Below are 57,671 nucleotides of genomic sequence, written 5' to 3' on the forward strand. Positions count from 1 at the left end.
TGGGTTCAGATTGGAGTGAAGAAAGATGAATCAATCTGACATGTGCCCGCGGTTTGAAAAAGCAGTTGAGTTATTGAGTAAACGCTGGGTGGCACTGATTGTTTTTCAGCTTCTCTCAGGTCAGCAGCGCTTTAGTGAAATTGAGGCGGCTCTGACAAATTTAAGTGGAAGAGTTTTATCTGAGAGATTAAAAGAGCTAGAGGCAGCAGGTATTGTAAAACGGGAGGTTTTTGCTGAAACACCCGTGCGCATTGAGTATTCTTTGACAGATATGGGGCGTTCACTTGCACCCGTTTTTGAGGAAATTGCGAAGTGGTCCTCTGAATGGATCACGCTTGAATCATAAAATACAAGCATGCGAACCGCCTGATCATCATAAAACAACCTCCCTTACAGATGTAAGGGAGGTTTTGTCTTTTCAACCGCTTAAGCAGATGTGATGTTTTTTTCAGCTAACGCTTTTCTTTCCTTTTTCTTGTTTGTCGGGCTTAAATAGCGTTCGAGCCAGCCCATGACAAGGTCAGCCATAATAGCCATGAGTGCAGTTGGAATCGCACCTGCTAAAATGATGGCTGTTCCGTTTGTGGCGTTTGATCCTCTGATGATGATATCACCAAGTCCTCCCGCGCCCACAAATGTTCCAATCGCTGTAATACCGATGGCAATGACCAGTGCGGTTCTTAAACCAGCCATAATGACTGATAAAGCAAGCGGTAATTCAACCATTCTCAGCACTTGCCATTTCGTCATGCCCATCGCTTTACCTGATTCTAAATAAGCATGTTCAATGCTGACAATGCCCGTATACGTGTTTCTGATGATCGGCAGAAGCGAATACAGAAAGAGTGATAGGATGACGGTATTTGCGCCAAGTCCTAATACAAGCATCAATACGGAAAGCATCGCTAATGCCGGTATCGTTTGAATGACGTTGGTAACGGCGAAGATCCAATTGCTCAGCTTGCGGTAATGCGCTACAAAGATGCCTACTGGAATCCCGACAATCGCCGCAAACAACACCCCATACGCCGACATGAGAAAATGCCGATAAAATTCTTCTAACACATATGACCCGTTCTGCTGATAATACGTCCATAATTGCTGCAGTGTGTCCATCAGCCGTGACACCTCCCCATCTTACTCAAAGTAATTGTGTTTTTTCAGGAAATTCTTCGCAACGGTTGCTGGTTCTTGAAGCTCCCCGTCGACTTGATAGTTCAGCTCTTGCATTTGTTCTGTATTGATTTTTCCGATCAGCCTGTTGATCACCTTATCAAGCCCTGGATTTTCTTTTAAGACTTTCTCCGGGACTACTGGTGATGCATCATACGGCGGGAAGAACCGTTTATCATCTTTTAAGATTTTAAGGTTATAGGCTTTGATTCGTCCATCTGTTGAATAGGCAAGCACAATATCCATTTTTTCATTCTTTAGAGCATCATAGACTAAACCAATCTGCATCGGATACGTGCTGCCAAATTTGATTCCGTATGTTTTCACGAACCCGTCATAGCCGTCGCCTTTCTTTTTGAGCCAAATATTATCGACACCAAATCGGTAATTGTTCGCATTCTTTTTCAAATCAGAGACCGTTTCTAACTTGTTTTCCTTCGCCATCTTCTGCGTCACAGCAAAGGCATACGTATTATCAAATCCATAAGAATCAAACCATTTGTAATCATAGCGTTTTTTAAATTCTTTTTGGACGATGTCCATCGCACGCTCCGGGTCTTTTTCCGCATCCATTCCAAGCGTGCTTGTTAAATCCGTGCCTGAATATCTTGTCGCAGAAATGTCGACATCTCCGTTTTCCATTGCTTTTTGCTGCACAGTGTTGGAGCCTAGGTTTTTCACAATTGTCGTCTTTTTATCTGTGTAATGTTCGATCATATCGCCAACCATATAGGCCATAATTTCTGATTCGGTAAAGTTTTGTGCTCCAATTCGCAGCGTGCCCCCTGAGGAGCCGGCTAGTCCAGGAAGTGAACAGCCGCTTATCAATAGCAAGCATCCGGCAAGCAGTGCACTGATCCATGTTGTTTTTCGATTCTTCACATAAGCCAACTCCTTATGAAACTTCCTTCAATCCTTTTAAGCCTTCTGGTGTTACCTTTTTCTCCAGCTTCATTAATGATAGGTCGATGATGACTGCTAAAATTGTGACTGGTATCGCACCCGCAATAATAAATTCCGGCTGATACAGCTGAAGTCCAATCAAAATGTAGTCACCTAGACCGCCTCCACCGATAAAGGCTGCAAGTGTTGTCCAGCCAATCAAATATATCGTTGACGTTCTGACACCTGCCATAATGACCGGTACAGCAAGCGGGAGTTCAACAAGACGAATTTGTTCCCATGTTGTCATCCCGATTCCTTTACCGGATTCAAGCAAGTTTTTGTTCACACCTTGGACCCCGGCATACGTATTTCTTAAAATAGGTAAAACCGAATAGAAAAAGAGAGCAACGATTGCAGGTATTTTCCCAACCCCTAAAATAGGAATAAAAAAAGCAAGAATCGCTAAACTAGGGAGTGTTTGAAAGATATTCACGATACCGATGATAAAACCTGCGCCTCGCTTCATTCGTGTGAGGACCACACCTAAAGGAACGGCAACGATAATACCAAGCACAACAGCAATTAAGGAAATATATAAATGCTCCCACATTTTTGTGAGGAGTTCCCCACCATTTTTCTCTAGAAAGTCGATGATTTGATCCATGTGTACACCTCCCTTACTTCATTTCAGTGACAGCCGCCGGCGTATCGTCTCCCCAAATGGAGTCGTACACAACATCTACAAGACTTGCACGTGTCACAATGCCTTTTAAGTGCCCTTCTGCATCCACAACCGGTACATATTTAATGCCGCGTATTAAGATTTTCCGGACAGTGTCTCTTAGAAGTGCACCTTCTTGTACGGTATAGAACTCTGTATTTAAAATATCACCAACGAAAGCTGCTTTTCTGCGGTTCGCATCGATTGTTTCAATATCGATATAGCCTTTTAGCACATGATGTTCATCTACTACAAGCAAGGAATCGACCCGCTTTTCTCTCATGATGTAGATGGCATCTGTTAATGTTTTTTCAACTGTAACGGTGACTGGTGACGTGTTCATCATTTGTTCTACACGTTCCATATTCGGATTTGATTGAAGCAGACGTTCTTTGCCGATGAATTCTTCTACGAATTCATTGGCTGGGTTCCGCAGAATATCGTCAGGCGTACCTACTTGAACAATCTCTCCATCTTTTAAAATCACAATTCGATCAGCTAGTTTAATAGCTTCGTCCATGTCATGTGTGACGAATACGATGGTTTTATTTAACGTTTTTTGCAGTTTCTTAAATTCTTCCTGCAATGAATCTCGTGTGATTGGATCAAGTGCGCCAAATGGTTCATCCATGAGGATCAGAGGGGGTTCCGCTGCTAGTGCGCGAAGAACACCGATGCGCTGCTGCTGTCCTCCGCTGAGTTCATGAGGGTAGCGCTCTAAATATTCCGGTCCCATGTCGACAAGCTTCAGCAGTTCACGTGCCCGTTCTTTTCGTTTTTCTTCCGGCCATTTTAACAGCTTCGGAACAAGTGAAATGTTTTGTGCGATGGTCATATGGGGGAACAGTCCAATTTGCTGAATCACATAGCCAATTTCTCTTCTTAATTGAACTGGATCTTTTTTCATAATGTTTTCTCCCTCGATGAAGATTTTTCCTGAGGAAGGTTCGATGAGTCGGTTAATCATCTTCATGGTTGTTGTCTTACCACAGCCACTCGGTCCAATAAAACAAATAAATTCTCCTTTTGCTATTTCTAAATCAATATTTTTGACAGCTTTTTTTCCGCCTTTATACGTCTTAGATACATTCTCTAGTTTCAGCAAATGAGACACCTCCATTAGTCGGATCAATATTTTCAGAAAATTTACACCTTATTTATTATAGTGCAAACTTTATAAAATAAAAAGTTTATGATGTGTTTGTATTGCATAACATTTATTTAAAATTTTCAGTTAACGGCCTGATAGATAGAGATCTCTCCTTTTTACTCCAAATTACGAGCAAATACTCAATATTTATTGTTTTCATCAACAAACAGGTATATGATATATTGTGTTACAAATTGTCAGTCGTGAAGGGATGAATCGGGGAGTGGACAAGCAAGCGTTAGGTGCCATTCAAAAAGCACAGGATCATTATATTGAAAAAGCTGCCGAGAACATGAATGCCTTTGGTCTTTCTTCTACAGTGGGTAGAGTGCTTGGTATCATTCACATGAACCGTAAACCAATGACGCTTGGAGAGCTATCAGAGGCGACAGGCATGAGCAAAACGAGAATGAGTCAAGTCGTTCGAGAAATGCTTGATTTGAATATTGCGGAAAAGGTTTATGAAAAAGGAATACGTAAAGATCTATATGACGTTGAGCAAGATCAATACCAAACGTTTATTTCCTTGTTTGCAGCCAATTGGTCCCGAGTTGTCAGCAAAAACCGCAAGGCACATAAGAAAACGTGCAAGGAATTGCTGGAGCTGCTTGAACAGGACGACCTGCCAGAAGAGACAGAGAATAAAATCAATCTGCTTCTTTCAGAAATCAAGGAAAGTCTTGATTACTATGATTGGATTAGCCGTTTAATTGAATTCTTTGAAAGTGAAGAAGTGTTTAAGCATGTGCCGAAACCTTAAAAAAGCTGTTTTATTTTACATCATTGTAGAAAAAAACAGCTTTTTTATATACACTTATTGCATAAACATTGGAAACATCCCTTTTAAGCCTGCGCCGATCATTTCAACTGCCACTACAGCAAGAATTAATCCCATCAACCGCGTCACGACATTCATCTCTGTTTTCCCCATTTTCCGCATAATGAAACTTGAATAATGAAAGGCATAAAAGGTCATTGCCAGAACGATGACAATGCCGATTAAAATCGTAAACATGTGAAGCATCCCTTGACTTCCCGGGGTTAAACTCATCACTGTAGCGATTGTACCGGGACCAGCGATGATCGGAATCGCCAGCGGCGTAACGGAAACATCCGCCTTTTCTATGCTTTCTGCCTTTTCCTCAGAATGAGGATTTTGGACATGTGACTCCTTTGCATTCAGTAAATTGTAAGCGATACCAAAAATAAAAATACCTCCGGCGATACGGAGTGCATGAATATCGATCCCAAACAATTTGAAAATGAGCCTCCCAGCCAATAGAAAGGCAACAAGAATAATGAAAGAGACCACAATGGCTTTTTTGGCTGTCTGGGAGCGTTCTTTCTCTGTATATCCCTCTGTTAAAGTGATGAAAAGAGGCACGTTTCCAATAGGGTTTGATACAGCAAATAATGAGACCACGACATGAATCATAAAGGAAATCAACAGACACCCTCCTTTTTTCATAGTGTCTGCCAATCTGATGTGAATATTCCCTTGTGATGTTAAAACCTGTATATATTTAACCGATGATAATAAAGGTTTTAAAGAAAGGGGAATGACACATGAAGAAGACGATCACCATCATCCTTCTATCTGTTGCGGTTTTAGGAGCAGCCGGCTGGATGGTTTGGCAGCAGCAGACCATCAAAGCAGCTGAGGAAAAACATCAGCAAGAAAGCAAAACGAACGACGAGCAGCTTTCGAAGTTAACATCAGTTCAAGCGGATATGAAGCATGAAAACGAAGATCAAAAAAAGAAACTGTCTACCATCACCAAAAAGCTCAAAAACGAAAAGAAAGCCTATCAAAAAGAAGTCAAGCAGCGTAAAGCGCTTGAGGCAAAAATTGACCAGCTTCAAAAAGAGCTGACAGCAGCGAAAGCCACTGCTCAAGCGAATAAACAGAGCGCACAGGCTGCAAGGCAACCAACTGTCAAAAAAGACCCAAATGTCACTCACAATCCGCCCTCACAATGGGTACAGGATCAATATGATTGGGGTGTGAAACAAGGATATATTAAAGAATAGAAAGGATGAAAAAACATGATACACATTCGGCCATTGTCAGGTGATCAATCCGTCCCTATGGATCTTTTACTCTTAGCTGATCCTTCAAAGGAAAAGGTTCTTACTTATGTGCAATCCGGCTCTTGTTATGCCGCGTATCATGATCAGGACGTAATTGGTGTCTATGTGCTTTTATCTCTGTCTCAGCAGACAGTTGAAATCATCAATGTCGCCGTGAAGGAATCATGGCAAGGGAAAGGAATTGGGAAGCAGCTGATCCGCCATGCCATTGCTGAAGCGAAAGCCGCAGGCTTTCACACGGTTGAAATCGGCACAGGCAACTCGAGCATTCAGCAGCTCGCACTTTATCAGAAATGCGGCTTCCGCATGATATCTATTGACCACGATTTCTTTCTTAAGCATTATGATGAACCGATTTTTGAAAATGGCATTCAGTGTATGGATATGGTACGGCTGTCACTCACTTTGCAAGCAGACTGATGTTTTGTTCCGTCCGTCTGCTTTTTTATGTTCTGCGTTTTTTTACCACATGCTTCACATATTGAATGAAGAAATAAAGCACGGCGCCAGCTAAAAAGCAGACCACACATCCAAAGAGCGTCGCCTCTGAGCTGAATTGATACTCTTCAATTTTCATGATATAAAATGGCATGCCAAACAATGTTGGGCTTGATTCAACATGATTGACCTCTAGCAGCAGTAAAAAAACAGGGGTCATAAACACAGCAAATACATACAGCATCGCAAGTGTTATACCGCTGGAAAACGAATGAAATACTTTGATCATCTCTTTCTCTCCTTCATCTCTTTTAAACTGGCTGTGATATTTTTTCCGTCAGGGCAAGCTGGATGCAGCATCACCGTATTCAGTAAAGAAAAAAATAGCAGCTGATGACTTACAGGATGCTTCCATATCATAAAAAGCACAAGCGAACAAAGCACCGGAAAGAGCGGGCCTGCAAGTGCCACCATCATATTGAAGCTCGGCCGGACAAATTTCTCATGGACGACCGCCACATGCTTCCAATCAATCGTGATCACAAAATCAAAGGGCGGCCTTTTTTCGATTTTGTTACACAACATGATCATCAGCATATGACCGAGTTCATGTATCATCACAACCGCTAGGAAACTACACACAAGTTCTATCATCGCAAGACAGGCCTCTTTAACATGACCGTATATATACAGCTATAAAATGCAAGTGAACCTAGCAGATAAGCAGTGGCGAGAAGATACACATCTGCTGAAAGCCACTTCAATAAAAGCATATCGATAAAGCTGAATACAGCAATCATCATCACGATGACAAACAGTTTATTAAACTCACTGATCTTCACGATAAACCCTGTACAGGCCGCCATGGCAGTGATCAACAAAATGGACAAACTTGCGAGGCCATGACCTTCACTTTCAATACCTATCACCATAGATGCAAACCCAATAAACACAAAATATATCAACAAATTAATAGCGTAATAAAATAAAATTCTCGACAATAAATAAGCACCCTTTGATGTATTTAACATAAAGATGGCCCTTTGATTCATATGATATTCTCTGCCAATCATCAGTGGAAGCATGATCAATATTTCCTTTAATGCATACTGCACAATAAAAGCATACATCCAGCCGGTTTCTACAGGTGTAAAAACAATAGGCAGCCCCGCAGTCAAACAAACGAGAAATAAAAACAAAATGCCCTGTTCTTTAAAAACAGCTGACCGGCTGAAATAGACCAATTCCTGCCGCAGGTGCGTCAGAAAGGAAGATTGCGTTCTGATTTTCTTGTAAGAAAACGACTTTACCTCTGTTTTCAGCTGCAAAAACATCTGATGGACATAAGAAGCCGCTAACCCCTTCAGCCATAGCCAGCCAGCGCTTAGAAGGATCACGAGAAATATGAGATAGACTAATGGCCATACTCGGATCATTTCCATTGCTTTTTTCAAAAGGAGAAACACCAATAGATTCAGCACCGCAAAGCCGAGCGTTTGCAGCAGCAAATGCTCTTTTGTTTTTGAGACGAAACGGCTCACAGCAATCCGCATCACCATCCAAGAAGCAAGTGCAAGCAGCGCCAGTACACAGCAAGTCATGCATACAGCCGTTATCCAATACAGAGATGGCGTAACACCGCTGATCAAAAGGCCTAAAACAATCGGTAAAAAAAGCAGTCCAACCATAAGGAAACAAAAGAGCACTGGAAAGAAATATACACAAAGGACAAATGGCACACTTTGTATCGCACTATTTAAAAAGTAGAATTGATATTCCTGGCGCTTTAGTTTATTGCGGGATAAAACAATACCTGCGCCTAAAAGTAAAAGCGTCATTTTTATCAATTGGAGGTATAAAGCAGCCGGCTCTCTTTCTCCTGCCTGCATAAAAAAGCGCAGGCTGATGACGACGTATATCGCATACATGAGCAAGAAAAAAACCGCGGCTGCGAGAAGCTGTATAGGGTACTTTTTTGCGAGCTGCTTTCCTTTCGTTGTCAGCATCCCCCATTCTATTTTATGAAGAACGTGTCGTGTCCAAATCATTGAGTAACCTCTCCACCTGCATATAGTAATCTCGATTCATTTCTTTATAAATCTCTTCAAGTGCCTGATGAGGAAATGTCTGAGTCGTTTCTTGGCGGGACATATCCAGCTTGACGTCCCCATTTCTTAAGATCATGAGATGGTCATAAAGCGTATCACCAAAGCTCAAATGATGGGTTGAAATGAGAATGCCAGCGCCTTGATCTCTCAGCTTCATGAGCACCTTTTTTAAGATGATCATCATATCTGGATCAAGTCCGTTCGTTGGCTCATCAAACACATAATAATCACATGGCCTGAGGAGCTGTGAAATGATCTGCGTTTTCTTTTGATTGCCATGAGACAGCTGAGCGATAGGCTGATCCATATAAGAACCCAGCTCAAACAGATCGATGAACGTCTCTTCCCGTGTGACATCTTGCTCATTTGGCAGCTGAAGTAATTGAAAGTATTCCCTCGGTGATAAATAATCGAACAACGAATGCTCGTCAGGAATATAGGACACATGTTTTTTCAACAAGGAGATATGTTCTGAGGATTGAAGGTTCAGCTGTTTACCATGTAAAGTGACGCATCCTTTAAATGGCGTCAGCCCAAACATGGATTGGATTATCGTCGTCTTTCCCGCACCATTATGCCCCAAAAGCAGCAGCATCTGCCCTTTCTCGACATTCATTTGAATATTGTGGAGAGAGAAGGTGCGGCTATATGTTTTTTCTTTTAATCGTAATGTCAGCATCATATCCCTCCGTTTGTTTCAGATAGAACAGATGCCCTTGCATCTGTTCTCATCCCTGTTAAAAACCGCACTGGATTTTAACGTACATGCCTAATAATTTGAACTCACCTAAAAATTTGGAGCCTCGTCCAAAGGTCTTGCATGCCCAAATCAATGCTCCAAGTGAAATAATGCCCAATATAGCGGCAAGGACATAAATCCAAAATGCGTTTTTCTGTACATTCTTAGAAGTTAGAATTCGTTGCTTCCTTTCATCATATGCCGCCAATAGGTGAAGAACATACATATATACACCTACTGGAAAACGAAGGCTAAAAGGATTCAGCATCTCATCACCCCCTAATATATGTAAAATGATACCACCCCCTTACAGAAAGCATAAGTTCATTTCAGATCATATTTTTAGTCGATTTTTCATGATTTAGTGCTTATAAATGGAGAGGATTTTGCCTTCTTCTCTAACTGAAGGAGGATTTTTTACAGAAATAGGATAAGTCAAATGAATCAGCCAGAGGAATTTCGCTTAACACAAAAAAACGCTGCGCCCCGCTCTCGTGAAAGAGCGGAACGCAGCGCATAGCTGACATTATTTATTCAAGTTATAGAATGTTGCAATGCCGTGATATTGTGCTGTTTCAGCCAATTGATCTTCGATGCGAAGTAATTGGTTGTATTTCGCCACACGGTCCGTACGAGACGGAGCACCTGTTTTGATTTGTCCAGCGTTTGTTGCAACAGCGATGTCTGCAATCGTGCTGTCTTCAGTTTCACCAGAACGGTGAGAGATAACAGCTGTGTATCCTGCGCGTTTTGCCATTTCGATTGCATCAAATGTTTCAGTTAATGTACCGATTTGGTTTACTTTGATCAGGATTGAGTTACCAACGCCGTTTTTGATTCCTTCAGATAGCTTCTTCGTATTTGTAACGAACAAGTCGTCTCCTACTAGCTGAACCTTGCTGCCAAGGCGCTCAGTTAATAGTTTGTGACCTTCCCAGTCGTTTTCATCAAGGCCGTCTTCGATAGAGATGATTGGGTATTTCGATACCATATCTTCATACCAGTCAACCATTTCAGCAGATGTTTTCACAACACCTTCGCCTGATAAATGATATTTACCGTCTTCTTTGTTGTAGAACTCAGAAGATGCAGCATCCATTGCAAGTTTCACTTCTTCACCTGGTTTGAAGCCAGCTTTTTCGATCGCTTCAACGATTGTTTGAAGTGCTTCTTCGTTAGAACCAAGGTTTGGAGCGAATCCACCTTCATCACCTACAGCTGTGTTTAAGCCTTTTGCACTTAATACAGATTTCAGGCTATGGAAGATTTGAGCGCCCATGCGAAGTGCTTCACGGAAGTTTGGAGCACCTACAGGCATAATCATGAATTCTTGAATGTCTACGTTATTATCCGCATGCTCTCCGCCGTTGACGATGTTCATCATTGGTACTGGAAGCGTTTTGGAGTTGAATCCACCAAGGTATTGATAAAGTGGAATTTGTAAGAAATCAGCAGCCGCACGTGCTACAGCGATAGATACGCCAAGGATTGCGTTTGCGCCTAATTTCCCTTTGTTTTCTGTTCCGTCAAGTTCGATTAACATTTTGTCAATCGCTACTTGTTCTGTTACATCAAAGCCTAAAAGCTCTGGTGCAATGATTTCGTTTACGTTGTTTACAGCTGTCAGAACACCTTTTCCAAGGTAACGGTCTTTGTCTCCGTCACGTAGTTCTACTGCTTCATATTCACCAGTAGAAGCACCACTTGGAACAAGCGCACGGCCAAAGCCGCCAGATTCTGTGTAAACTTCTACTTCAACTGTTGGGTTACCGCGAGAGTCTAATACTTCGCGTGCATATACGTCAACAATGTATGGCATCGTTATTTCTCTCCTTTTGAATCAATTTTTTTATTTCTGAATTAATGATGTTCCTGTCATCTCTTTTGGTTTTTCAAGACCAAGTAAGTCTAAAAGCGTTGGAGATAGATCAGCTAAAATGCCGCCTTCTCTAAGCGTCGCACCTTTTTTCGTCACGATGACTGGTACAGGATTCGTTGTATGTGCAGTATGCGGCTTTCCTTCTTCGGTAATCAGCACGTCTGCGTTACCGTGGTCTGCCGTGATGATGGCATGTCCGCCTTTTGCCAGGATTGCGTCGACTACAGCTCCTAAGCACTCATCTACTGCTTCAATGGCTTTGATTGTTGGCTCAAGCATACCTGAATGACCAACCATATCCGGGTTAGCAAAGTTCAGAATGATCGCATCATGCTTGTCAGCATTGATGTCTGCAACAAGTGCATCCTTTACCTCATAAGCACTCATTTCCGGCTTGAGGTCATAGGTTGCTACATCTGGTGAATTGATTAAGATGCGGTCTTCACCAGGAAATTCTTCTTCACGTCCACCGCTCATAAAGAACGTGACATGAGGATATTTCTCTGTTTCAGCAATCCGCAGCTGTTTCAATCCGTTTTGAGAAAGCACTTCTCCTACTGTGTTATCCAAATTCACTGGTTTGAAGGCAACATAGCCATCTACCGTTTCACTGAAGTGTGTGAAGCAGACGAAGTGTAAATTCTTCGGATGAGCTTCTCCGCGGTCAAACGAGCGGAAATCTGCATTTGTGAAAGTGTTTGAGATTTGGATGGCACGGTCTGGACGGAAGTTATAGAAAATCACAGAGTCGCCGTCGTTTACTTTGGCAACCGGCTCACCATTTTCTCTCGTAATGACAGATGGAATAACGAATTCATCGTAGATTCCATTTTCATAGGAGTCATCAACGACATCATAGATGTTTTGATAACTTGGCCCTTCACCATATGCCATCGCGCGGTACGCTTTCTCCACACGATCCCAGCGTTTGTCACGGTCCATTGAGTAATAGCGTCCTGAAAGTGTTGCCACTTCACCGACACCGATTTCTTTGATTTGTTCTTCCAGCTGTTTCAAGTACACTTTGGCTGTCTTCTGACCAACATCACGTCCGTCCAAGAAGCCATGAATGTATACCTTTGTTAAGCCTTCTTTTTTCGCCAGCTTCAGCAGGGCAAAAAGATGCTGGATGTGACTGTGCACACCGCCGTCTGACAAGAGTCCAAATAAATGAAGCGCCTTGTCATTCTCTTTTGCATACGTCATTGCATCTAGGAACGTTTCGTTTTTCTCAAATTCCCCTTCACGAATGGCAACATTCACCCTTGTTAAGCTTTGATACACAATGCGTCCTGCACCGATGTTCAAATGCCCAACTTCAGAGTTCCCCATTTGACCTTCCGGGAGACCTACTGCCTCACCTGAAGCCGTTAAGGTTTGATGCGGAAATTCGTTCCAGTAGCGGTCAAAGTTCGGTTTTTTTGCTTGTGCGACAGCGTTACCGACTGTTTCGCCTCTTAAACCGAACCCGTCTAAGATGATTAATGCAGCTGGTTTCTTACTCATATTGACCTTCCTCCAATAATTGAACGAAAGACTGAGGTTCTAAGCTTGCGCCGCCTACCAAAGCACCGTCAATATCGGATTCTGCCATATATTCTTTAATATTTGCCGGCTTCACGCTTCCGCCATATTGAATGCGAAGGCTGTCTGCCGCTTCTTGACCAAATTCGCTTGCAACGGTTTGGCGGATGTGTGCGCAAACGTCGTTTGCATCTTTCGCTGTAGAAGATTTTCCTGTACCGATAGCCCAGATTGGCTCATATGCAATCACAGATTCAGCAACTTGCTGCTTCGTTAAACCAGCTAGTGCTTTCTTCACTTGATCAGCGACAAGTTCATTTGTTTTGCCAGCTTCACGCTCTTCAAGCGTTTCACCTACACAAATGATTGGAACGATGCCATGCTTGAATGCAGCATGTGCTTTTTTGTTCACTGTTTCATCTGTTTCAGCAAAGAATTCACGGCGCTCTGAATGCCCAATCACTGAATAGCCGATGCCTAAATCTTTTAGAGCAGCAGGGCTGATTTCACCAGTGAATGCACCATTTTCTTCAAAGTGCATGTTTTGTGCACCAATTTTAAGGTCTGTTCCGTTTGATAGGCTGTTTAGCTTTTCAAGGAAAAGAGCTGGCGCACAGACAATGGATTCCACTTTGTCAGGAGATGGAATAGATGACTTGACTTCTTCAACGAAGCTGACTGCTTCGCCAAGTGTTTTGTTCATTTTCCAGTTCCCAGCTATAATTGGTTTTCTCATGATTGACACTTCCTTATAGCAGTTTTGGTCTTATTTATCGTTTAATGCAGTAACACCAGGAAGTTCTTTGCCTTCCATAAATTCAAGTGAAGCGCCGCCGCCTGTAGAAATATGGCTCATCTGATCGGCAAGACCAAATTTCTCAACAGCTGCTGCTGAATCTCCACCACCAATGACAGAATATGTATCTTTTGCTTCTGCCAGTGCTTCTGCGATAGCTTTTGTTCCTTTAGCGAATGCATCGATTTCAAATACACCCATTGGTCCGTTCCAGACAACAAGTTTGCTGTTTTTAATAACGTCAGCATACTTTTCTCTTGTCTCTGTTCCAATATCAAGTGCTTCTAGATCACTTGGAATTTCAGAGATTGGCACAATGCTTGTATTCGCATCATTTGAAAAGTCGTCGGCTACCAGAACATCTGTTGGAATCAGGAAGTTCACGCCTTTTTCTTTTGCACGGTCCATAAAGGATTTCGCTAAATCGACTTTGTCTTCTTCTAATAGAGATTTCCCTACTTCGTGGCCAAGTGCTTTCACAAATGTGTAAGCAAGTCCGCCGCCGATGATGAGGTTGTCCACTTTATCAAGAAGACTTTCAATCACACCGATTTTATCCTTTACCTTTGCGCCGCCGATAATCGCTGTAAATGGGCGATCAGGATTTGAAATGGCTTTCCCTAGAACCTCAAGCTCTTTTTGCATGAGGAAGCCTGAAACAGCCGGAAGATAAGCTGCAATACCAGCTGTCGATGCATGTGCACGGTGTGCAGCACCGAACGCATCATTGACATACACATCGGCTAAATCAGCAAATGCTTTTGATAATTCAGGATCGTTCTTTTCTTCACCAGGATAGAAACGAACGTTTTCAAGCACTAGCACATCTCCTTCTTTTAAGTCAGAGATTTGCTTTTTCACGTTGTCGCCGTAAGCTTCATCTGCTTTTTTCACTTCTTTTCCAAGAAGCTCTTGCAGACGTTTTGCCACAGGTGTCAGACGCAGTTCTTCAGTAACTTGACCCTTCGGACGACCCAAATGACTAGCTAGCAGTACCTTTGCGCCTTGTCCTGTTAAATACTCAATTGTTGGTAATGCTGCGCGGATACGAGTATCATCCGTCACTTCTCCGTCCTTCATCGGAACGTTAAAATCTACGCGGCAGAACACAACTTTACCTTTTACGTCAATGTCTTTTACTGATTTCTTATTCATGCTCGTCAGGAGATCCTCCTTTATTCTGGTTTCCTTACGCATTGGACAAGACTCTCTTTATCCTTTTCCCATTTTGCCCTCATCAAAACGAGAAATCGTGCAGAACGGATAAAAACAGAGAAAAAGGGAAAGGGATGCTTCCCCTTCCCTTGTCCGTCTTCATTATATCGTGTCTCTAGGAAAGAACCAAGTGAGTTCCTTCAGTGTGAGAAATTAAAGACCTTGTTTTGCAATGTAAGCTGCAAGGTCAACAACGCGGTGAGAATATCCGCTCTCGTTATCGTACCAAGAGATTACTTTCACCATGCTGCCTTCCATTACCATTGTAGAAAGAGCATCGATTGTTGAAGAGTTTGCATTACCATTGTAGTCACCAGATACTAATGGCTCTTCGCTGTAGCCAAGGATTCCTTTAAGTTCTCCTTCAGCTGCTTCTTTAAGTGCTGCATTTACGTCTTCAGCTGTTACATCTTGGTTTAATTCAGCAACAAGGTCAACTAAAGAAACGTTAGGTGTTGGAACACGCATAGCGCCACCGTTTAATTTACCTTTAAGTTCAGGCAATACAAGTGAAACAGCTTTCGCAGCACCTGTAGAAGTTGGGATGATGTTTTCCGCAGCTGCACGAGCACGACGGTAGTCTTTGTGCGGAAGATCAAGAATTTGCTGGTCATTTGTGTATGAGTGAACAGTTGTCATCATACCGCGTTTGATACCAAATTTATCGTTAAGTACTTTTGCAAATGGAGCTAAGCAGTTTGTCGTACAAGATGCATTAGAGATGACATCGTGGCTAGCTGCATCGTATTTGTCTTCGTTTACACCCATAACGATTGTGATATCTTCTTCGTTAGCAGGAGCAGAGATGATGACTTTTTTAGCGCCAGCTTCTAAGTGTTTCGCAGCGTCTGCACGTTTTGTGAAGAATCCAGTAGATTCAACAACGATTTCTACGCCTTGTTTACCCCAGCTTAATTTCGCAGGGTCACGCTCAGCTGATACTTCGATTGTTTTACCGTTCACTACTAAGTTTGTACCGTCTACAGAAACCTCTGCATCTAGTTTTCCGTGAACAGAGTCATATTGTAAAAGGTGTGCAAGCATGTTAGCATCTGTTAGATCGTTAACCGCTACTACCTCAACTTCAGGATTATTTAATGCTGCACGAAATACGTTACGTCCAATACGTCCAAATCCGTTAATACCGACTTTTACTGCCATGATGTTTCCTCCTTTTATAGGTCACAATGTTTTATATTGAGGGATCAATTGACTCCCTTAATAACTCTTTTGCGGCTCCTTCGTCTGTGACGAGAACCGTTCGGCGCGGTTTTTTGAAATAAGCTTCAATCGCCCCCGCCTTTGATGATCCACCTGCAACAGCAATGATGTGTGGAATGCTTTCTAGATCATCTAGCTGCATGCCGACGGAGTGCACTTTGTGTACGACCTCACCATCACGATTAAAGTAATAGCCAAAGGCCTCTGTCACTGCGTCATGCTCATCAATCTTCTTTAAATCTTCAGCTGGTGTATTTCGTCTCATCGCCATTGTTTTTGCTTCACCAATACCATGAATGAGCATTGTGGACGATTTAATCGTTTGAAGCACTTCTTTGACGGACGGCTCTTCAATAATGGAAGAGTAAGCACCTTCTGACAGCTGCCCTGGAACAAACAGCAGTTTGTAAGTACCGGAAGCTTTTTCAGCCATGTGGGCACAAATGGTGTTTGCCTGATTTTTTACATTCTCCCCAAGACCGCCTCTCGCAGGGACAAACATCGTATCGCGGTTTTTGGCATCAGGGGTCATCATTTCGGCAACGGCTTCCATCGTCGTTCCGCCAGTGACGGCGACGATATTATTTCCAGTAAACCTTTTTTTCATGCATTGGACAGCAGCTCTTCCCATTTCTTGCTTCACCCACGGGGATTCGTCACTGTCTCCAGAAACGATCATGACTTCTTCCAGGCCTAACTTTCTCTTTAATGTATTTTCCAAAAAGGTTAAACCTAAAACGTCCTTCATCATTCCTTCAAGCATTTCAAGCAAAGCGTGACCCTCACTCGTCAGCATCATACCGCTCGTTTTCACATCCAGCAGATTTTGTTCTTTTAAAAACTGAACTTCAGCACGTAAGATGCGCTCACTGAGACCAAGACTTGTCGCAAGACTTCTGCGGCCAATCGGTTCAGCTAATCTGATGTACTGCAAAATGTCGTAGCGTTTTTGCATAACAATGAGAAGATCTGGCAATAATTTTTTTTGAGCTTCCAATAAACGATTCATGGCTAACGACCCTTCCTTTTCACGTTGGACTAAAAACGTCCCACTGTGACAAAAAACGTCCCGCCACAGCCAAAAAAAATCAATCCCTGCTTTCTTTAATTATTTTAACAGGATAATCTTGCATTTTCAACTCTTACAAACACATTTAGACAAAAAATAGACACATTTTCACCGATAGCCTGCTTGTCATCAAGGTTCTTGCGATGATATTTCTTTTCAAAATATTTATTTTCTTTTATATAGAATGTATTCACGATGGAAAATGTGCATGCTGGTGATATGAGCATGCACATTTTTTTCAGGACCTGCTTATGTTTTTGTGATGCTTCCAAACTGTTTTGCCTCTTCCTTCGGTTTGATTTTGAGATAATAAATAATGTAGCAGGCAGCCATGAACGGGATTCCGCAATAAAGGCCGATCCGCTGATCCTCGATAAAAAATAAGCTGATGAGGACGATGCCAAATGCGATAAAGCCTGCTAGTGGAACAAATGGATAAAGCGGTGTTCGGAAGACGAGATCCTTTACATCTCCGCCCGCCTTTATGAATTGTTTTCTAAAGAAATACTGAGACAAGCAAATAGACATCCATACCACAACAAGAACCATACCAGAAATAGAAATGAGCCACACATACACCGTTTTTGGTGCCACAACACTTGTCAGCAGAGATAGGGCAGATACGCCCATTGTCACCAATAGTGCATTGATCGGAATTTTACGCTTGGACAGCTTTTTCGTAAATTCAGGTCCTTTCCCGTCTTTCGAAAGCGACCAAAGCATACGTGATGATGCATATAATCCAGAGTTTGCTACAGATAAGACGGCTGTGATGATGATAAAATTCATGATATCTGCCGCATATGGTATACCGACCTTGTCCAGCACGACGACAAACGGGCTGTCGACAGTGCCTGCTGTCTGCCACGGAAGAAGCGCGGCCAGAACCGCAATAGATAAAACGAAAAAGACCATCGTTCTCCAAATAATATTTCGTATAGAACGAGGCAATGTTTTTTCAGGGCTTTCACTCTCTCCTGCTGCAATCCCTACAAGTTCTGTTCCTTGGAAGGAGAAATTGACCGTGACCATGGTTAATAAAATAGCAAAAACGCCGTTAGGAAATAGTCCGCCATGATCCGTCAAATGACGAAATAGAGGGGCTGGTTCTCCATCTTTCAGATGAATCATTCCGAAAATTGCGCCAATTCCAATGATAATAAATAATAGGATGGCAGCGACCTTAATGGCTGAAAACCAAAACTCGGTTTCAGCAAAGCTGCGAGCTGAGATGGCATTCACGGCAAATAAAATCACGCTAAATGCAAGACACCAAAGCCAAACAGGGATATCTGGGAACCACCTTTGGAGCAAAATGCCTGCTGACGTAAACTCCAGTCCTATTGTACATGCCCAGCTAAACCAATAAAGCCAGCCGATCATAAAGCCTGTGGACGGACCTATATATTTGGTTGCATACTCCTGAAAGGAACCCGCTGTCGGCATCGCCACCGCTAATTCTCCAAGACAGAGCATCACCAAATACATTAACAATCCGCCAATGATAAAGGATAGAATGGCTCCCCCGGGTCCAGCCTGATGGATAATGAGTCCTGACCCAAGGAAAAGACCAGTACCAATGACGCCGCCTAAGGCAATCATAAAGAGATGCCTGCTTTTCATGGAACGTTCTAGTTCATTATGCTGTTCTTGGTTCAAATCCGTTTCCCCACTTTCACTCTTCTATTCATCATCCTTTGACAAAATTCGCTGTTCGTTGAAAGAGAAAGGGAGAAAGTGAAGGTTTCTCCCCCTTTGACATTTATGCTTGAAATAATGCTTCAATATGACCAATCGCCCAGTCTAAATCTTCTTTAGATATCGTGAGAGGCGGTGCAAAGCGGATGACGGTCTCATGGGTTTCCTTACATAACAGCCCTGCTTGTTTCAGCTTCTCACAATAAGGTCTCGCTGCCTCTGTCAGCTCCATGCCGATAAATAATCCGCGGCCGCGAACTTCCTTGATGACAGGGCTTTGAATGCGCGTGAGTTTGTCTTTTAAGTATTCGCCAAGCTCCATAGAACGCGCTGCAAGGTTTTCGTCGATTAAGACATCCAGTGCAGCCAGCGACACCGCACACGCAAGAGGATTTCCGCCGAAGGTAGAGCCATGAGATCCAGGGTTAAACACACCTAATATATCGCGGTTTGCGACCACACACGAGATTGGGAATACACCGCCGCCTAAAGCTTTTCCAAGAATCAGCATATCTGGCTCAATGTCTTCCCAGTCACATGCAAACATCTTGCCTGTTCGCGCTAATCCGACCTGAATTTCATCCGCAATGAACAGCACATGTTCCTTTTCACAAAGCGCTTTCGCTTCCTTCAAGAAGCCTTCTGGCGGCATGACAATTCCCGCTTCTCCTTGAATAGGTTCGATCAGAAAAGCCGCTGTTTGTGGTGTAATGGCTTCACGTAACGCTTCAATATCTCCGTAAGGAATCAGTTTAATGCCTGGAAGCATTGGACCGAAACCTCTTTGATATTCTGCTTCAGAAGAAAGGGAAACAGCCGTCATCGTTCTGCCATGGAAGTTACCGACGCACGCAATGATTTCTGCGCGATTGTCTTCGATTCCCTTGACGTCATAGCCCCAGCGTCTTGCTGCTTTTACAGCTGTTTCTACAGCCTCAGCGCCAGTATTCATCGGGAGTGCCATCTCTTTATTCGTCAGTTGACAAATTTTCTCATACCAAGGGCCAAGCTGATCATTGTGAAAAGCTCTTGAAGTCAGTGTCACACGGTCTGCCTGTTTTTTGAGCGCCTCAATAATGCGGGGATGGCGATGGCCTTGGTTCACCGCGGAATACGCACTCAGCATATCCATATATCGATTGCCTTCAGGGTCTGTCACCCAAACTCCTTCAGCCTCTGAAATCACAATTGGCAGCGGATGATAGTTAGCCGCACCATATTGTTCGGTTTGTTGAATCAATTCATTTGTCTGTGTCATCGTCTATTCCTCCTTCTATAAGCTAGCCTCTTTTTCATTAGGTTCATCTTCACACATATGATATGCAAGGATCGTGCCAACTTTCTGCCCGCATTGTGGCAGTGATTGATCTGGTTCTTTGTGCAAAATATCTTTGCACCTGCCAAATTTTTTAGAGGAAACCGCAAAATTTTTCATGTAAAATAGAGGTAACGTCTGGAGGTGCTTCAATGAAAGAAGATCAGTATACTGCAAAGCTGGAAAATGAGATTGATCTGTATAAACAAATGCTTGATTTAATAGATGTCGGGGTTCATGCAATTGACGAGAATGGCAATACTGTTATTTATAATAAAAAAATGATGGAGATTGAGTCTTTGAAACGCTCTGATGTTCTCCATAAAAATGTATTAGACCTCTTCGTCTTCCAAGACGAAATGCACAGTACGCTTGTCCAAGCGCTGCGTACCGGGAAACAAACCGTTCATGCAAAGCAGACGTATCATAATTACAATGGAAAAGAAATCACAACGATTAATCATACATACCCGCTCGTTCGAGACGGCCTCATCCAAGGAGCGGTTGAAATTTCGAATGATGTGACCAAGCTGGAACGGCTGATTCACCACAATATGAAGAAAAAAGGAAGCACGCGCTTTACCTTTGATTCCATTATTGGACAAAGCCCTGCGTTTTTAGAGGTGATTGAGCATGCAAAACGAGCGACACGCACCTCTTCCTATGTGCTCATTGTTGGAGAAACAGGGACAGGAAAAGAACTATTTGCACAAAGTATTCATAACGGCAGCAGCCGGTCATCTGGACCATTTATTACCCAAAATTGCGCGGCACTGCCTGATAATCTCATTGAAAGTCTGCTCTTTGGTACACAAAAAGGGGCTTTTACAGGCGCAACTGATCAGCCCGGCTTATTTGAACAGGCGCAGGGAGGTACACTGCTGCTTGATGAGATCAACTCATTAAATCCTGGTCTTCAAGCAAAACTGCTGCGTGTATTACAGGAGAAACGTGTGAGAAGGCTTGGCAGCACAAAAGAAATCGCTGTTGATGTAAGAGTCATTGCCAATATGAATGAGGATCCTGTAGATGCAATCGCAGGCGGACGCATGCGCAAGGATTTATTTTACCGGCTGGGTATTGTCACCTTATTTATTCCGCCGCTTTCTGAACGAAAAGAAGACATTCCTACGTTTGTCAGTCATTTTATTCAAAAATATAATGAGCTGTTTCAAATGAAGGTGAAGGCGGCTGACGAAGAGGTACTAGCCCTTTTTCAAGCGTATGATTGGCCGGGTAATGTACGAGAACTGGAGCATGTGATTGAAGCGGGGATGAATATGATGATGGATGAGGATTACTTATGCATGCATCACCTTCCATATCATTTTAGATTTAAACATAGGGAAGGCCGTCCTGCAGCGCAATTACAGACGAACCCTTTGCAGCATACCGCAGCTGACACGTTTATTTATACAAGCCCAGAACATACGACTGATTTTCAAACCCAAATGGAACGATTCGAAAAACAATACATCGTCCATTACTTAGAAAAAATGGACGATAATATTTCACAGACTGCAAAGTTATTGGGCATGAGCAGGCAAAGTCTGCAATATCGCATGAAAAAACTGCATATTTCTCGTTAATAATAGAGCTGTGCCCTCATTCGGCACAGCTTACTGTGGTTCTGACTGTCCTGCCGGTTCTTGACTCACATCACTCAGCAGTTTTTCTACATTTTTTAAATGCGTGAGCATCGCTCTTTCTGCTTCTTCTGGCTGTCTTGCCATGACGGCTTTGTAAATGTGTTCATGTTCTTTGTAAAGCTGCCGAATGGAGGCTTTCCTTGAAAATAAGACGACTTTTCTCGTTTCCCGCATTGTTTCTACCAGCAAGGTGGAGACCTGATTCATTAACGCCTTTAATAAATCATTCTTTGAGGCTTTGGCTAAGGCGAGATGGAAGGAGAAGTCTGCTTCTTCACCAGTTTCTTTATGTGCTTCTGCGAGTTTCATTTGTTCGAGTGCCTCACGCAGCTGATGAAGGTCATCGTCCGTTCGCATGAGCGCTGCCTTTTTGACAGCACCCGTCTCAATTATGGTTCTTAATTCAAGGAGCTGTGTGACATCATGCTGCTTCATCAAAAATGCAGGAGACAGGCTAAATGTGAGCTGCTCAGGATCAAACTGCTTCACATACGTGCCTTCCCCTTGCTTCATCTCTATTAATCCGATCGCTTTGAGAGCAGACAGTGCCTCTCTTACAGCGGAACGGCTGACTTGAAAGCTTTCTGAAAGCGCTTGAACCGAATCTAATTTTTCCCCTGGAAGAAGCTCACCTGTACGAATGGATTCAATTAATGCATCCGCAATTTCTTCATATATTTTTTTCGTTTTGATTTGTTTATATTTCAATTGGTCTCACCTCATCACTGTTGTCTATCCCTATCGGCTCATGCCCTATCTTATACTTTACCCCAAAATTTCCGATCACACGTCTCCCCTCTTTAATTTTCAAGAAATCTTCGAGCTGCCTTGCTTTCAACAAAAAAGAAGCACGTGCCATGTTCTGGCAAGTACTTCTTTTTAATCGTATCGCTTCCGCAGCGTAGAGGACGGAAGATTCATTTGTTCACGATATTTTGCAATGGTTCTGCGCGACGCGCGGATGCCAAAGGTTTGCTGAAGCAGTGTCATAATTTGCTGATCTGAATACGGTTTTTTCTTATTTTCCGTTTGGATGAGCTCTGCAATGTGCGTTTTGACTGTGTAGCTGGACGCCTCTTCTAGCGAATGCCCTTCTAATTTCGCTTGGAAAAATTGTTTCATTTCCATAAGACCATAAGGGGTTTGCACCATTTTCCCTTTTACAGTCCGGCTGACTGTTGACTCATGGACTTGCAGTATATCTGCAATCCGCTTCATCGTAAGCGGTTTCATTTTATGTTTCCCCGTTAGAAAAAAATCGGTCTGATGTGAGATAATCTCACGAACGACATGAGTCATCGTTTGCTTTCTTTGCTTCAGCGCTTGGACAAGCCAATTGTACTGCTGCTCTTTTTCCTTTAAATACGCATATGCTTCATGCCGCTTTTGGTCTTGAATCATGGCGAAGTAGCCTTCATTCATTTCTACGTCTGGAAAAGCGCGCTGATTCAGCTCAAATGTGATGTGATCCTGCACCACAGTAATTGTCACATCAGGCTCTATATACACATGCTCTTCATCATATGAGAAATGAAGGCCTGGTCTTGGTTCAAGCTGAGACACTTCATCTTGTACCGCCTGGAGTGTTTTCATTGAAACACCTGTTTTGGCCGCAATTTCCTTCCAAGCCTTTCTCGCAAAAAGAAAGAAATGCTCTTCGATGATCAGCTCGGCTTCATACCAGCGCTTCTTTTTCCTTCTCAGCTGAAGGAGGATGCATTCCTGCAATGATTTTGCGCCAATCCCGGCAGGCTCCAGCGATTGCAGCTGATGAAGGACAGCTTCTACTTCTTCAGCTGGCACCTCTAAGACAGCTGCCATTGCGTCAATCGGTTCATTTAGATAGCCATTGGAATCAATGGAGTCAATCATAAAGTGAAAGATTCTTTGATTCTTTTCACTTAAATTCAAATCAATCGCCTGTCTTTTTAAAAACATTTGCAGGCTTTCTTTTTGATGCGTTCGATACGGCTCTGTCATTCGATCTTGTGATTTTTTATGATAAACTGGTTGATAGCTGTCCGTGTCTTTCCGCTCAATCAGAGGGTTCTCAAGCGCTAACTGGTCAAGATACTCGCCGAGCTCTGCGCAATTCAGCTGCAGCAGCGTAATGGCCTGCCTAAGTTCTTGTGTGAGCACCTGCTTTAATACCTGTTCTTGTTGCAGTTTAAGGCTCATTGTCTCCCCTCCCTCTCATCATTTTACATGAAGATTGACGGACCGTATATACGAAATAGGAGTGATTTCTATGTCTGAACTTTTTTCCGTTCCATACTTTGTCGACAACTTGAAGCAGCACATCGCCATGAACCAAAATGAAGACAAGGTTCATGCGATGAATGCCTATTACCGCTCAGTAGTGTCAACGCTTGTTCAAGACCAGCTGACCAAAAATGCGGTTGTATTGAAGCGAATTCAGCATCTTGATGAAGCCTATCAAAAGGTGAAAAAAGAAAGCGAATGAACGAAAAAGAACACCCTTTTGTCAAGATGACAAAGGGTGTTTATCATATGCAAAAAGCTTCTGATCCAGCCTCGATTTATACATCATTAAAAAGCCAGACCGCCCTACAGTATAGATGATAAAGGCAAACCATAGGCCATGATTGTGCCAAATGGGCGTGACTGCGGTTTGAACGACGATAAACAAAATCATCGCAAACAGCATCGAATTTCTAACAGGGGCAATTTCTGTCGCACCTGTAAATACGCCGTAAATGACCAAACCGAAGCAAGCCGCAAATGGATAAAGAACAAGCCAGTCTGCATAGCGTAATGTCACATCTAGCAGCTGAGGGAGATTTGTAAACAAGCTCAATATCGGCTCTTTTAATAAAAAATAAACCGCCGCAATGACACATGCCATCACAAGTGCCCACTGCCTCGAAAGGGTTAAGGTTTTTTCATAAAGGGTGCGGTCATTTGCACCAACTGACCTGCCAACAAGGATGCTGGACGCATTGGCAAAACCATCGAACAAATAAGCCATGATGTAGTGAATTTGAAATAAGATGGCATTGGCTGCCAGCAGCTCTGTACCAAAAGAAGCACCTTTTGCCGTAAACATATTGATGACCACTAGCAGACAGATCGTCCTAATGAACAAATCTTTATTCACATGAAACATTTTCTTCACTGCCTGAGTATCCATGATTTTCTTGATGGAAGGCATCTGGAATCCGTTTGACGAATGCTTCAGAATGATCCATGCCCCTAACACAAAAGCGGTTAGTTCAGATATCAATGTCGCAGCCGCAACTCCTTTGACCGCAAACGAAAACACATGAACAAGCAGAAATGCGAGCGCCATATTCATAACATTGATCAAGATTTGTAATGAAAGAGCTTCTTTCATTTTAGCCATCCCCATCAGCCAGCCCAATATGACATAATTCATTAAGGTAAATGGCGCTCCCCAAATGCGAATATGAAAATAGTCTGCGGCAAATTGACGGACATCAGCATCAGGAGAGATCACTAGAAAAGCAGATTGAATGATCGGCCATTGCAGGGCAATAAAACAAAGTCCGACAATGATGGCGACGAAAAAAGGTCTTAGAAAAGCAAGAACGCCCTGCTCCTCATTCTGCGCACCGTTTGCCTGGGCGGCAAAAGCAGATGTACTTACCCGCAAAAAACCAAACAGCCAATATAATGTACTGAAAATGAGACTGCCGACCGCAACGCCTCCAATATAAGCGGGATTTGCGAGCTGACCGACAACCGCTGTATCAACAGCTCCCAGTAATGGAGTGGTCATCGTTGAAATTGTTAAAGGAATGGCCAAAGCTAAATACGCTCGATGGTTCACGATGCCACCTGCCTTTCATGAAAAATAGCCTCTTTCCTAAAAGAGGCGCAGATTGCCTGCAAAGAGGCTTTCGCTCTTTGCTTTTTACCGAATGCGACGCTTTGGCTGCACGCTGAGGCATTGGTAAAATGAAGATTTACCGAACCGGTCTGCCAATCGTTCGTGACAAAGGATGGTCTGCGAGCATTGCATCTCTCATTTTCCGTACCGCTTCCTCTTCTGATGAAAAGAAGTCATCCTTTGATTGAAATTGGGCAGCAAGCTCTCCTTGATCAAGAATCGCCAATTGATCACATAAGTGATAGGCTGCTGTTATATCATGTGTAATAAATAAGTAAGCCACACCCAGCTCCTTCTTTAATTCTACTAATAAATCTAAAATGACAGCCTGTGTGACCATGTCTAAGCTGCTGACAGATTCATCAAGTACAATGAGCTTTGGCTGGAGCAATAAGGCTCTAGCGATGTTGATCCTTTGCAGCTGGCCGCCGCTGAATTGGTGTGGATATTTAGACAAATCCTTTTCACCGAGCCCGACTCTTTCCAGCCAGTGAATCATTACATTTTTACGTTCCTTTCGGCTTATGGATTCGTAGTTTTCAAGCGGCTCAGATAAAATTTGTTCGACTGTCCATCTTGGATTTACCGCCGAATAGGAATCCTGAAACACCGCTTGCACATGCCGGCGAAAATGCTTACGTGTTTGCTGATCTGCATGATAGACATCCTGACCTTCAAAAAGCACCTGCCCAGCTCTTGGTTTCTCTAGACCAAGTATGATGCGGCCCAGTGTACTTTTCCCTGCGCCGCTTTGTCCCAGCAGCCCAAGGCAGGTGCCTTCTTCAATAGTTAAATCGACGCTTTTCAGGACAGGGGCTGCGCCTTTTTTTCTCATTAGAAACGACCGGTTCGTGTATGCATGACTGACTGCTTTCACTTCTAATAAATGCAAGGGCCTTCTCACCTCAAATCGGGCAAACAGCTGGAATCGATGGACGAGCTGCTAATAGTTTTTTTGTATAATCATGTTTTGGTTGTTCAAAAATCTCAAGAACTCCTGCCTTTTCAACAATTTCTCCTTGTTTCATGACGACAACTTGATCTGCCATTTCAGCAATGACACCAAGATCGTGGGTAATCAGTAAAATGGCCGTTCCATAGTCATGACGAATTTGGTTCAGATGCTGAAGGACCCGTTTCTGATTGTGTACATCTAATGCAGTTGTCGGCTCATCTGCAATGATGAGGGGCGGGTGCATACAGGCAGCCATGGCGATCATGACACGCTGCAGCATCCCTCCGCTTAATTCAAAAGGATACTTATTGAACAGCTGGTCTGGCTGCGGCAGATTCATTTTCGCTAACGCATCTATTGCCTGTAATCGTGCCTGCCTTTTACTGACAGCCGTATGCCGGCGGATCGTTTCAACCAGCTGATGGCCGATTGTCCATACCGGCGTAAAGCTGTTCATTGGATTTTGCATAATATACGAGATGTCTTTGCCCCGAATGGAACGCATATCCTTTTCACTTATACCGATCAATTCTCGTCCCTGTAATGTGATACTGCCAGTGACTTCCGTTGTTTTTCGATCAAGCATATGCAAGATCGACATACTTGTCACTGTTTTTCCGCAGCCGCTCTCACCAATTAATCCAAGGATTTGACCGTGCCCTACTTCAAACGAGACTTCTTGAATAAGAGGGGTTGTCCCTTGAGGAGTTATCGTCTGCACATGCAGGTTCTCTACTTGTAAAATGGACTCTTGCACATTGATCATTCCTTTACACACGGCGTTTGATGCCATATTTCTCTGAAAGGGCTTCTCCTAGTAAATTAAACAGAACCACCACAGCCATGATCACAAGACCTGGGTACAGCATTAACTGAGGATTCGTTTGAATGTAAGATTTCCCTTCATGAATCATCGCTCCCCATTCAGGCATAGGAGGCTGAACCCCTAATCCGAGGAAAGACATCGCAGAAATGTCCATAATCGCCCATCCCATTTCAAGTGTTCCAATGACTGCTAATGGCGGCAGGACATTGGGAATCATATGCTTTCTCATAATGTTCCAATGCGAGGTCCCACTGATTTTTGCAGCTGCAATAAAGTTCTGTTCTTTTAAACTGAGCACCATTCCTCGGAAGACGCGGGCATAATATACCCATTGCACAAGCATCAAGGCAAGTACGACTTGAGGAAGTCCCGGACCGAAGATGCCGACTAATCCAAGAATCAGCACCAGGTTGGGAAATGCCATGACACCGTCACAGATTCTCATCAAAACATGATCGATCCAGCCGCCTTTGTATCCTGAAAAGAGGCCGACAATTAAACCAATGAATAACGAAGAAAGAAAGATTAATAACGCACAGCCGAGCGAAACACGCGCACCATATAAAATACGAGATAAATTGCACCGTCCTAATTGATCTGTTCCAAGAGGATACTCCCACGAAGATCCCTTTAGCTTCATTGCTAGATTGACAGCAGCCGGATCATGTGGAGCGATCCATGGTGCACATATTGTGACAATGAGCAGGAGACCGAGCAGCAAAGCGCAGATCGAGATCATCTTTTGATGAACGAAGAGATGTTTTACTTTTGTCATCATTGCTGGCGGCCTTCCTTTCTAGAAATACGGGGGTCTATGATCAGCTGAACTAAGTCAACGATCAAGCTGCTCAAGATAAAAATACATGCCGACATGAGGACATAAAATTGAATGACAGGCAGATCTCTGTTAAAGATCGCTTCAATAAAAAAGCGGCCAAACCCTGGCCATGAGAAAACGGCCTCTACAATAATGGTTCCGGTTAACAGCTTGCCAAGGTTCACCCCTAGTCCGGTCAGCATCGGCGATATCGCAATTCTGAACACATGCTTGAACATGATCGATTGTTCCTTCAAACCTCTGATTCTCGCATATTGAACGAAAGGCTCTTGAAGCGCCTCACTCACACTTGACCGTAACAGCCTTGTATACGTAGCAATTAAAGGAACTGCCAGTGTGATCGACGGCAGAATGAGATGCTCCCATGTTCCAATCCCTTCAACTGGTAAGAGGTCAAGTTTCACTGAAAAAAAGAAGATGAGCAAATACCCCAAGACAAACGTCGGGATAGATGCTCCTAAGAAAGAAATGAGCCGGCTCACATGATCAACGGCACCATTTTTCCTCATGCCGCTGAAAAAGCCGAGCGGAATGCTGACACAAATAGCGATCAGCAGACTGGTAAGCGCCAATTGGATTGTCGCCGGTATTCGATAAATCACCTCATCAACGACAGGCTGATTGGACATATACGACCGGCCGAAATCAAGGTGAATGACTTTTTCAATGGTATGAAGATACTGCATATAAAACGGCTCGTCTAAGCCGAATTCACTTCGTTTTTGCGCTAATATTTCATCTGTAGGCTGGATATGAGCCGCTGCTAAATATGCCTCAGCCGGGTCAACTGGCGAGAGGTGAATCATACCAGTTGTGAGCAGTGTGGCTAATAAAAATACAGGAATAATTGATAGCACTCGTTTGACGATATAGCGGCCCATTTCCTTACCTTCCTTCTGTTACTTCAGCTTAATGCCTGTGAAAGGATGTTCATCACGATTTGCAGGGAATTCAAAGTCCTTCACAGCTTTTTGATAAACGGCTGTCTTTTTAAAATAAGAGATTGGCACAATTGCCCCTTGATCCTGTAAAGAGGATAAGACAGACGAATACAGTGCTTTGCGTTTCTTTTCATTTGTTGTGGATGGAATTTCCGTCATTTCTTTGATCAGCTTTTCCTTATTTGGATAGGCTGAGATAGCTTCTTTAAATCCAAAACCATCTGATGAGAGAACGTTCATAAATGTATGCGGATCATACGGCGCTCCGTAGTTGCTAAAGAAGTTCATATCAAACTTATTGGCTTTAAAGCGTTGAACCTGTGTGGCCAAATCCACACCCTCAAGCTTGACGCCGACACCAACGGCAGCCCATTCTGCTTGCAGCGTTTCCGCCATCGCTTTTTGAATCGATTCCGCTGAGTCATACATCATACTAAACTCAAGCTTTTTCCCATCTTTTTCACGAATGGATTTTCCTTTTGGAAGTGTCCAGCCCGCTTCATCCAGCAATGCTTTGGCTTTGTCCACATCATATTTGAAAGACTTCACTTGAATGTGTGACGTATACGGCATGTTAGTCGGCAGGATGTGATCTGCTTCATCCTCTAAACCTGAGGTGACCCCTTCTACCATTGATTTTTTATTGAAGGCATATTGAAGGGCATGACGCACTTTCTCATCTGACAGCTGATCCACTTTTGTGTTCATAACAAGCTGTCTCGTTGCAACAGGCTCTGACATTTTCGTTTCATACTTGCCGCTTGCTTCCAGCTGTTTGTAAGAATCAAGGCTAATGGTTCCTTCTCCGTAAAGTAAATCCACATCACCTTTTTCAAAAGCCATGACTCTCGTTTCCGCATCTGGGATGACCTTTACCTTGATTTCTTTTATCTTTGGTTTTTCTCCCCAATAATGATCGTTTCGTTCGAAAATGGCATAATCATCTTTCTTATATGTTTTTAAAACCCAAGGGCCTGTCCCCACTGGTTTTTTAATTCCTTTTGACGTATCTCCGTTTTTAGGGAAACCTGCTTCACCTAAGAAACGAACTGGACGAACAACGGCTAATTCTTGCACAGTTGGATAATATGGTGCTGTTAATGTGAGTTTAAATGTCTTTTTATCAACGGCTTCTGTCTTTTTGATTTTCTTAATGACACCTAACCAGCTATGTAAATCTTTATTTTTTAAAATTGTATCGAAGTTCTTTTTGACAATGTCCGCATTAAATTCAGAGCCGTCTGAGAAAGTCACTCCGTCTCTTAAATGGAACGTATACACCTTGCCATCCTTTGAAACATCCCATGATTTCGCTAATTCAGGTTTCAGCTTACCATTCTTTTGATAGCTGACCAATGGCTCATAAATCATTGATTGCGCAAATAATTGTGATGGGTTGTATACGTGTGGATTCATTTCACCAATATCTCTTGGCCACGCCATTGTGATCATATCAGGATGATCCTTATTGCCTTCTGCTCCATTGTTTGTTTGAGAGCATCCTACTAGTAAAAAGAAAATAAGCAGGAATGGTAATACTGAATTTATTTTAATTTTCGGAAAATTTCTCCAAATAGACATAAGTTGCTCCTCCTAATTGATGCTGATAATCATTTTCATTTTAAGGAGGAAGGAAGCCGTTGTCAATATCATATTTGAAACGAAATGACAATACTTATTCCGATTTATTCCATAAATTGAGGAATTTGATAGAAAGAGAGGCAGGCTGCTTACGAATGAGCAGCCTGTGAAGAGGTAAATGTTTTTTCTCGCAGCATGTCATGGAGTATATGGATGATACGTTCCTGATCTGCATCTGTCATGCTCGTTCCAGACGGAAGACAAAGCCCCCGCTCAAATAACAGCTCAGATACAGGAGTGCCTTTTTCCGCAGTATAAAAAGGGCAATGGCGAAAGAGCGGCTGCTGGTGCAGCGGCTTCCATACATGCCTTGCTTCGATTTGTTCTTTTTCTAAAGCACCAATGATATCTGCTGGAGACAATTGTGTGTCACGATCAATGGTCAATGCCGTCAGCCAGCGGTTGGATTTCGTTTCTTGATATTCTGGCATCAAATGAACACCCTCTACTTCTGATAAAGCGTCCTGATAACGCTGGAAAATGCGGCGCTTTTGTTCAACACGCTCGTCCAGCACTTCCATTTGAGCAATCCCGACCCCTGCTAAGAGGTTGCTCATGCGATAGTTGTATCCCATCTCTTGATGCTCATAGTGCACCGCTTGTTCTCTAGCCTGTGAAGCAAGAAAGCGGCATCGTTCAATCGCAGCTTCATCATCACTCACAAGCATTCCGCCCCCTGATGTTGTAATGATTTTATTTCCATTAAAAGAATAGATACCGAACCTGCCCATAGAGCCGCTTTTTCTTCCTTTATAAAGCGCACCTAACGATTCAGCGGCATCCTCAATGACTGGTACATCATATGCTTCACACAGAGCCATGATCTCGTCCATTTTTGCACTTTGCCCATATAAATGGACAACGATGACCGCACGAGGTTTTTTCCCAAGACGTTTTGATTCAACTAAGGCTTTCTCTAAAGCAAGCGGGCACATATTCCATGTCTCCCTTTCAGAATCAATAAAAACGGGCTCTGCTTGTTCATATAAAATCGGATTTGCCGTTGCAACAAACGTGAGGGTGGAACAAAAGACAATGTCTCCTTTTTGCACACCTATCAGCTTTAAAGCAAGGTGAATCGCTGCTGTTCCTGAAGATAAAGCCGCTCCTGTCTTCACTCCTGCATAGTCCGCCACCGCCTGTTCAAATTCATTCACAAGCGGTCCAAGCGGCGCAATCCAGTTGCTCTTGAAGGCTTCCTCTATTTTGAAAGACTCTTTTCCGCTCATATGCGGAGGAGATAAGTAAATTCGCTTCCTTTCTTTCATCACTTCCCACCTTCTCTCCGATCTTTGATTTCTATTGCAGGAATTCCTACAGCGACCTTCTGATCATGTATATCTCTTGTCACTGCTGCTCCAGCGCCAATGACCGTCCAGCTTCCGATCGTTGTACCCGGTGTCACCACAGCACCAGCCCCAATATGGGCCCCTTCCCGCACGGATACACCGCCAGTGAGCACCGCGCCTGGTGACAGGTGCACAAACGATTCGAGTATGCAGTCATGCTCGGCGATTGACCCTGTATTTATAATCGTATGCTCACCGATGGCTGCATCTGCTTGAACCACTGCCCTTGCCATCACAACAGTCCCCCTTCCAATGACAGATGACGGACTCATGACCGCCTCTGGGTGAATGAGTGTGGCATATGCTGTGTCTTCAAATGAAAGGCGTTCCTTCATGAGCTCTCTAATCTCATTTTGTCCGATCGCAATCAGCCATTTCATATGAGGCATTGTCTCTTTCAGCTGCTCACTCATGGAGATCGGTCCATACAAAATCCCGCTTTGAGTGACCGTCTCTTCAAATTGATCATCTAACACCGCACATAATGAGTAATCGGCATGTGCAAAAATGAGATCTTGAATGACTTTGCTATGTCCTCCGGACCCAATTAAACCAATGGTTTGCTTCTTACATATTGGTTCCTTTAAATTTTTCAGCTGTGGCATGATCCGGCTGCTGCACCCCCTCTGTTTTCATGACTTTCAGCAAGGTCATCCATAAAATTTTCATATCGAGCCAAAACGATTGATGCTCGACATACCAAAGGTCATAGGTGAATTTCTCCTCCCATGAAAGCGTGTTCCGTCCGTTCACCTGTGCCCATCCTGTTATGCCGGGCTTCACAAGATGACGCCTTGCTTGTTCTTCTGTATACATAGGCAAATACTCCATTAAAAGCGGTCTTGGCCCGACAAGACTAAGCTCTCCTTTGAGTACATTGACTAGCTGCGGCAATTCATCAAGACTAAGCTTTCGAATCAAGGCACCGGTTTTTGTTAATCGCAAATGATCTGGCAGCAGCACCCCATGTTCGTCTCGTTCATCGGTCATCGTCCGAAATTTATATAGCATAAAAGGCCGGCCATACAGACCAGGCCGCTTCTGCCGAAACACCACAGGCGTTCCAATTTTCCATCTAATCAGTCCATAGATGAGAAGAAAAAGAAGACTGCCTGCGATGAGCAGCGTCAATGCCACCATCACATCTATCATTCTTTTCATCATTGCATCTCCTTTTCATATTAGCGGGAGACCGCATGTTTTACCTTACGCATCAGCTGAATCCGCTCTCGTTTCGTTCCTGCAAACAGATACAAGTAGCCCATATAGAGAATGAAACAAAGCCCTCCAATACAAAACAGCTCCCACCATGAAGTCACGTTATATACCGCCTGAATTCCCGCACAGATGCCCCAAATAAATAGCCCTCCAGCAAGTGGAACCAGTGTATGCTTGTAAAAGATAGTGCGTTTCTGATTCGTGATCCTGGCTGTATAAAATGGCAGAAACACAATATTTTTAATCAATAAAACCATTGCCCCCGCTGATGCAATGCCATATAAACCAAGCTGCAGCATATGAGTCAATCCATAGGCAAAAAGCACATTAGACACACCTAATATAAGGGTGACAACTGCAGGAACTTTCAATCGATTAAACACGGTTGGCACATATGTGAGCGGTAAAAACATCAAGGTCAAACATAAATAAGCCGCATGAATCATAAGAAGCCATTTCAGCTCCTCAAAGACAGGCCCAAGCCATAAAAGCATGAGCGGACCAGCGAGACCTCCTAGAAGTGCGGCTGGAAACGCAACAAATAAGCCGCTCCACTTAATGGCGTTTGCAGCATATTGAATGAGTCCCTCTTTGTCCTGATTCGAATAAAATTTCGTGATCGTTGGTGCAAACACAACGGCCAATGTCCCTGCCAGTGTGCGTAATAATAATGGAAACTGTAAAATTGCCGCATATTGGCCCGTCGCTTCCGCTCCAATGAGTAAGTTGGTCATCAATAAATCAATTTGTAAAAACAACAATATCCCCATTTGCTCAAATGAATGCCAGACCCCTGATCGAACAAGTGTGAGACTAGACGATAATGAGACGTGCAGCCACTTAAATGAAAACCAAGGGATGAGTTTCTTAAAATAATAGATACCGATTCCCATAGCCGCTAAGCTTCCTATGACGGCCGCAAGCGGGATATGCCAAATGGCTGGTGTCGTCCATGTAAACAGGATGACAATCATCAGCGCCCTCAAAAACATTTGAATCGCCTGTCCAATACTTGATACATAGAGCTTATTCGCATAAAACGGTGCAGCCCCAATGCCAGACATGACGAAATTGAGCATAAATAAAAGACCCCCTAAAATAAAGGTGGTCTGTGTGTCTTTTGCGAGATGAACAGGTACATGAAGCCATTCAACCAGCTGATGAGACACGAAAAGACAAAGCAAAAAGAGACTAATAGATAGTAAAAACGAACTGACGAAATAGGAAGCGAGATAGCGCTGCGCCTTCTCCATCTCTCCTTTATGAGCCGCCACAGAAAAAAAACGCACAACAACCGCACTTAACGAAGCCGTAATGACCGATAAATAGTTGATCATATTTTGCGTCAGATGGATTAAGCCGAATGCTTCCACTCCAAGCGTATGAACAATATAAGGTGTTAAACAAACAGACATAAGCATCATCAGGACAAACGTGATTAAGTTCGCACTGGCATTATAAAGAAACGCTCGATTCATTGTGCTTTCACGCAGCGTTTAAGAGCCCTCATCCAGCTTCCTCTCCCTTTTGACCGCTTGTTTTCATCAGCTGATGAACGGCCTCTTTCACAGCGGCCTCATTTGGTTCTTTTAAAAGGGTCATAAACGGAAGATGAGCCACCCACTCAAAACCCTCCATCACCTTATGATCAAAAGATCTAAGGACAACACACGGTGTATGAGTGATCGCACAAAAGATCATACCATGCAGACGATCTGTCACGACGACCTGCGCTTGTTTTAACTCCGTCCACAAAGACGTTAACTCCTCTAAGCGAGTTGTTCGATCGACTCGTTTGCCAATTGTCGTTGTGATCAAACCGACTTGATCATATGTCTCTTGGATATGCTGCTGCAGCTGCTGGCGCTCCTCCTTGGTGAGATATGCTTCTTGATCCTCACGCAGACAAAGCAGAACCCCTTTACGTGTTTCATCCTTTGATGATTCGTCTAATGACAGCACCATATCAGGCTGTTTCCACACATCTTGATCAGGAAAATGAAGCTTCATCCATTCATAGGTTGTTTGATCTCTTGCCATGAGGAGCAGTCTTGGATGCTGACTATACGTGTGAATGGCGCGGTGTTCCTCTCGTTTCCCTCTCTTTGTTTCTGTAAAATGTACAGTAGCAGGCAGCTGGATCATGGGATAGGACTTGAAGGTCTTGATGATAAATTGTCTCGTCCATTCTTCGTACCGGTATAAATCCCCCATATTGCCCCCACCGATCATACAGACGATGTCTTCTGGATGCCGGCTGCGCTTTAGCGGACGGGCAAGGCGATAGATCTCTTTCATGTCCACTTCTATGATGTCATAGGCTGGAAAGTGTTTCTTTAAAAAACAATAACTCGCATAGGCAATCGCATGATCCCCTAAATTATCATGGCCCGGCAGCAGCGTGAGAATGATTTTCTTCTGATGACTCAGCTCTGGCAGCCTTTGGCGGCTCAGTCTATACTCAAGCGGATATTTGACCTTTAAGAGCAGCCACTCTGCGGTTTTTGCCTTCAATTGCTGCACTGTCAATCCCATCACCCCTATTTCCTTGTCTGATATTCGATCCATTTTTGATAGCTAGAAGCCGCGGCAGAAAGCGGATAAACCAATCGGAACTTAGCAAGAAATAAAATCATTCGCTTTCGTACTGTGAGCTTCGATGGTTCCACTTGTTTGACGGCATGCTGAAAAGCATCATGTGTGACCATTTCACGCATGTGATCAAGCTTTTCCTGAATAGAGAGATCATTTTGGCTCTTCCATTCGTTGAGCATACAATGAAGCGTATGATTGACGATAAAAAAGTCTAATGCTTTCTCATACAGAGAGATGTCATCATGCTCTTTTAAAAAAGAGCGCTGTGCATGATAAAAGGTCAGTCCATGATGAAAATACTGCTTCTGATATCGCTGTACAATAGATGACAGATGAACCCTGTAATAATAAAGAGGCTCATGAACAAAAGCGATACTGCGTGCTAAAGAAAAACAGCGCAGCGTCACATATTGATCTTCAATGTTCTCTAGCTCACCCCGCAGCGGAAATCGAATGTGGTGATTTTCCATAAAGGCACGCCGATACAGCTTATTCCATGAGAATCCAGTCAAGTCTCCGTGTAATAACGCTTTGATTACATCCGTTTTTTCGGCTGAGCGCTTGTCTAACAGCGTCGTTGCTATCGTTCGCTTTGACTGTTCAAATTGAATCCAATACTCGCTCACAACAAGATCTGCCCCGGTCATTTCGGCTTTTTCATACATAGCTTCACAGTAATGAGGAGCGAGAATATCATCTGAATCCACAAAGGCGAGATACGTCCCTTTCGCTTCCTCGATGCCCCGGTTTCTCACAGCGCCTAACCCTTGATTGGATTGATGGATTACCCGGAATCGCTCATCACGCTCAGCAAATGTTTCAAGCCATTCACCGCTGCGGTCGGTCGATCCATCATTGATAAGAATGACTTCTATATCGGAAAAACTTTGATCTGCAATTGATTGAAGACATTGCTCCACATATTGACTCGTATTATAAACTGCGACCAATAGACTGATAGCTGGCATTACAGCATGCCCCACCTTTCTTCAAATCTACTTATTAAATATCGTTCTATACGGCAAAACCGAAGAATCGAACGGCATCAGCATGATGCTGTACAGAATATAGCAAACAGCAATCCCTACATACATAAACACATTAGACCGCTGATCAAAAATGCGTGTGAAATATGGCAGTAAAATGAGCTGATACAAGCCAAAATAAATATGAAATCTTGCATAAATGACATCCTTCGTTGCAAGGATACCAAACAAGAAACCAAGCAAACAAAAATTCACAATGTAATCACTCTCAGGCGTCAGCTCACGAAGTCGTTTTCGATAAAAGAAAGCAAGCAGAAGCGGCAAAATCAAGACACCAATTTTTGTCACATTCATTCCATTCGTATTCGTTGTGAGCCATTCCTCGTAATGACCATATGAACTGCCTTGCAGCATCACGACAAACACCGAGACAAAACGGTCATAAAGAGCGGTTAAGCCTAAGAACACCAGGCATAAGACCAGCATCATCCAAGACCAAGCCTTTGTTCTCACAATAAAATACACAGGAATCATGATGAGAGCGGATGAATGAAACAATGAACATACAAGGACGAGCGGAAAATACAATTTCCACTGACCATTGATCACCAACCGGATGGCATAAAAAAGAATCGCTGCCACCATATACTGGCGCATGCCATTAAATGACGCATAATAATGAAAGGTCCCAAGAAAAAGCAGCATACTCAGCTCAAATGGACGGCCATATTGAATAAGCGTCTTGATGATAAAAAAATAAGTAATGGCTCCAACTGAGATATACATGATTTGCGGATCATGAGACAATTGATTAAGCATCCATAAAATAAACGTAAACCCTGGATCCGTTGCGGCCTTCTCCACACCGAAGCCGAATATATGCCAAGGCTTTTCGTAGTTGATGGAGAACTCATACATCTGGCCATATGTGACAAAATCGGTTCCTACTTTATACCGAATACCAGCTACGATACAAAGAAACAGAAACGGAAAAAACACCAGAAGCTTATTAGGCCGCCATCCGCTTTGAATGGTATCATCACGCCTGCCGTAAAATGCGGCAAAGCTCGACCATAAATAGACCATGATCATGTTTACCAAATAAACCGCCATCTGCCCTTCCTTCCTTACAGTCCATATAGATTCATCACACGTGTAATATTCTGTTTCACATCAAATCCTCTTTGTTCAAGCTGAGAGGTAATGGTCTCTTGAAGAGGAGGTTCTGCATGATATGCTTCAAGCACCGCCTTCATCCATTCATGCGCGGAATCTCGGAGGGACATCCTTTTCACAAGCCCGCAGCCTAAATCTACTTCCTCTGTAATATGATCTGAAATCACACAAGGCAGACCAGACGCCTGTGCTTCCACTAATACAAGCGGAAGACCTTCAAACAAGGAAGGCATCACAAATACATCAAATGCTTTCATATATTGTGGAACGTCTGATACGACGCCTGTAAAGACAATGTCCTCCATCAAGCCTGCCTTCTCTGCATACGATTCGACTACTTGCTTCAGTGGACCATCTCCTACGAGGACAAGCTGAAATGAAACCCCTTGCTTCTTTAAGGTCTGTGCCAGCTCCATAAAAAAAACATGATTTTTTTGCTCATGGAACCGCCCAATATGACCGATGACCATGTTTTTTTCGCGAAGATGGAGCTGCTTTTTCATCTCTGCCTTTTCGTCTGGATCAGGCTGAAAAAAAAGGGATAAATCTATCCCATTTGGCAGCACCTCAACTTGCCCGTTCTGCATTTTTTTCTGTCCAAATAAAAAGACACCGGCATCCTCTCCGCATGCAACAAGCTGTGTAGAGAATGCAAAGATCAGCTGGCGAAATCCTTTGAGCATCATATGATCCAGCCAGTTTGGCGACTGCTTCCACGCTGTATTATGTGAATGGCAAATGCGCACCTTTACACCCGCTAGTTTGGCAGCAAGTGCGGAAAAACCCGTCTGAAAATCCGTATGTGCATGCACTGCCTGATAGGGCCCTGTTTGCCTAATTGTCTTGGTCAATGTTTTCACAAAAGCAACCGGAGAGGACGCCCCAATACTTGGGACGTAAAAGATTCGTCCCCCAAGCCGGCGAATTTCCTCATCATAATCACAGACGTCCTGCCGGTGAGTAATGAAATCAAATTGAAGGACATTCCTGTCGAGTGCACGATAGATATTCATGATCATTGTTTCAGCTCCGCCGCGGTTCATCCCGCCCACAATATGAAGCACGCGTATTGGCTCACTCATCCCGAATCGCCCTCCTCTTCAGCATAGACGCCGCCAGCTTCCGGCGATGATAAAGCTTCATGATCTTCGGTGACAAGCAGGCACGGACCACCGGCTTTAGAGCAAATAAATAGTCAAGCGGCGACAGCTTTAATAGCCAGCATGCTTTCAAAACGAGCCAGGCATTATCCATCGAATATCGAAACTTTCGCCGTTGAAAGGCCGCTTCATCCTCTCTCACCAGATATAACGGCTCTTGTAAATTAAAACCTTTCCTTCCAGTAGCAAAAAAGCGGATCCAAAGATCGATATCTTCCATCCGCCTTGTTGTTTTTACAGAACGATAGCCTTGTAAAGCCTTGTAAGCAGAAGCCCTCATCATAATGGTCCCATGACAAAAAGGAGTCCCTCTTGCCAACACCTTCCGATCAGGCTCTGAAACAAGTGCCCGCACACCCTTTGTTCCCGTTTCATCAAAAACCGTCATTGCCGTACCGACCACATCATATTCAGGATATGTATCGAGGAAATGAACCTGTTTTTCTAAACGAACAGGCACTGATAGATCGTCGCCATCCTGCCTTGCAATCAACTCTCCCCTCGCTTCAGCCAGGCAGCGATTGAGACTGGCAGCGAGTCTTTGATTTTGTTGATTGCGGATCAGGCGAATTCTTTCAGGATGTCGTTTTGTATAAGACAGCACTTTCTCATAAGTGCCATCTGTTGATGCGTCATCACATATGATGAGCTCCCAGTTTTCATATGTTTGATGAAGAATAGATTCAATGCTTTCTTCTACTGTCTCTTGGCAATTGTAGACGCCCATGATCATAGACACCTTTGGTTTATGCATGCTGTATCACCTTCTCTGCTTGATCCATATAGATTGTATAAATTTCTTCCATTGCACTGACCGTCTGCTCTTGTGCAAATGCATGAGCCATAGAGCGTCCCGCTTTTCCCATGAGGGGCAGCTGATCTTTTTTGTCGTAGAGCTGCTGCAAGTAATCAGCTAAACTATTCACATCTTGCGGTTTAACTAAAAAACCATTGACGCCATGTTTGACAAGCTCACAATGTCCTCTATTCTCCGTTGCAACCACAGGTTTTTCTGCCGACATCGCTTCAAGCAGGTTCATGCCGAGCCCTTCTCTCAAGCTGGTGGAAACACATACATCGCTCATATGCATCCATTCCTCCATTTGTTTGCAAAACCCAGCAAAGTGGACATGATTTTCAAGATGGAGCTGGCGGGTAAGCTTTTCATAGTTCGGCCTCATTGTCCCTTCCCCAGCAAACACGATCTTTATATTTGGTATTTTCCTAGACAGCTGTGCACATGCTTTGATGAGCATCCCTTGATTTTTATTCGTATTTAATTCACCAGCACACAGCACGATAAAATCTTCCGAGGAAAAGCCATAGGCTGCGCGAAGGCTCTGCTTCTCTTTTTCATCGACAGGTGCGAACCGCTTCATATCCACACCCATACCGGGCACATAATAAACAGATGTCCGTTCTTTTGATAGACGGTCGGCTCTTTTAAAATCTTCTCCATTAATGGTGATCAGAGCGTCTGTATATCGGGCGAGAAATCTCTCTATTGGATAATAGAGCAGCCAGTTTTGAAGCGGCGCCCCCTGCCAAAAGTGAAAGCCATGTGCCGTGTAAAGAACCTTCGTTCCTTTTTTGCGCGTACCTTTGGCTGCGAGCCTGCCAATGACACTTCCCATTGGTGTGTGGCAATGGATGAAATCATAGTGCTCTTTCGCTAACAGCTTCTTCAGTTCTACATACGCAAGCCGGTTGCGTACATGAAAAGGAGAGCGCTGAATCGGAATTGAGTGAGCTTGATTCACATAGGGCAGCTTCAGCTGGCCGTTTGCCGCTGTATGCACTTCCCATCCTTGTTCCTGAAACCACCGGAAATACGGAAGATGAAAGGCCTTAAAGTGATAATCAACCGTTGCGCAAAACAAGACTTTTTTCTTCATTGGCAAGCGCTTCCTCCTCTCGTGTCATCTGATCGGACAACATATCATGCGACTCAATGGCAGCAAATAAAGCTTGTCTCATTTGCTCTTCACTCATCATGTCAAATTCATGGATAAAACGGTTCAGCACATATGGGTCACCAACCAGCGCATGGCCGATGTGAATTTTCGGGAAGATTTGCTCCTGTGCTTTTTCATGCTGGTTGAGTAATTCCTCGTACATTTTCTCTCCAGGACGAATGCCTGTGAAAGTGATTGGAATCTGGTCTGTGGTGTAGCCTGAGAGGTGAATGAGGTTTTCTGCGAGGTCCACGATTTTCACTGGCTCCCCCATATCTAAAACAAAAATCTGTCTTCCTTCTGCCAGTGCACCTGCCTGAATCACAAGCCTTGATGCTTCTGGGATGGTCATAAAATATCTTGTCATGGCTGGGTGAGTGACCGTCACCGGCCCGCCTTGCTCGATTTGTTTCTTAAAAATAGGGATGACGCTCCCTCTGCTTCCGAGCACATTTCCAAATCGAACGGCGACAAATTTTGTTTCGCTGCTTGCCCCCATTTGCATGATCAGCATTTCAGCAAACCGCTTTGTGGCTCCCATCACATTGGCAGGGTTGACCGCTTTGTCAGATGAGATGAGGACGAATGTTTCAATGCCGTGCTCGTGTGCGGCTTCTGCGACATTTTTTGTCCCGATAATATTGTTTTTCACAGCTTCTTTCGGACTGATCTCCATGAGCGGGACATGCTTATGTGCCGCAGCATGATAAATCATATCCGGCTGAAATTGACCAACGATTTCACTCATTTTCTGTTTATCTTGAATATCCGCAATTTGTGGATAGAGTCTGATGCTGCCTCCATATAATTCTTTCAGCTCTAGTAAAATAGAATGAATGCTAAATTCTCCATGTCCCACAAGTACAATCGCTTGAGGAGCAAACACACAAATTTGACGGCAGATTTCTGATCCAATCGATCCGCCTGCCCCTGTGACCATGATTGTTTTTCCCTTTAAATGAGCAGATAGACGGCTCGTATCTAATTGAATCGGTTCTCTCCCTAGTAAATCCTCTGGCTGTACATCCCGTAATTGATTCAGCGCATGGGTTCCTTTTAAAATCTGCTCCATTTCCGGCATGATCTGTGTTTTGACTCCGGTCGCGACACATTCCTTATACAGCCCTTTTAAGGTGTGGCTGCTTTTGGACGGAATGGCGATGATGATCTTCTGAATATCCATCATCACGACAGCTGTTTGAATTTGTTCTTTTCCTCCTATAACAGGCAGACCCATAATTTCAAGCCGATGTTTCGTCTTGTCATCATCGATGAAGGCGACTGGCTCAATATGTACATCACTCGATTGCTGAAGCTGACGAACGAGCATGGTTCCTGCTGATCCGGCACCAATAATTAAGGCCCGCTCTTTTTCTGCCTGAAGCCGCTTTGCCCCGTCATGAAATAACCTAGACGCCATTCGAGATGCACCGATGAATAAGATATGAAAAAGCCACACGATGAATAAAAACCGAAATGGCCATGTCTGCACGAAAAGGTACAGCATCGTCATCGAAAATAAAAAAGAACACACAAAGGTCTTCATTAAAGAAAATAACTCTCTTACTCCTGTATAAGCCCATACTTGCTTGTACACATGAAAAATGCAGGCAAATATATGGTGCCCAATGAGCAGACTGAGTGAAGAAATGGCGAGCATTTCAAATGTATAAACGGTTAAAGCCGCCTCTTGGACAAATTGAAAACCAAAAAAGACGGCAACTAAGATGAGATATGAATCTAGTGCTACGATGATTGATAATCTTTGGGCGTAAGTCAACGCTCCTCCCCCTTTTTAAAGCATCACTATTCTTACGTAATATGGGCATCAAACCCGTCCTCACATCCCACTACTGATGACGAGCATCTAAGGCACGGTTATGCCCACAGCAGGATCGAGTGCCTCCATTGTTAAAGATTAGGAGACATCACCTATCAATCTTTTTAATACATGTACAGCCTGCCCTTTTTCTCTTTCTTGCCATTTAGCATAGCTCCAAGCAGTTTACTTGTTGTTCCTTCTAATACTTCTTTTGATTTCTTCACAGCAGCAATCTTTGTTTTGCCGCTTAAGACAACGAGAATGCTCCCATCCGTCCGGTTCGCCAAAATCTTTGCATCTGCAACTGGCAGAAGCGGTGTGGAATCAACAATCACCATGTCATATTGCTGTTCAATCTCATAAAATAACTGCTTCATTACAGAAGAGGAGAGCAGCTCAGCTGGATTCGGCGGAATGGTTCCGCTCGGAAGCAGCTCTAAATGCTCAATCGGTGTCGGTAAAATAGCTTCTTCCAAGCTGCAATTATTTAATAGCACATTCGTCAAACCGGTATGATGACTCAAGTCAAAATATTCATGGACGGCCGGCTTTCGCAAGTCAGCATCCATGAGCAGCACCCGCTTGTTCTGCTGTGCAAAAACAGCTGCTAAGTTTGCAGCCGTAAATGATTTCCCTTCCTTCGGTAAGGAGGAGGTCACTAATATCGATTTCAGCCTTGTTTGGATCGATGTGAATTCGATGTTTGTTCGGATCGTACGGAATTGTTCCGCAATGACAGAGTGAGGATTTAATACAGAAATACAGGATAAATCTCTCTTTTCTCTTTTCTTCCTCTTAAAGATCAATGTTCTGTCCTCCCGTTATGACGGACTGCTTGTCTTTTTTGGCCCTCCTGTCTGCCTGCATCTGATAGACACTGCCAAGCGACGGCAATCCGATCTCTTCTCTTATTTGATGTGTTCGTTTTACAGTATCATCGAGTAAATTCATTAAGAAAATGAGTGTCATGCCCCCTAATAAAGAGGCGCCTAGTGCCAGAACGATATGAACGAACTTCCTTGAATTCATCAGAATCGTGTTGGACAGCTTGGCTTCAGACAAAACATTAATGCGATCCATATTCATTGTTTTTTTGATTTCTTCTTGCAGCACCTCTGTTGCGGTATTCGCAATGGCGACTGCCTTCGCGCGATCCTCATCTTGTACAGAAATATTGATGACCTCTGACTCATTTTCTGTACTTGTGGCAATTTTGTGTTTTAGTCCTTCTGCTGATTCTGTGAGATGGAGTGTTTCTTTTACTTTTTCAATGACGATTGGGCTTTTTAATAAAACTTGAAAGGTACGTGTATATTGAAGGTTCATCTGAATATCGTTTAAATCTGCTTGTGCGTCATTGCTGCGTTTATGAACAAGAATTTGAGTGGTTGCCTGATATACAGGAGTCGAGACATAGAACTGATAATAGGCTGAAATGCCCGTTACGATCAGGACAATCAGGATCAGAAGGGCCATTTTCTCTTTAATGACAGAAAACAGCTGCTTAAAACCTATATTCTCATTCATAGATACCTCCCGATTTCATCATAAAAAGGTTATATATGGTTTCTTTTTGTTAATGATTGGATTATAAAAGATAATACCCGCAAAGAAAAATGTCATAATAGGTCTTATAGTTCTTTTTAAAGAACGAAATCGTTCGTTTTCTTTTGTTTACTTCCTGATTCTTACGTTTTTGAATTTTATAAAGAACAATTTATTTCTTATAATGAACGAAAAGGTCGCAGAACTATTCGCCGGTGAGAAGGGAGATCATTGATCGAATGATAGGCAAGGTGATACGCATTTACCGAAAGAGAAAAGGATACTCGATTCAGCAGCTGGCTGAGGATGCTCATGTCTCTAAGTCATATTTGAGCAAAATTGAGCGTGGTGTCCACAGAAATCCATCTGTCCAGTTCTTAAAAAAGGTATCCTCTTCACTAGAGATTGATTTACAAGAGCTGTTTGATGCAGAGACGATGATGTTTCATTACGCTGAGGGTGGTGAACACGAATGGCGGGAGCATATCGTAAGTGCCGTCCAATCAGGCATGCCTAAAGAAGAGCTCTATCAGCTGCTCCAAACGTACCGAAAGGAGCAGGAAGAAAAGTCGTTACATGTCACCCATAGAAAGCTGACCGATTCAAATATCGCAGAGTGGAAGCGTCTAATGAGTGAAGCAAAGGCAATTGGTTTAAGCATTGAGGAAGTAAAAGCTTTCCTCAACAACATGGGAGAACGCCGGGCGTAAGCCTTTCAGGAAGAATGATTGCGGGGAGAGGCGTTTGACGCTTCGATGAAAAAGAGCCTTTGATTCATGAAAGGCTCTTTTTTCTGTTATTCTTCTTTTTTTGTTCGTGCTTTTTTCGTTATATCATTGTTTTTCCAATAGGCCCATAGTGATGTAATTCCCAGAAAGGCCAGTGTGATGAATTGTTGAACGCCTTCTTCATCAATAGGAATTGGGCTTTTTCCCGCAGCAGTTAGCGCACTATTAACAAGCGCCAGTAAAAGCAGCACAAGCCTTGCAATCGTACCTGCACTAATTTTTTGAACCTCCAACTGTAACCCCTCCCTTTCCTCTTCTCACGGGCGGTATTGCTCGTTCTCTCTCATATGTATGCATCAGCCGAATGAATAGAAGAACGAATCAAAAAAAGAGACATCATTCCTATATGCGGAATGATGCCTGATTTCATTTGCTATTTATTTAGAAAACATCTCTTTTGCTTCATCCAATGCCATTTTATTGCCTAGAGCTGAGTAATCGAGCCACGGCTGATCGGCAATCGGATAGACTTGGTTTTTCTTCACTGCTTTTAGACCTTTCCAAATCGGAGTCTTTTCTAATTGCTTGAATGCCTGCTGCGCTTTATCATCACGGTTGACAACGACAAAGATCGCATCAGCATCATAATCAGGAAGAACCTCTTGAGAAATCACTTCAAACGGGCGCTTGCTGTCCAGCTTTTTCACACCATCGACAGGTGTCAGGCCTAAATCCTCGTATAAAATAGGACCCATTGGGCGCTTCATGCTAAATACGCGAAGCTCCTTTGCTGTCACACGGATCGCCATGACTTTTCCGTTTCCAATCTTTTTCTTGATGAGCGATTTGACCTCTTTTGCTTCTTGATTGTAATTCTTAATATATTGATCCGCTTCTTTTTCTTTATTGACGTGTTTGGCGATTTTTTTCAAATGATCCCGCCATGTGCCATCATTTAAATTAAACACTTCTGTTTTGGCGATCTTCTTATATTTCGATAAGTCTTGTCCGGCTAATTCTTCATCAACATAAATGACATCTGGTTGTAACGCAAGCAGTGATTCCATATCTGGATCAGATGCAATGCCGAGCTTCTTCGTCTGACTCAGCTGCTTTTTCGCATGTGGAAGGAAATCTTTTAAGTCTCCTCCTACAACAGAGCCCGCCGGTTTGATACCGAGTGCTAACAAGTCATTTGTTAAATGAATAGACAAGGAAGCAATCTTTGGTGTGCCATTGGTCTTTTCATTTGTTGTATTCTTTGTTTCCTGTTGTCCGCAAGCGGCAAGCAGCAAGAAACAGAGCGTTAATCCAAATACTAGTAGTTTTTTCATGATGAGTTCCTCTTTCATATTTATTTCGTTTTAGTTAATAAATAGAGAAAATACGGGGCACCGATAAAGGCCACGACCACACCCGCCGGTATGGCATTTGGAGCAAAGATGGAACGTCCGATTGTATCGGCACTGACTAAAATCAACAAGCCAAGCAGCGCACTAACTGGTAAAAAATACTGATGCAGTGAACCGACAAGCCTCCTAGCCAAATGCGGGGCGACGAGACCAATAAAGCCAATACCACCTGTCATTGAAACACTTGCACTCGCGAGGCCTACCGCTAAGGTCAAGAGGAGAAGACGTTTACGCTGGACACGTACACCTACACTTGAGGCGACAGCATCTCCTAATGTCAATGCATTAAGCGTGTTTGTCTGCATCAGCGTAAGCGGTACAAGGCATACAATCCAAGGCAGAAGCGCCAGCACATGAATCCAGTCTCTCCCCCATACATTGCCCACAAGCCACCTTGAAGCAAACGTGTATGTATCTTCATCCAGCTTCAATGACAAATATAAGGTGAGTGCACTAAATCCCGCAGCAACCGCAATGCCAACTAAGATCAGCCGGATAGGAACAAGCCCTTCATGCCGGTCATATGCAAGAAGCACGATGACAGCTGCCGCAAGCAGTCCGCCGCCAAACGTAAAGAGCGGAATAAGAAGAGACGGATTGCCTTCAAGTGCGTGAAAATATGTCACAAACACAATTAAGCCAAAGGCTGCCCCTGCATTCAATCCAATAATCCCAGGATCGGCCAGCGGGTTACGGGATAAGCTCTGCAAAATGCCGCCAGCAATGCCAAGACCAATACCAGCTAACATCGTCACCACAATTCGAGGCAGACGATAGTCAAACAGCACCGTTTCACTTTGGAAATCTCCAAAGCCAAATAACGTCTTGACGACCATGACAGGGCTTAGTTTCAGCGTACCGGTATTTAAACTATACAGCACAACAGCCGCACTCAGGCAAAGCAAAACGAGTGTCACGACAAGAGCACGCTGTTTCTCTCTCATGACAGGTTCCTCCCTTCTTTTCTGGCAATGTATAAGAAGAAAGGAACACCAACCAGTGCCACCATCACGCCAATGGCAAGCTCTCTTGGCGGATTGACTGTACGGCTGGCAAGGTCTGCAAAGACAAGCAGCATTGCGCCTAGTATCGCTGACATCGGAATGACGAAACGATAGTCTACACCAACAAGCTTTCGTGCAATATGAGGGATGACAAGACCGACAAACCCAATCGATCCGACTGCTGAAACAGAAACCCCTGCTAATAACACAGCAGCAGTCATTCCTAGTATTCGCACTTGCCGTGTTTTCACCCCTAAATTTGCCGCTGTATCCTCACCGAGCGATAGTAAGGAAAGTGACCGACCTAATAGCATTGCCCATACGATCACAATCAGAATGACCGGGGCAAGAATCATCAGCTGCGGCCATTTCACACCAGCTACCCCGCCTGCATACCAAAAAGCCAAATCCTGACTCAGGTCAAAATAAATCGCGATCCCAGAGCTGAGCGCATGAAGTAATGCGGCTACAACCGCTCCTGCTACAGTGAGACGCAGCGGTGTCAATACGCCGCCAGCCGCCCCAATCGCAAAGATCAGCAGCGTACTGAGCACAGCACCAATAAAGGAAAAAAACATCAGTGCCGAATAAGGCATTCCTGGGAAAAAAGCAAAACAGAGAGCGACCACAAACATCGCACCGCCATTAATACCCAAAATCCCCGCATCTGCCAGTGGATTTCTTGTGATGCCCTGCATAAGAGCACCCGCTACGGCAAACGCCGCTCCCACTAGAGCTGCCCCTAAAACACGAGGGAGTCTTAATTCATGGATGATCTGCTGCTCTGTAACATTTGACTGGTAGTCAAATACAGCTGTCCACACCGTTTGCAGAGACAATGTTTTTGCACCGTATGACACAGCAAAAAACATGGCAGCCGCTAAACCAATGACGGCGAGAAAAAATATCAAAAAGAACAGAATATGTGATGATCGTTTTTGTTGAGGTTTTCGCTTATCCTGCAAAATCGGTGTCATCCTTTTCTTTATTAAAAGTCAGTTTGAAAATGAGAATCATAATCAACAAAATTATAGCCGCCAGCCTCTAAAAAATCAATGTACACCCTATTTTTTAATTAATGAAGGTATGTGCGGAGCAGAGAAAGGAGATTTCTTTTTGCCGCTCAGAACGGCCTATCATTTTTTCTCATAGTTTAATAGGAAAATAGTTGACATTTCGCATGAATATCCCCTAAAATTACAAAAGTAAGTCAAATGTTATAAAAATATTACAAACAGATGTCAAACTAATAAAGAATGACCCGTCATGAGAGGAGATTTGAAAGTTGTGTCAGTAAAGGGAAAATGGAGTATCGTCCTATTTGCGCTTGCAGTCGTCATTGGAGCAGTTGCTTTCTTTCAAAATCAACAAGCAAGCGGTACAGAGAAGAAAAATGTAAAGCAGGATACGAACTATAAAAACGTAGAAATTGTCACTCTCGTAAATGACGGGAAATTTATGAGATATGCAGTCAACTATCCTCTTTTTCATCAAAAAGAGCTAGATGATAAGATTCAAAGCTATGCCAATTCGGCATTAGAGCATTTCAAAAAAACATTCAGTGAAGCAAAGGATATCGATGAACATAAACGCTATGAACTGAATATTGATTATGAAATGGTGCATTATGCAAAGCAGTCTGCTGCCATTCGTTTTACGACCTATACGTATACTGGCCAGCAAAATGGAACCACCAATCATCTCACGATTAACTTTGATTTTCAGAAAAAAACCTTTCTTGACACAAAAGATTTATTTCTGCCTAAAACCCATTATTTAAAGAAATTATCCTATATTACATATACAGAGCTTCGGAAGGACAAAACCTTATCTAAGGATCAGCCTCTTCTTCAGAAAGGAACAGCCCCTGATGCTCAAAACTTCAGTCAATTTGCCTTGAAAGACAAATATGTAGAATTTTATTTCCCTGCATCTCAAGTAGCCGCAGAGGATCTTGGTCCGCAAACACTCGCGATCAAAAAGACATTGCTGAAGGACATATTAAAGCCAGAATATATGGATAAACTGAAAAATAAAAATGAAATGAAAGAACCGAATCCAAAAAGAAAAGCCGTCAAGCTGCCGCAAAAATCAAAGCTTGACCCGAATAAAAAAGCCATCGCACTCACATTTGATGATGGACCGAATCCAGCGACAACCTCAAAAATTTTAGATGCGCTGAAGGCAAATAAAGGACATGCTACCTTTTTCGTATTAGGCAGCAGGGTGCAATATTACCCTGGAATGCTTGCCGATATTTTAAAAGGCGGGAATGAGATCGGAAACCATTCCTACAATCACCCTTTATTAACAAGACTGCCTTTAGATGAAGCGGTCAAACAAGTGAAGGACACCCAGCAGCTGATTGAGAAAGCGAGCGGATATACACCTACGCACTTTAGACCGCCATATGGCGGTACAAATCAAGATATCAATCATGCAATTGGGATGAAGGTCACTTTGTGGGATGTTGATCCAGAGGATTGGAAAATCCGCAACAGCCAGCAAATCACAAACCGCGTTCTCTCACATGCAGCCGATGGCAGAACAGTGTTAATGCACGATATTTATGAAAGCTCAGCCCAAGCTGCCGTAAAGATCATCCATGAACTCACCAAACAAGGCTACCAGCTCGTCACAGTGAGTGAACTTGAACAATTAAAAAAAGAACGACATGAACAAACCCCTGTAGAGTAAACAGGGGTTTTCTTTTATGACTCCAAAGACTTTTTTTGTTTCAATAATGCTTGAAATGTCTCTTCAAGTTCTTGCGACGGCTCAATACTTAAACGGCTGAGCACTTCAGACAGCTGCATATCAATTAACAGAAGCTCCTCTTCTCTATTTGTCACAGCTGGTTTTTCTTCCTTTTGTTTATAGGCTTCATATGTGCCTTCAAAAGCTTCAATACGTTCCTCGTGAATATGGAAAATACGAGTGGCAACCTCTTCAATCAGCCTGCGATCGTGGGAAACAAACACAACGGTACCTGGGTAATCCTTCAATAGACCTTCAAGTGCTTCAACTGCCGCTAGATCTAAAAAGTTCGTCGGTTCATCCAGCATGAGAACATTGGCATCACTGACGAGCAAGGACGCAAGCATCGTCTTCACCCGTTCTCCCCCGCTTAATACCTCAACAGGCTTGTGCACATCATCCCCTCTAAATCCTAGTCTCGCCAAAACCGTTCGAACCACTGTTTCATCTTGAACTGCCTCTTTCAGCGCATTTTGTAAAATCGATTCATCTACCTTCAATCCTGACAGATCCTGACGAAAATAGGCTAGCTTGACAGCCTCTGAACGAGTAACTCCGGGATGTCCATTCACTAACATACGGAGAAATGTCGTTTTTCCGCTCCCGTTCTTTCCGATAATGGCAACCTTGTCTCCGCCCCTCACTTCCACATTCGCCTGCCTCCAAAGCACTTTATCGCCCGCCTTGCCATCTACATTTTCCACTCTCAAAATGGTACGGCTTGCAGTTTCCTTCATCGTATGCTGAGTCATGTGAATGGGCTGAATGTCCTTTACCTTCTCAACCTTTTCTAATTTCTCCATCCTTGTTTCAATGGATTTGGCTGTTTTTTGCAGCTTTTTTTGCTTATTTGCATAGTAGGGCTTTGCAATTTTAGGTCCTGAGGATTTCACCTTTTGGGAGGGCTTTGTCGCTTTGTCCGCCTTTTTCTTTTTCTTTTCCAGTGCATGCTCTAACTGTTTTTTCTTTTGTGTATAGGCTTCATACGCTTCCACCTGCTGACGATGTGCTAGCTCTTTTTGCTGTGCAAAATGTGTGTAATTGCCTTTGTAATGATGAAGCTTCCCATGATCCAGTTCCCAAATCTCCGTACATATTGCATCTAAAAAAGCACGATCATGTGAAACAACAATGAGAGCTCCTTGATAATGACGCAGCTTATCTTCCAGCCACTCAATATGCTCTGTATCCAAATGAGTGGTCGGTTCATCTGCTAATAAAAGGGCAGACGGCCGGCTTAATGCTCTTTCAATATAAGTTTGGGTCATTTCACCGCCACTCTGTCTGCCGTCTCCTTGTTTCAATTGAGGAAGCAGCGTACAGACCGCTGTGGCGGCAACCGTGCCGCTGTCTGGTGTTTCCTGTCCTGCCAGCACATGCAATAAAGTCGTTTTTCCGCTGCCATTTGTCCCTACAAGACCAATGCGATCACCTTGATGGATGGCTAGCTCCTCAATATCAAATAACAAGCGATCTTTTCGAAATACCTTTAACTGATTGGCTTTTAATAACATCCAATCCTCTCCTTTCATATCAGGAGACATAAAAAAGCCTCCCATTCTCAGAATAGGAGGCAAAATGGTGTACAAAAATAAGCGGATTGATCCAGTATGGTATGCCGTTCATATTTGAACACACACATCCCACGTATCAATCACTTCATTTTTTGATTCCCAAGCTGTACCATCCTATTCCGAAGCTAAAAAATGAAAACGCAGCAAACATGGCAAACTGATCGTTTGCTCACTGCCTTCGTTCGTTCATTTTGCTTACAGGTCATAGGATTAGTACTTCATTGCATTGGGTCACCCTTCCGTCGTTTGTTACGTATACGATAAAAGATTGGTTATTTTTTGTCAAGCTGAAATGGCATAAGTGAGTCGATTAATTGGAGTGTAAATGGATGGGACACTTCAAACAGTTCGTCCTTTTTGCATTCTTCCACTAGGCTTCCTTCATGTAAAAATAGAAGGCGGTCACATAGATACACCGCTGCTTCTACATCATGAGTAATGAGAAGCATGGTCATGTCTAGCTCTTGTTTTAATGTCTCAAGCAGCTCCAATATTTGTACTTGAACAGAGACATCCAGTGAGCTCAAGACTTCATCTAGTATAAGAATGGCTGGATGCGTTGATATGGCTCGTGCGATGCACACTCGCTGGAGCTGACCACCGCTTAGCTGATGAGCATATTGATTCAGCACAGACGAGGGCAGTCTGACTTGCTCAAGTAATGACAAAACCTTCTGATCCATATTCTGATTCTGCTTTAACAAACGCATCGGTTCTGCTATGATCTCTTTCACCGTAAAGGAGGGATGAACAGAAGATAGATAATCTTGAAAGACAACACTCATTTTCCCCCGATTCACCCTCCGCCATTTGTCAGCTGTCATACCATCAATCTGTACCTCGCCTCCATCTATTTTTTCTAAACCGAGCAGGATACGTGCCAATGTACTTTTGCCACTGCCGCTCTCACCGACTAATCCGGCACATTGTCCTTTTTCGATTTGAAACGAAACATTTGATATGCGGTCTTTTGGTTTCTTTTGTTTTGAAAAAAGACCTTTCTTCTCACCGTGTTTGACTAGATCGAAAGCTGTGATCAACATGGAAACGCCTCCACTCTCTTCTGCTGTCGCAGTGTTTCAGTAGGGGCAGATAATCGAAGCCTCGTCTCAAGTAAATGCTTTGTTTGGGGATGCTCAGGTGATGTGAACACTTCCTTGGCTGACCCATGCTCAAGCATTACTCCTTGGTGCATAACCATCAATTCATCAGCGATTTCCTGAACGATGCCTAGATCATGCGTTATGACGATTAAGGTAACACCCGTTTCTTCCTTTAGGCTGTGTAATTGTCTGATGACTTCACGCCGATTAAAGGCATCAAGTGATGCAGTTGGCTCGTCTGCAATGATCATGTCTGGAGAAAGCATCATCGTGATGCCAATCATCACACGCTGAAGCATTCCGCCAGACAGTTCATACGGATATTTTTTCATCAAATCATATGGATTTTTTAAATGGACACGTGTAAGCCCAGCCATAGAATGTGCTTTCCCTTCTTTCCCTCGTAAGCCCAAATGCTGCTGAAATGTTTCCACCATTTGATGACCTATCGTTTCAATAGGGTTGAATGCATTCATGACATCCTGTGAGATGAAACCTATTCGTTTACCCCGCCATTGATGCGCTTCTTGATTTGTTAATGTTTTGCCGTCAAAAATGATCGTTCCTTCCACTTCTAGAGAAGGGGCGACAAGATCAATTAACGCTTTGGCGACAGTTGATTTTCCACTGCCACTTTCTCCAATGACGGCTAAACAGCGTTGTTGATGTAAAGAAAATGTGATATTCGTCACTATATTCTTTTGCTGCTGTGGATCATGTACGGACAGATTTTTTACGTCGATTAAAGGCAAATGGCCTCACCCCTTTCTTTCTGGTATGATGCATGGCAGGATTCGCGGCATGCTGAAGGCTGTCTCCTAAAAAGCTCAACGCCATGACCACAAACAAGATGGCAAGTCCAGGCGCAAGCATATGGGCTGGATGTGTCACCATGACATTCTTCGCCTCATTGAGCATCATGCCCCATTCTGGTGTAGGTGCACTCACCCCTAATCCAAGAAAAGACAGTGCTGATATATTTAAGATCACCCAGCCCGCATCAAGTGTCGCAAAAACAGCAATTTCTCCTGAGATGCGAGGAAATAGATGTCTCCTCAATATGTAAAAGGGTTTGCCGCCAGTCACCTTTGCAAATTGAACAGAAGGTTCATTCGCATATTGAAGGACAGACGAACGAATCATTCTTGTATACCAAGCCCATTTCGCTAGGACATTGGCCAAAATAATATTGAATAGTCCAGGTCCGAGTATTCCCACAACCGCAAGAATCATCACCTCTGCTGGAAAGGACAGCATGACATCACACAGCCTCATCAAAACCCCATCCACCTTTCCTCGAAAGAAGCCTGCCATGAGTCCAAGTGCGCTGCCAATGAGCATCGTGATACACATCGTCAGCATAGCTGCAAGCATTGTTGTCCGAATGCCATATAAAAGCCTCGATAATACACATCTCCCTAGATGATCCGTTCCGAGTGGGTAAGTAAGACTGATACCGGCATATTTTTGAAGAATGTTCGTATTTGTTGGGTCATGTGGTGCTAACATTGGAGCAAACAGTCCAGCTAATGCGACAAGCGCTAACAGCCAGATTGAAAGAATCGCCATACGGTCTTTTCTTAATTGATGCCACCCTATCATTGTTGTCATACCTCCTTTCGCAATTGCGGATTCATGGTCATTTGCAGCATATCAGCGATGAGATTGCACATAACAAACAGGAACCCCATCACAAACAAATAGGCTTGAATAATAGGGAAGTCAGCATGGAAAATAGCAGTTATACACAACCGGCCAACCCCTGGCCAAGCAAAAAGGTTCTCAATAATGACAGTTCCCGCAATGAGCTTTGGAATAGACATGCCAAGTGCTGTTACCGCTAATTGCAGGGCATGCCTCATGACTTTCAGTTGAACAGTTCGTTCCTTTAAACCACGTGCTCTTGCATAAAAAACAAAGGGCTCGTGCTGAAATTTTAGAATTTGATTACGTATGAGTCTCACATAGGTCGATAAGTAGCCTAATGATAATGTGACAGCTGGAAGAAGAATCGATTTGAACCCTTCCATTCCACTCGTATTAACCCAATTGAATTTGACAGAAAAAAGCCAAATCAACAAAATCCCCAGCCAAAAACTAGGCATTGAAGCGGCGATAAACACAAAGGCTCTCAATAAACGGTCCACCCAAGTGTGAGCAGCATATGCACAGATCACCCCGAACAATAAACTGAGCACTATGATAAAAAAGAGCGCTGCTCCTGCAAGCTGCAATGTCGCAGGCAGCGCCTCCATGATAAGATCAAAAACGGGCTCCTGAGTGACATAGCTCCTGCCAAAATCACCTGTTAATCCATTTTTAAGCCATGTGGCATAGCGGATGAAAAATGGCTGGTCTAAGCCTAACTCCTGCCGCATCGATTCAATCATTTCTTCTGTTGGAGTGACTTGATTCACCCGCAAAGCGACCTCTGCTGGATCACTTGCCCGCATCGTCAGCAGTACAAAAGCAAAGAAGGTGATGAAGATCATAAGCGGAAAAAGCATCAGTATTCGTTTTAAGAGATAGCGAGTCATGTCTCTGCCTCCGTTTTATGACGCAAAATACATACGGTCAAATGGGATTTCATACTGAGACACATGAAAACCTACGCCTTTCAGGCGCTTATTATAAACAGCCTTTGTCACAGAATAAGAGATTGGGAGGTAAACATTTTCATCATGGATATACGTCAATATTTCTTGATACATTTGTTTCCGCTTTTGCTCATCTGGTTCTACTAATACTTCCGTAATCGTCTCGTCCAGCCACTTTTTCTTTTTCAGTCCTAATTGAGCTTGATAATCAGCATGGGATGCTACACGGAATGAAGAGACATAAGTTTGTGGATCATAAGGAAGCCCCCAAGACAGCGAGTACATCAGATCGAACTTTCCTGTTTTTTGGCGATCTAAGAATGCCTGTTTTTCTTCTCCTCTAATATCCAGCTTGATCCCCACCTGCTTGAAATCTTGTTGAATCGATTCACTGATCGTTCTTTCCCCTGCATTATCGGAATTATAGTAAATAGCCACACTCAGCAGTTTGCCATTTTGATAGCGATACCCGTCTTCTTTCATCCTCCAGCCTGCCTCATCCAATATTTCCTCTGCTTTCTTCTTTTGATAAGTTTTCTTTTTCAGTGGAATATCTGCGTATGGGACAGAAGGAGCAAGCAATGTGTGTGCCACCTTTTCCGTTCCATTTAAAATGCCTTCAGTGATCATGTCCTTTTGAATGGCGTATTGAAAAGCTTCTCTTATTTTCGGATCTTTTGTGATTGGCTGGTTTGAATTAATCACAATCGATCTTGAACCAACAGGAGGGCTCACGGTGACACCATATTGCCCTGCTTCTTTTAAAGCCTGGAATGAGTCTCCATCAATCATGTCACCATCTGCTCCAAATAAAAGATCAATCTCTCCTTTTTGAAGCGCAAGTAAGATGGTTTGGTGATCCGGCATGACTTTCCATTTCACAGTTGAAATTTTCGGCTTTTGCCCCCAATAGTGATCATTCATTTCAAAAACGGCATATTGATTTTTCTTATGTTCCTTTAGCACATAAGGACCTGTACCTGCATAGCTTTTAACTCCTTTTGCAGTCGTTCCATCAATGAAGCTTTTTGGAGAAATAAAACGGAAGGGGCGTGTTAAGCCCAGCTCTTCTAACGTAGGATAATAAGGCTCTTTCAACGTGAGAACAAATGTATCGTCATCTACCGCCTTTGTGGATTTGATTTCAGATACGAGATTAAGCCAAGCGTTCTTTTCAATATTTTTGACGACAGCATCAATATTCAATTTCACTGCCTTTGCATTAAAAGGCTCACCATCTGAAAAAATCACACCTTTTCGAAGATGAAAGGTATAGGTCCTTCCATCCTTTGATATGTCCCAGCTTTTCGCTAAGGCAGGCTGAACGCCCTTCTCTGTATTGACGACAAGCGATTCAAACACCATATTTTGAGCAGCCATCTCTCCACCGTATAGATGAGGATTGATGTCCCTGATATCTTTTGTACTTGCATACACGAGCTCATCTTCTTCTCTATCATTGCTGGAGGATGCTTTGTTTTCAGAGCATGAGGCCAATAAAAAACAAACCATCACTGAAAACAGCATCAAGGTGTATGTCACGTAGGGATGCCTTTTCTCATATTTCTTCTTTATGTAAACAGGTTGATCACTCATATGTACTTCCCCCAATTCAACATTATCGTAATCATTACGATTATTAATCGAAATGATTACGAATTGAATATTAGCATACAGAAATGGGAAATACAACGTCTTTTCATAAAAAAACAGACTCATGATTGAGTCTGTTTCGCTTGTATAAATTGATCAATCACCTTTAATGCTTTTTCTGTTCCACCTGCTGCTTGGAAGCTTTCTTCAATTTTCTCAATCCCCGCACGGTACGTGTCACTGCCTAAAACCTTCTCAACAGTTTCTCTTAGCTGCTTTGGTGTCAGCTGATCTTTATCAAGTGCACAGGCAGCAGATAATTCGGTCAGTCTTTGTGCCACCATCGGCTGATCT

The 57,671-nt window shown here is 43.3% G+C and carries 58 protein-coding genes (1 of these 58 only partly in view); 8 read left to right on the top strand and 50 right to left on the bottom strand.

Features of this window, described 5'->3' with window-relative positions:
• The first annotated feature begins 25 nt into the window (after positions 1–25).
• Positions 26–346, top strand: coding sequence for a catDE operon transcriptional regulator CatR (locus H7F25_RS14335; RefSeq protein WP_024423485.1), 321 nt, complete (start codon positions 26–28; stop codon positions 344–346).
• An 80-nt stretch (positions 347–426) separates the two neighbouring features.
• Here H7F25_RS14335 and H7F25_RS14340 read toward each other — a convergent pair whose 3' ends face one another.
• Genes H7F25_RS14340 through H7F25_RS14355 form a run of 4 tightly spaced genes read right to left on the bottom strand, consistent with a single transcriptional unit; the run spans position 427 to position 3,884 of the window.
• Complete coding sequence (locus tag H7F25_RS14340) at positions 427–1,116, bottom strand: ABC transporter permease (RefSeq protein ID WP_024423486.1); 690 nt, start codon at positions 1,114–1,116, stop codon at positions 427–429.
• 21 nt (positions 1,117–1,137) lie between these two features.
• Positions 1,138–2,055 (bottom strand): osmoprotectant ABC transporter substrate-binding protein, encoded by a 918-nt coding sequence (locus H7F25_RS14345; protein WP_185853841.1) that lies wholly within the window; start codon positions 2,053–2,055, stop codon positions 1,138–1,140.
• A gap of 13 nt (positions 2,056–2,068) precedes the next feature.
• Positions 2,069–2,722 (bottom strand): ABC transporter permease, encoded by a 654-nt coding sequence (locus H7F25_RS14350; protein WP_025094045.1) that lies wholly within the window; start codon positions 2,720–2,722, stop codon positions 2,069–2,071.
• A 13-nt stretch (positions 2,723–2,735) separates the two neighbouring features.
• Positions 2,736–3,884, bottom strand: a complete 1,149-nt coding sequence (locus tag H7F25_RS14355; RefSeq protein WP_025094044.1) for a betaine/proline/choline family ABC transporter ATP-binding protein — start codon at positions 3,882–3,884, stop codon at positions 2,736–2,738.
• 268 nt (positions 3,885–4,152) lie between these two features.
• Here H7F25_RS14355 and H7F25_RS14360 point away from each other — a divergent pair, with 268 nt between their 5' ends.
• The gene (locus H7F25_RS14360; RefSeq protein ID WP_024423490.1) at positions 4,153–4,689 is read left to right on the top strand and encodes a GbsR/MarR family transcriptional regulator; all 537 of its coding nucleotides are present in this window, start codon (positions 4,153–4,155) and stop codon (positions 4,687–4,689) included.
• A 54-nt stretch (positions 4,690–4,743) separates the two neighbouring features.
• Here the strand turns inward: H7F25_RS14360 and H7F25_RS14365 are convergent, their stop codons facing one another.
• A complete protein-coding gene (locus tag H7F25_RS14365; RefSeq protein WP_024423491.1) occupies positions 4,744–5,376 on the bottom strand; it encodes a MarC family protein in 633 nt (210 codons plus the stop codon).
• A gap of 119 nt (positions 5,377–5,495) precedes the next feature.
• On the opposite strand from H7F25_RS14365, the gene H7F25_RS14370 reads away from it, so the two are divergent.
• Together H7F25_RS14370 and H7F25_RS14375 are read left to right on the top strand one after the other, a co-directional pair.
• Positions 5,496–5,960 carry a hypothetical protein gene (locus H7F25_RS14370; protein ID WP_185853842.1) on the top strand — a complete coding sequence of 155 codons (465 nt, stop codon included), beginning with the start codon at positions 5,496–5,498 and terminating at the stop codon, positions 5,958–5,960.
• A 15-nt stretch (positions 5,961–5,975) separates the two neighbouring features.
• The gene (locus H7F25_RS14375; protein WP_024426068.1) at positions 5,976–6,440 is read left to right on the top strand and encodes a GNAT family N-acetyltransferase; all 465 of its coding nucleotides are present in this window, start codon (positions 5,976–5,978) and stop codon (positions 6,438–6,440) included.
• A 25-nt stretch (positions 6,441–6,465) separates the two neighbouring features.
• Here the strand turns inward: H7F25_RS14375 and H7F25_RS14380 are convergent, their stop codons facing one another.
• From H7F25_RS14380 to H7F25_RS14440, 13 genes are all read right to left on the bottom strand, one after another.
• Entirely contained in the window at positions 6,466–6,747 is a 282-nt protein-coding gene (locus H7F25_RS14380) for a hypothetical protein (protein ID WP_024426069.1), read from the bottom strand.
• On the bottom strand, positions 6,744–7,112 hold the full coding sequence (locus tag H7F25_RS14385; RefSeq protein WP_185853843.1) for a hypothetical protein: 369 nt from the start codon (positions 7,110–7,112) through the stop codon (positions 6,744–6,746). The genes H7F25_RS14380 and H7F25_RS14385 overlap by 4 nt, the downstream gene beginning before the upstream one ends.
• Complete coding sequence (locus tag H7F25_RS14390; protein WP_185853844.1) at positions 7,109–8,506, bottom strand: hypothetical protein; 1,398 nt, start codon at positions 8,504–8,506, stop codon at positions 7,109–7,111. The genes H7F25_RS14385 and H7F25_RS14390 overlap by 4 nt, the downstream gene beginning before the upstream one ends.
• Positions 8,478–9,245, bottom strand: a complete 768-nt coding sequence (locus H7F25_RS14395) for an ATP-binding cassette domain-containing protein (RefSeq protein WP_185853845.1) — start codon at positions 9,243–9,245, stop codon at positions 8,478–8,480. The genes H7F25_RS14390 and H7F25_RS14395 overlap by 29 nt, the downstream gene beginning before the upstream one ends.
• Positions 9,246–9,303: 58 nt before the next feature.
• Positions 9,304–9,573, bottom strand: coding sequence for a hypothetical protein (locus H7F25_RS14400; RefSeq protein WP_024423498.1), 270 nt, complete (start codon positions 9,571–9,573; stop codon positions 9,304–9,306).
• A gap of 258 nt (positions 9,574–9,831) precedes the next feature.
• Positions 9,832–11,124 carry a phosphopyruvate hydratase gene (gene eno, locus H7F25_RS14405; protein WP_003212752.1) on the bottom strand — a complete coding sequence of 431 codons (1,293 nt, stop codon included), beginning with the start codon at positions 11,122–11,124 and terminating at the stop codon, positions 9,832–9,834.
• 30 nt (positions 11,125–11,154) lie between these two features.
• A complete protein-coding gene (gene gpmI, locus H7F25_RS14410; RefSeq protein WP_024423499.1) occupies positions 11,155–12,690 on the bottom strand; it encodes a 2,3-bisphosphoglycerate-independent phosphoglycerate mutase in 1,536 nt (511 codons plus the stop codon).
• Entirely contained in the window at positions 12,683–13,444 is a 762-nt protein-coding gene (gene tpiA / locus H7F25_RS14415; protein WP_017359213.1) for a triose-phosphate isomerase, read from the bottom strand. The genes gpmI and tpiA overlap by 8 nt, the downstream gene beginning before the upstream one ends.
• A gap of 30 nt (positions 13,445–13,474) precedes the next feature.
• On the bottom strand, positions 13,475–14,659 hold the full coding sequence (locus H7F25_RS14420) for a phosphoglycerate kinase (RefSeq protein ID WP_024426073.1): 1,185 nt from the start codon (positions 14,657–14,659) through the stop codon (positions 13,475–13,477).
• 213 nt (positions 14,660–14,872) lie between these two features.
• A complete protein-coding gene (gap, locus tag H7F25_RS14425; protein WP_007500174.1) occupies positions 14,873–15,880 on the bottom strand; it encodes a type I glyceraldehyde-3-phosphate dehydrogenase in 1,008 nt (335 codons plus the stop codon).
• 31 nt (positions 15,881–15,911) lie between these two features.
• The gene (locus H7F25_RS14430; RefSeq protein WP_024423502.1) at positions 15,912–16,949 is read right to left on the bottom strand and encodes a sugar-binding transcriptional regulator; all 1,038 of its coding nucleotides are present in this window, start codon (positions 16,947–16,949) and stop codon (positions 15,912–15,914) included.
• A gap of 309 nt (positions 16,950–17,258) precedes the next feature.
• On the bottom strand, positions 17,259–18,632 hold the full coding sequence (locus tag H7F25_RS14435) for an amino acid permease (protein ID WP_225315519.1): 1,374 nt from the start codon (positions 18,630–18,632) through the stop codon (positions 17,259–17,261).
• Between the two features lie 139 nt (positions 18,633–18,771).
• Entirely contained in the window at positions 18,772–19,965 is a 1,194-nt protein-coding gene (locus H7F25_RS14440; RefSeq protein WP_034280960.1) for an ornithine--oxo-acid transaminase, read from the bottom strand.
• Positions 19,966–20,174: 209 nt separating this feature from the next.
• On the opposite strand from H7F25_RS14440, the gene H7F25_RS14445 reads away from it, so the two are divergent.
• Positions 20,175–21,611, top strand: a complete 1,437-nt coding sequence (locus H7F25_RS14445) for a sigma-54 interaction domain-containing protein (protein WP_185853846.1) — start codon at positions 20,175–20,177, stop codon at positions 21,609–21,611.
• A 30-nt stretch (positions 21,612–21,641) separates the two neighbouring features.
• Here the strand turns inward: H7F25_RS14445 and H7F25_RS14450 are convergent, their stop codons facing one another.
• Both H7F25_RS14450 and rpoN read right to left on the bottom strand, forming a co-directional pair.
• Complete coding sequence (locus H7F25_RS14450) at positions 21,642–22,379, bottom strand: FadR/GntR family transcriptional regulator (protein ID WP_185853847.1); 738 nt, start codon at positions 22,377–22,379, stop codon at positions 21,642–21,644.
• Positions 22,380–22,550: 171 nt separating this feature from the next.
• Entirely contained in the window at positions 22,551–23,849 is a 1,299-nt protein-coding gene (gene rpoN / locus H7F25_RS14455; protein WP_185853848.1) for an RNA polymerase factor sigma-54, read from the bottom strand.
• A gap of 70 nt (positions 23,850–23,919) precedes the next feature.
• Here rpoN and yvfG point away from each other — a divergent pair, with 70 nt between their 5' ends.
• On the top strand, positions 23,920–24,135 hold the full coding sequence (gene yvfG, locus H7F25_RS14460) for a protein YvfG (RefSeq protein ID WP_024423509.1): 216 nt from the start codon (positions 23,920–23,922) through the stop codon (positions 24,133–24,135).
• 21 nt (positions 24,136–24,156) lie between these two features.
• Here the strand turns inward: yvfG and H7F25_RS14465 are convergent, their stop codons facing one another.
• The 19 genes from H7F25_RS14465 to H7F25_RS14555 form a co-directional block, all read right to left on the bottom strand.
• Positions 24,157–25,482, bottom strand: a complete 1,326-nt coding sequence (locus H7F25_RS14465) for an MATE family efflux transporter (RefSeq protein WP_185853849.1) — start codon at positions 25,480–25,482, stop codon at positions 24,157–24,159.
• A gap of 136 nt (positions 25,483–25,618) precedes the next feature.
• Entirely contained in the window at positions 25,619–26,434 is an 816-nt protein-coding gene (nikE, locus tag H7F25_RS14470; RefSeq protein ID WP_185853850.1) for a nickel import ATP-binding protein NikE, read from the bottom strand.
• A 13-nt stretch (positions 26,435–26,447) separates the two neighbouring features.
• The gene (locus H7F25_RS14475; RefSeq protein ID WP_185853851.1) at positions 26,448–27,263 is read right to left on the bottom strand and encodes an ABC transporter ATP-binding protein; all 816 of its coding nucleotides are present in this window, start codon (positions 27,261–27,263) and stop codon (positions 26,448–26,450) included.
• A gap of 4 nt (positions 27,264–27,267) precedes the next feature.
• Positions 27,268–28,101, bottom strand: a complete 834-nt coding sequence (gene nikC, locus H7F25_RS14480) for a nickel ABC transporter permease subunit NikC (protein WP_024423513.1) — start codon at positions 28,099–28,101, stop codon at positions 27,268–27,270.
• Positions 28,098–29,042 (bottom strand): nickel ABC transporter permease subunit NikB, encoded by a 945-nt coding sequence (gene nikB / locus H7F25_RS14485; protein ID WP_024423514.1) that lies wholly within the window; start codon positions 29,040–29,042, stop codon positions 28,098–28,100. Before nikB ends, nikC begins: the two co-directional genes overlap by 4 nt.
• A gap of 18 nt (positions 29,043–29,060) precedes the next feature.
• Positions 29,061–30,683 (bottom strand): nickel ABC transporter substrate-binding protein, encoded by a 1,623-nt coding sequence (gene nikA, locus H7F25_RS14490; protein ID WP_185853852.1) that lies wholly within the window; start codon positions 30,681–30,683, stop codon positions 29,061–29,063.
• Positions 30,684–30,832: 149 nt separating this feature from the next.
• Positions 30,833–32,011 (bottom strand): DegT/DnrJ/EryC1/StrS family aminotransferase, encoded by a 1,179-nt coding sequence (locus H7F25_RS14495; RefSeq protein WP_185853853.1) that lies wholly within the window; start codon positions 32,009–32,011, stop codon positions 30,833–30,835.
• Positions 32,011–32,697 (bottom strand): acetyltransferase, encoded by a 687-nt coding sequence (locus H7F25_RS14500; RefSeq protein WP_185853854.1) that lies wholly within the window; start codon positions 32,695–32,697, stop codon positions 32,011–32,013. The genes H7F25_RS14495 and H7F25_RS14500 overlap by 1 nt, the downstream gene beginning before the upstream one ends.
• Complete coding sequence (locus H7F25_RS14505; protein WP_080780828.1) at positions 32,660–33,253, bottom strand: sugar transferase; 594 nt, start codon at positions 33,251–33,253, stop codon at positions 32,660–32,662. The genes H7F25_RS14500 and H7F25_RS14505 overlap by 38 nt, the downstream gene beginning before the upstream one ends.
• Before the next feature lie 20 nt (positions 33,254–33,273).
• A complete protein-coding gene (locus tag H7F25_RS14510) occupies positions 33,274–34,788 on the bottom strand; it encodes an MATE family efflux transporter (RefSeq protein ID WP_185853855.1) in 1,515 nt (504 codons plus the stop codon).
• A 28-nt stretch (positions 34,789–34,816) separates the two neighbouring features.
• Positions 34,817–35,845 carry a polysaccharide pyruvyl transferase family protein gene (locus H7F25_RS14515; RefSeq protein ID WP_185853856.1) on the bottom strand — a complete coding sequence of 343 codons (1,029 nt, stop codon included), beginning with the start codon at positions 35,843–35,845 and terminating at the stop codon, positions 34,817–34,819.
• Between the two features lie 5 nt (positions 35,846–35,850).
• Positions 35,851–36,873: a glycosyltransferase family 2 protein gene (locus tag H7F25_RS14520; RefSeq protein WP_185853857.1), complete on the bottom strand. Its 1,023-nt coding sequence runs from the start codon at positions 36,871–36,873 to the stop codon at positions 35,851–35,853.
• Positions 36,874–36,900: 27 nt separating this feature from the next.
• Positions 36,901–38,004, bottom strand: a complete 1,104-nt coding sequence (locus H7F25_RS14525) for an EpsG family protein (RefSeq protein WP_024426091.1) — start codon at positions 38,002–38,004, stop codon at positions 36,901–36,903.
• A 14-nt stretch (positions 38,005–38,018) separates the two neighbouring features.
• Entirely contained in the window at positions 38,019–39,149 is a 1,131-nt protein-coding gene (locus tag H7F25_RS14530; RefSeq protein ID WP_185853858.1) for a glycosyltransferase family 1 protein, read from the bottom strand.
• A complete protein-coding gene (locus H7F25_RS14535) occupies positions 39,142–39,981 on the bottom strand; it encodes a glycosyltransferase EpsE (RefSeq protein ID WP_185853859.1) in 840 nt (279 codons plus the stop codon). Before H7F25_RS14535 ends, H7F25_RS14530 begins: the two co-directional genes overlap by 8 nt.
• Positions 39,974–41,122 carry a glycosyltransferase family 4 protein gene (locus H7F25_RS14540; RefSeq protein ID WP_185853860.1) on the bottom strand — a complete coding sequence of 383 codons (1,149 nt, stop codon included), beginning with the start codon at positions 41,120–41,122 and terminating at the stop codon, positions 39,974–39,976. The genes H7F25_RS14535 and H7F25_RS14540 overlap by 8 nt, the downstream gene beginning before the upstream one ends.
• The gene (locus H7F25_RS14545; RefSeq protein ID WP_185853861.1) at positions 41,088–42,962 is read right to left on the bottom strand and encodes a polysaccharide biosynthesis protein; all 1,875 of its coding nucleotides are present in this window, start codon (positions 42,960–42,962) and stop codon (positions 41,088–41,090) included. Before H7F25_RS14545 ends, H7F25_RS14540 begins: the two co-directional genes overlap by 35 nt.
• Positions 42,963–43,126: 164 nt before the next feature.
• Complete coding sequence (locus tag H7F25_RS14550) at positions 43,127–43,810, bottom strand: CpsD/CapB family tyrosine-protein kinase (protein WP_024423527.1); 684 nt, start codon at positions 43,808–43,810, stop codon at positions 43,127–43,129.
• Positions 43,800–44,531 (bottom strand): YveK family protein, encoded by a 732-nt coding sequence (locus H7F25_RS14555; RefSeq protein ID WP_024423528.1) that lies wholly within the window; start codon positions 44,529–44,531, stop codon positions 43,800–43,802. Before H7F25_RS14555 ends, H7F25_RS14550 begins: the two co-directional genes overlap by 11 nt.
• A gap of 257 nt (positions 44,532–44,788) precedes the next feature.
• Here H7F25_RS14555 and slrR point away from each other — a divergent pair, with 257 nt between their 5' ends.
• Positions 44,789–45,259 (top strand): HTH-type transcriptional regulator SlrR, encoded by a 471-nt coding sequence (slrR, locus tag H7F25_RS14560; protein ID WP_024426096.1) that lies wholly within the window; start codon positions 44,789–44,791, stop codon positions 45,257–45,259.
• Between the two features lie 86 nt (positions 45,260–45,345).
• Here the strand turns inward: slrR and H7F25_RS14565 are convergent, their stop codons facing one another.
• From H7F25_RS14565 to H7F25_RS14580, 4 genes are all read right to left on the bottom strand, one after another.
• Positions 45,346–45,570 carry a phage holin gene (locus tag H7F25_RS14565; protein ID WP_024423530.1) on the bottom strand — a complete coding sequence of 75 codons (225 nt, stop codon included), beginning with the start codon at positions 45,568–45,570 and terminating at the stop codon, positions 45,346–45,348.
• Between the two features lie 144 nt (positions 45,571–45,714).
• The gene (locus H7F25_RS14570) at positions 45,715–46,614 is read right to left on the bottom strand and encodes an iron-hydroxamate ABC transporter substrate-binding protein (protein WP_370880892.1); all 900 of its coding nucleotides are present in this window, start codon (positions 46,612–46,614) and stop codon (positions 45,715–45,717) included.
• Positions 46,615–46,631: 17 nt separating this feature from the next.
• Positions 46,632–47,633, bottom strand: a complete 1,002-nt coding sequence (locus H7F25_RS14575; RefSeq protein ID WP_024423532.1) for a FecCD family ABC transporter permease — start codon at positions 47,631–47,633, stop codon at positions 46,632–46,634.
• Complete coding sequence (locus H7F25_RS14580) at positions 47,630–48,658, bottom strand: FecCD family ABC transporter permease (RefSeq protein WP_151039875.1); 1,029 nt, start codon at positions 48,656–48,658, stop codon at positions 47,630–47,632. Before H7F25_RS14580 ends, H7F25_RS14575 begins: the two co-directional genes overlap by 4 nt.
• 322 nt (positions 48,659–48,980) lie before the next feature.
• On the opposite strand from H7F25_RS14580, the gene H7F25_RS14585 reads away from it, so the two are divergent.
• Positions 48,981–50,390, top strand: a complete 1,410-nt coding sequence (locus H7F25_RS14585; RefSeq protein ID WP_025094017.1) for a polysaccharide deacetylase family protein — start codon at positions 48,981–48,983, stop codon at positions 50,388–50,390.
• A 14-nt stretch (positions 50,391–50,404) separates the two neighbouring features.
• Here H7F25_RS14585 and abc-f read toward each other — a convergent pair whose 3' ends face one another.
• The 7 genes from abc-f to H7F25_RS14620 all read right to left on the bottom strand — a co-directional run.
• Positions 50,405–51,964: a ribosomal protection-like ABC-F family protein gene (gene abc-f, locus H7F25_RS14590; protein WP_220396322.1), complete on the bottom strand. Its 1,560-nt coding sequence runs from the start codon at positions 51,962–51,964 to the stop codon at positions 50,405–50,407.
• Positions 51,965–52,296: 332 nt separating this feature from the next.
• Positions 52,297–53,067, bottom strand: coding sequence for an ABC transporter ATP-binding protein (locus H7F25_RS14595; RefSeq protein ID WP_044333957.1), 771 nt, complete (start codon positions 53,065–53,067; stop codon positions 52,297–52,299).
• Entirely contained in the window at positions 53,061–53,879 is an 819-nt protein-coding gene (locus tag H7F25_RS14600) for an ABC transporter ATP-binding protein (protein ID WP_122631947.1), read from the bottom strand. Before H7F25_RS14600 ends, H7F25_RS14595 begins: the two co-directional genes overlap by 7 nt.
• On the bottom strand, positions 53,842–54,729 hold the full coding sequence (opp1C, locus tag H7F25_RS14605; protein WP_024423538.1) for a nickel/cobalt ABC transporter permease: 888 nt from the start codon (positions 54,727–54,729) through the stop codon (positions 53,842–53,844). The genes H7F25_RS14600 and opp1C overlap by 38 nt, the downstream gene beginning before the upstream one ends.
• A gap of 5 nt (positions 54,730–54,734) precedes the next feature.
• Positions 54,735–55,664, bottom strand: coding sequence for a nickel/cobalt ABC transporter permease (opp1B, locus tag H7F25_RS14610; protein WP_024423539.1), 930 nt, complete (start codon positions 55,662–55,664; stop codon positions 54,735–54,737).
• Between the two features lie 15 nt (positions 55,665–55,679).
• Positions 55,680–57,320 (bottom strand): nickel ABC transporter substrate-binding protein, encoded by a 1,641-nt coding sequence (gene nikA / locus H7F25_RS14615; RefSeq protein ID WP_122631948.1) that lies wholly within the window; start codon positions 57,318–57,320, stop codon positions 55,680–55,682.
• 119 nt (positions 57,321–57,439) lie between these two features.
• Positions 57,440–57,671, bottom strand: partial view of a macrolide family glycosyltransferase gene (locus H7F25_RS14620; RefSeq protein ID WP_185853862.1) — the 3' end only. Its footprint extends 938 nt past the window's final position; the window shows 232 of its 1,170 coding nt (coding positions 939–1,170); its start codon lies off the right edge, out of view — the gene reads right to left on this strand; its stop codon occupies positions 57,440–57,442.

This window comes from Bacillus sp. PAMC28571, assembly GCF_014250435.1.
Lineage (GTDB): Bacteria > Bacillota > Bacilli > Bacillales > Bacillaceae > Bacillus > Bacillus safensis.

What these genes read in the sequence shown, in the direction of transcription:
- gap (WP_007500174.1), bottom strand. Translation starts at nt 15,880, where the DNA reads ATGGCAGTAAAAGTCGGTATTAACGGATTTGGACGTATTGGACGTAAC.
- H7F25_RS14525 (WP_024426091.1), bottom strand. Translation starts at nt 38,004, where the DNA reads ATGGCGGTTTATTTGGTAAACATGATCATGGTCTATTTATGGTCGAGC.
- H7F25_RS14555 (WP_024423528.1), bottom strand. Translation starts at nt 44,531, where the DNA reads ATGAATGAGAATATAGGTTTTAAGCAGCTGTTTTCTGTCATTAAAGAG.
- nikA (WP_185853852.1), bottom strand. Translation starts at nt 30,683, where the DNA reads ATGTCTATTTGGAGAAATTTTCCGAAAATTAAAATAAATTCAGTATTA.
- yvfG (WP_024423509.1), top strand. Translation starts at nt 23,920, where the DNA reads ATGTCTGAACTTTTTTCCGTTCCATACTTTGTCGACAACTTGAAGCAG.
- H7F25_RS14530 (WP_185853858.1), bottom strand. Translation starts at nt 39,149, where the DNA reads ATGAGTGAGCCAATACGCGTGCTTCATATTGTGGGCGGGATGAACCGC.
- H7F25_RS14395 (WP_185853845.1), bottom strand. Translation starts at nt 9,245, where the DNA reads ATGCTGACATTACGATTAAAAGAAAAAACATATAGCCGCACCTTCTCT.
- H7F25_RS14595 (WP_044333957.1), bottom strand. Translation starts at nt 53,067, where the DNA reads ATGTTGATCACAGCTTTCGATCTAGTCAAACACGGTGAGAAGAAAGGT.
- H7F25_RS14390 (WP_185853844.1), bottom strand. Translation starts at nt 8,506, where the DNA reads ATGATTTGGACACGACACGTTCTTCATAAAATAGAATGGGGGATGCTG.
- H7F25_RS14475 (WP_185853851.1), bottom strand. Translation starts at nt 27,263, where the DNA reads ATGATCAATGTGCAAGAGTCCATTTTACAAGTAGAGAACCTGCATGTG.
- H7F25_RS14510 (WP_185853855.1), bottom strand. Translation starts at nt 34,788, where the DNA reads ATGAATCGAGCGTTTCTTTATAATGCCAGTGCGAACTTAATCACGTTT.
- H7F25_RS14400 (WP_024423498.1), bottom strand. Translation starts at nt 9,573, where the DNA reads ATGCTGAATCCTTTTAGCCTTCGTTTTCCAGTAGGTGTATATATGTAT.
- H7F25_RS14500 (WP_185853854.1), bottom strand. Translation starts at nt 32,697, where the DNA reads ATGCCACAGCTGAAAAATTTAAAGGAACCAATATGTAAGAAGCAAACC.
- H7F25_RS14505 (WP_080780828.1), bottom strand. Translation starts at nt 33,253, where the DNA reads ATGAAAAGAATGATAGATGTGATGGTGGCATTGACGCTGCTCATCGCA.
- nikC (WP_024423513.1), bottom strand. Translation starts at nt 28,101, where the DNA reads ATGATGACAAAAGTAAAACATCTCTTCGTTCATCAAAAGATGATCTCG.
- H7F25_RS14340 (WP_024423486.1), bottom strand. Translation starts at nt 1,116, where the DNA reads ATGGACACACTGCAGCAATTATGGACGTATTATCAGCAGAACGGGTCA.
- eno (WP_003212752.1), bottom strand. Translation starts at nt 11,124, where the DNA reads ATGCCATACATTGTTGACGTATATGCACGCGAAGTATTAGACTCTCGC.
- gpmI (WP_024423499.1), bottom strand. Translation starts at nt 12,690, where the DNA reads ATGAGTAAGAAACCAGCTGCATTAATCATCTTAGACGGGTTCGGTTTA.
- H7F25_RS14430 (WP_024423502.1), bottom strand. Translation starts at nt 16,949, where the DNA reads ATGAATCGTTTATTGGAAGCTCAAAAAAAATTATTGCCAGATCTTCTC.
- nikB (WP_024423514.1), bottom strand. Translation starts at nt 29,042, where the DNA reads ATGGGCCGCTATATCGTCAAACGAGTGCTATCAATTATTCCTGTATTT.
- H7F25_RS14335 (WP_024423485.1), top strand. Translation starts at nt 26, where the DNA reads ATGAATCAATCTGACATGTGCCCGCGGTTTGAAAAAGCAGTTGAGTTA.
- H7F25_RS14520 (WP_185853857.1), bottom strand. Translation starts at nt 36,873, where the DNA reads ATGCCAGCTATCAGTCTATTGGTCGCAGTTTATAATACGAGTCAATAT.
- nikA (WP_122631948.1), bottom strand. Translation starts at nt 57,320, where the DNA reads ATGAGTGATCAACCTGTTTACATAAAGAAGAAATATGAGAAAAGGCAT.
- slrR (WP_024426096.1), top strand. Translation starts at nt 44,789, where the DNA reads ATGATAGGCAAGGTGATACGCATTTACCGAAAGAGAAAAGGATACTCG.
- H7F25_RS14495 (WP_185853853.1), bottom strand. Translation starts at nt 32,011, where the DNA reads ATGAAAGAAAGGAAGCGAATTTACTTATCTCCTCCGCATATGAGCGGA.
- H7F25_RS14440 (WP_034280960.1), bottom strand. Translation starts at nt 19,965, where the DNA reads ATGACACAGACAAATGAATTGATTCAACAAACCGAACAATATGGTGCG.
- H7F25_RS14370 (WP_185853842.1), top strand. Translation starts at nt 5,496, where the DNA reads ATGAAGAAGACGATCACCATCATCCTTCTATCTGTTGCGGTTTTAGGA.
- H7F25_RS14435 (WP_225315519.1), bottom strand. Translation starts at nt 18,632, where the DNA reads ATGAAAAGCAGGCATCTCTTTATGATTGCCTTAGGCGGCGTCATTGGT.
- H7F25_RS14375 (WP_024426068.1), top strand. Translation starts at nt 5,976, where the DNA reads ATGATACACATTCGGCCATTGTCAGGTGATCAATCCGTCCCTATGGAT.
- H7F25_RS14420 (WP_024426073.1), bottom strand. Translation starts at nt 14,659, where the DNA reads ATGAATAAGAAATCAGTAAAAGACATTGACGTAAAAGGTAAAGTTGTG.
- opp1C (WP_024423538.1), bottom strand. Translation starts at nt 54,729, where the DNA reads ATGATAGGGTGGCATCAATTAAGAAAAGACCGTATGGCGATTCTTTCA.
- H7F25_RS14445 (WP_185853846.1), top strand. Translation starts at nt 20,175, where the DNA reads ATGAAAGAAGATCAGTATACTGCAAAGCTGGAAAATGAGATTGATCTG.
- H7F25_RS14350 (WP_025094045.1), bottom strand. Translation starts at nt 2,722, where the DNA reads ATGGATCAAATCATCGACTTTCTAGAGAAAAATGGTGGGGAACTCCTC.
- H7F25_RS14535 (WP_185853859.1), bottom strand. Translation starts at nt 39,981, where the DNA reads ATGCATAAACCAAAGGTGTCTATGATCATGGGCGTCTACAATTGCCAA.
- H7F25_RS14575 (WP_024423532.1), bottom strand. Translation starts at nt 47,633, where the DNA reads ATGAGAGAGAAACAGCGTGCTCTTGTCGTGACACTCGTTTTGCTTTGC.
- H7F25_RS14515 (WP_185853856.1), bottom strand. Translation starts at nt 35,845, where the DNA reads ATGGGATTGACAGTGCAGCAATTGAAGGCAAAAACCGCAGAGTGGCTG.
- H7F25_RS14385 (WP_185853843.1), bottom strand. Translation starts at nt 7,112, where the DNA reads ATGATAGAACTTGTGTGTAGTTTCCTAGCGGTTGTGATGATACATGAA.
- H7F25_RS14540 (WP_185853860.1), bottom strand. Translation starts at nt 41,122, where the DNA reads ATGAAGAAAAAAGTCTTGTTTTGCGCAACGGTTGATTATCACTTTAAG.
- rpoN (WP_185853848.1), bottom strand. Translation starts at nt 23,849, where the DNA reads ATGAGCCTTAAACTGCAACAAGAACAGGTATTAAAGCAGGTGCTCACA.
- opp1B (WP_024423539.1), bottom strand. Translation starts at nt 55,664, where the DNA reads ATGACTCGCTATCTCTTAAAACGAATACTGATGCTTTTTCCGCTTATG.
- H7F25_RS14380 (WP_024426069.1), bottom strand. Translation starts at nt 6,747, where the DNA reads ATGATCAAAGTATTTCATTCGTTTTCCAGCGGTATAACACTTGCGATG.
- tpiA (WP_017359213.1), bottom strand. Translation starts at nt 13,444, where the DNA reads ATGAGAAAACCAATTATAGCTGGGAACTGGAAAATGAACAAAACACTT.
- abc-f (WP_220396322.1), bottom strand. Translation starts at nt 51,964, where the DNA reads ATGTTATTAAAAGCCAATCAGTTAAAGGTATTTCGAAAAGATCGCTTG.